27 protein-coding genes are annotated in these 43,179 nt (G+C 71.0%); 17 read left to right on the top strand and 10 right to left on the bottom strand.

Annotated features, from left to right (window positions below):
* The first annotated feature begins 254 nt into the window (after nt 1–254).
* The 4 genes from ACFY61_RS09305 (at nt 255) to ACFY61_RS09290 (ending at nt 4,314) form a co-directional block, all read left to right on the top strand.
* Nucleotides 255–440 carry an SPOR domain-containing protein gene (locus ACFY61_RS09305; protein WP_389469044.1) on the top strand — a complete coding sequence of 62 codons (186 nt, stop codon included), beginning with the start codon at nt 255–257 and terminating at the stop codon, nt 438–440.
* 34 nt (nt 441–474) lie between these two features.
* The gene (locus ACFY61_RS09300) at nt 475–879 is read left to right on the top strand and encodes a (deoxy)nucleoside triphosphate pyrophosphohydrolase (protein WP_389469042.1); all 405 of its coding nucleotides are present in this window, start codon (nt 475–477) and stop codon (nt 877–879) included.
* A gap of 236 nt (nt 880–1,115) precedes the next feature.
* Nucleotides 1,116–1,544, top strand: a complete 429-nt coding sequence (locus ACFY61_RS09295; RefSeq protein ID WP_389469039.1) for an ATP-binding protein — start codon at nt 1,116–1,118, stop codon at nt 1,542–1,544.
* A 169-nt stretch (nt 1,545–1,713) separates the two neighbouring features.
* Entirely contained in the window at nt 1,714–4,314 is a 2,601-nt protein-coding gene (locus ACFY61_RS09290; RefSeq protein ID WP_389469319.1) for a SpoIIE family protein phosphatase, read from the top strand.
* A 46-nt stretch (nt 4,315–4,360) separates the two neighbouring features.
* Here the strand turns inward: ACFY61_RS09290 and ACFY61_RS09285 are convergent, their stop codons facing one another.
* The 7 genes from ACFY61_RS09285 to ACFY61_RS09255 all read right to left on the bottom strand — a co-directional run bounded on the left by ACFY61_RS09285 (nt 4,361) and on the right by ACFY61_RS09255 (nt 12,540).
* On the bottom strand, nt 4,361–5,080 hold the full coding sequence (locus ACFY61_RS09285) for a PspA/IM30 family protein (RefSeq protein WP_389469038.1): 720 nt from the start codon (nt 5,078–5,080) through the stop codon (nt 4,361–4,363).
* A 22-nt stretch (nt 5,081–5,102) separates the two neighbouring features.
* Nucleotides 5,103–7,238, bottom strand: a complete 2,136-nt coding sequence (locus ACFY61_RS09280; protein WP_389469036.1) for a TPM domain-containing protein — start codon at nt 7,236–7,238, stop codon at nt 5,103–5,105.
* 45 nt (nt 7,239–7,283) lie between these two features.
* Nucleotides 7,284–8,441 carry a serine hydrolase domain-containing protein gene (locus tag ACFY61_RS09275; RefSeq protein WP_389469033.1) on the bottom strand — a complete coding sequence of 386 codons (1,158 nt, stop codon included), beginning with the start codon at nt 8,439–8,441 and terminating at the stop codon, nt 7,284–7,286.
* 234 nt (nt 8,442–8,675) lie between these two features.
* Complete coding sequence (locus tag ACFY61_RS09270; RefSeq protein ID WP_389469030.1) at nt 8,676–9,458, bottom strand: succinate dehydrogenase/fumarate reductase iron-sulfur subunit; 783 nt, start codon at nt 9,456–9,458, stop codon at nt 8,676–8,678.
* On the bottom strand, nt 9,455–11,353 hold the full coding sequence (locus ACFY61_RS09265; RefSeq protein WP_389469027.1) for a fumarate reductase/succinate dehydrogenase flavoprotein subunit: 1,899 nt from the start codon (nt 11,351–11,353) through the stop codon (nt 9,455–9,457). Before ACFY61_RS09265 ends, ACFY61_RS09270 begins: the two co-directional genes overlap by 4 nt.
* 1 nt (nt 11,354) lies before the next feature.
* Nucleotides 11,355–12,176, bottom strand: a complete 822-nt coding sequence (locus ACFY61_RS09260; RefSeq protein ID WP_389469024.1) for a hypothetical protein — start codon at nt 12,174–12,176, stop codon at nt 11,355–11,357.
* A 142-nt stretch (nt 12,177–12,318) separates the two neighbouring features.
* Nucleotides 12,319–12,540, bottom strand: a complete 222-nt coding sequence (locus ACFY61_RS09255) for a hypothetical protein (RefSeq protein ID WP_389469022.1) — start codon at nt 12,538–12,540, stop codon at nt 12,319–12,321.
* Between the two features lie 357 nt (nt 12,541–12,897).
* Between ACFY61_RS09255 and ACFY61_RS09250 the strand changes: the two genes are divergently transcribed.
* The 13 genes from ACFY61_RS09250 to ACFY61_RS09190 all read left to right on the top strand — a co-directional run bounded on the left by ACFY61_RS09250 (nt 12,898) and on the right by ACFY61_RS09190 (nt 30,742).
* A complete protein-coding gene (locus tag ACFY61_RS09250) occupies nt 12,898–15,546 on the top strand; it encodes an ABC transporter substrate-binding protein (protein WP_389469021.1) in 2,649 nt (882 codons plus the stop codon).
* 323 nt (nt 15,547–15,869) lie between these two features.
* On the top strand, nt 15,870–17,774 hold the full coding sequence (gene typA, locus ACFY61_RS09245; protein WP_389469020.1) for a translational GTPase TypA: 1,905 nt from the start codon (nt 15,870–15,872) through the stop codon (nt 17,772–17,774).
* A 415-nt stretch (nt 17,775–18,189) separates the two neighbouring features.
* Complete coding sequence (locus ACFY61_RS09240) at nt 18,190–19,815, top strand: ABC transporter substrate-binding protein (protein ID WP_389469019.1); 1,626 nt, start codon at nt 18,190–18,192, stop codon at nt 19,813–19,815.
* Between the two features lie 98 nt (nt 19,816–19,913).
* Nucleotides 19,914–20,840, top strand: coding sequence for an ABC transporter permease (locus ACFY61_RS09235; RefSeq protein WP_389469016.1), 927 nt, complete (start codon nt 19,914–19,916; stop codon nt 20,838–20,840).
* A complete protein-coding gene (locus ACFY61_RS09230) occupies nt 20,833–21,798 on the top strand; it encodes an ABC transporter permease (protein ID WP_389469014.1) in 966 nt (321 codons plus the stop codon). The genes ACFY61_RS09235 and ACFY61_RS09230 overlap by 8 nt, the downstream gene beginning before the upstream one ends.
* A gap of 13 nt (nt 21,799–21,811) precedes the next feature.
* Nucleotides 21,812–22,867: an ABC transporter ATP-binding protein gene (locus ACFY61_RS09225; RefSeq protein ID WP_389469011.1), complete on the top strand. Its 1,056-nt coding sequence runs from the start codon at nt 21,812–21,814 to the stop codon at nt 22,865–22,867.
* Complete coding sequence (locus ACFY61_RS09220) at nt 22,860–23,903, top strand: ABC transporter ATP-binding protein (protein WP_389469008.1); 1,044 nt, start codon at nt 22,860–22,862, stop codon at nt 23,901–23,903. The genes ACFY61_RS09225 and ACFY61_RS09220 overlap by 8 nt, the downstream gene beginning before the upstream one ends.
* Before the next feature lie 127 nt (nt 23,904–24,030).
* Nucleotides 24,031–24,966 (top strand): GNAT family N-acetyltransferase, encoded by a 936-nt coding sequence (locus tag ACFY61_RS09215; RefSeq protein WP_389469006.1) that lies wholly within the window; start codon nt 24,031–24,033, stop codon nt 24,964–24,966.
* Nucleotides 24,967–25,072: 106 nt separating this feature from the next.
* Nucleotides 25,073–26,704 carry an ABC transporter substrate-binding protein gene (locus tag ACFY61_RS09210; protein ID WP_389469003.1) on the top strand — a complete coding sequence of 544 codons (1,632 nt, stop codon included), beginning with the start codon at nt 25,073–25,075 and terminating at the stop codon, nt 26,702–26,704.
* A 35-nt stretch (nt 26,705–26,739) separates the two neighbouring features.
* Entirely contained in the window at nt 26,740–27,663 is a 924-nt protein-coding gene (locus tag ACFY61_RS09205) for an ABC transporter permease (protein WP_389469000.1), read from the top strand.
* Complete coding sequence (locus tag ACFY61_RS09200; protein ID WP_389468997.1) at nt 27,656–28,660, top strand: ABC transporter permease; 1,005 nt, start codon at nt 27,656–27,658, stop codon at nt 28,658–28,660. The genes ACFY61_RS09205 and ACFY61_RS09200 overlap by 8 nt, the downstream gene beginning before the upstream one ends.
* Before the next feature lie 14 nt (nt 28,661–28,674).
* Nucleotides 28,675–29,658, top strand: coding sequence for an ABC transporter ATP-binding protein (locus tag ACFY61_RS09195; protein WP_389468995.1), 984 nt, complete (start codon nt 28,675–28,677; stop codon nt 29,656–29,658).
* Complete coding sequence (locus tag ACFY61_RS09190) at nt 29,651–30,742, top strand: ABC transporter ATP-binding protein (RefSeq protein ID WP_389468992.1); 1,092 nt, start codon at nt 29,651–29,653, stop codon at nt 30,740–30,742. Before ACFY61_RS09195 ends, ACFY61_RS09190 begins: the two co-directional genes overlap by 8 nt.
* 90 nt (nt 30,743–30,832) lie before the next feature.
* On the opposite strand, the gene ACFY61_RS09185 is transcribed toward ACFY61_RS09190, so the two are convergent.
* From ACFY61_RS09185 to ACFY61_RS09175, 3 genes are all read right to left on the bottom strand, one after another.
* Nucleotides 30,833–31,123 (bottom strand): hypothetical protein, encoded by a 291-nt coding sequence (locus tag ACFY61_RS09185; protein ID WP_389468990.1) that lies wholly within the window; start codon nt 31,121–31,123, stop codon nt 30,833–30,835.
* Nucleotides 31,120–37,965, bottom strand: coding sequence for a polymorphic toxin-type HINT domain-containing protein (locus tag ACFY61_RS09180; RefSeq protein WP_389468988.1), 6,846 nt, complete (start codon nt 37,963–37,965; stop codon nt 31,120–31,122). Before ACFY61_RS09180 ends, ACFY61_RS09185 begins: the two co-directional genes overlap by 4 nt.
* Before the next feature lie 158 nt (nt 37,966–38,123).
* Complete coding sequence (locus ACFY61_RS09175; protein ID WP_389468986.1) at nt 38,124–42,440, bottom strand: LamG-like jellyroll fold domain-containing protein; 4,317 nt, start codon at nt 42,438–42,440, stop codon at nt 38,124–38,126.
* Between the last annotated feature and the right edge of the window lie 739 nt (nt 42,441–43,179).

Genomic DNA, 43,179 nt, shown 5'->3' with positions numbered 1-43,179 from the left:
CGCCGCCCCACCCCCCCGCGCGGGGGCTCCCCCCGGGGGCGGCCGGGGGGGGGGGGGGGGCCCCCCGGGGGGGGGGGGGGGGCCCCGGGGGGGCCCCCCCCCCCCCGCCCCGCTCGTACGCATGGCCGGATGCGTACGCCTGTGAGGTACCTCTTGGTGAAAACCCGTATCCGCTGCGTGAAGGTCGGGCGTAAGCTCAGGCATATGCGCAATGCGGTTTCCTGGGCAGGTACGTCGGCGGAGGGTGGAGCGCGATGAACGACAGCGGTGCCCTGCTCGCGTGGCTGGTCATACGGCAGGACGACAACGGCAACCGCTACCGGGTGGGCCGTTACGCCACCCGGGCCGAGGCCCAGAAGGTCGTCGACAGCCTCGACGACCGAGGACACAAGCAGCTCTACTGGGTCGAGCGGCTGGACCGGACCGCCACGACGAACTGATCTGCGGGAACACCCCGTGACATAGGCTCCGCCCATGACTGAACGAGTGGTCGTGGGCGGAGCCCTCTGTCATGAGGGGCGCCTGCTGGCCGCCCGGCGCAGCGCGCCGCCGGAGCTGGCCGGCCGCTGGGAGCTGCCCGGCGGCAAGACCGAGCCGGGGGAGAGCGTCCCCGAAGCCCTGGTCCGCGAACTGCGTGAGGAACTCGGCGTGGAGACCGAGCCGGTGGAGCGCATCCCGGGGGAGTGGCCGCTGCGGCCCGGCCTGGTGCTGCACGTGTGGACGGCCCGGCTGCTGTCCGGCGAGCCCGTGCCCCTGGAGGACCACGACCAGGTCCGCTGGCTCTCCCCCGACGAGCTGGACTCGGTGGACTGGCTGGACCAGGACCGCCCGGCCGTCGCCGAGGCCGGCCGCCGGCTGCGCGCGGGCGCGACCCCGTGACCTCCCCGCGCGCCGGCGGGCGGGGAGGGGCCGGCCGGAGGAGCCCGGCGGCCGGGGGCGCGCAGGCGCCCTACGGCACGCGGGGGCGCATGCGGGGCACGCTGTAGGCCGTACGTGCCACAGTGCGCCGGTGGGTGAGGACCCGGGCGGTACGCCACCCCGGATATCGGGTATGTCGTTATTAATCCCTATCTCGTCCTGGCAAACCGCACTGGGGTCCGCTGTCGGCCCGGGAAGTGATCGGCGTGATCGAGACAGACGGTGAGTGCGCCGAGTGGGCCTTCCCCGCCGAACCGGGGGCCGTCCGCACCGCCCGCCACGCAGTACTGGGCAAACTGCGCGCATGGGGCCTGGAGTCCGTCGGCGACGTGACCGTTCTGCTGGTCAGCGAGCTGGTCACCAACTCCCTCCGGTACGCCTCGGGGCCCATCGGGGTGCGTATGAGCCGTCAGGATCCGGCCACCGATCCGCCCACCGGACGCCCGGCCCTCCTCGTGGAGGTCTCCGATCCGCTTCCGGATCCGCCCCGTGAGCGCGTCGCCTCACCGGACGACGAAGGGGGCCGCGGCCTGCACCTCGTCGCCGTCTCGGCCCAGCGGTGGGGGACCCGGCACGGCAAGTCGGGCAAGACCGTGTGGTTCGAATTGACTCTTCCTGGTGAGTAACAAAGTGAAGGGTGCGGGAAGATCGCCGGACCGGCTCGTGACGTGGCTGGAAACGAACGAGACCGTGCTGTGATCGTGAACGCCGTGCCAGCCGTGCCCGTGGTGCTGAATACTTCGGTCATGACCGGTCCGGTTGCGGTGAGCTGGAGGGGACGGTCGCGTGAGCGAAATACCTGCGCAGGCACATCAGACCCGTGTGCCCCGGGAGAGCCGGCACGACTCCCTGTGGCACAGCAGTCCGCCTGGCTCGATCTATGACTACATAAAGGTCGCGTCCTTCTCGATCGGCCCCGACGGGCTCATCGACCAGTGGAGCCTGCGCGCCGCCGAGCTGTTCGGGCTGACCGCGGCCCAGACCGTGGGCCGCGACCCCGTGGAGGCCTTCATGCCCCCGGAGCTCCGCGAGAACGGCCACCGCAAGGTCGCCGAGATCCTCGACGGCCAGGAGTGGACGGGCCTGGTCCCCTTCCGCATCCCCGGGGGCTCCGGCGACCACCAAGTGGCCGAGATCTACGTCATGCCCACCGAGACCGGCACCGGCCGGCGGGCCGCGCTCTGCGTCGTGGTCGACGTGCGCGCCCTCCGCAGGATCGAGTCCGACCTGGCGGGATCGCAGGCCATATTCGGTCAATCTCCCTTCGGCTTCCTGCTCTTCGGCACCGACCTCACCGTGCAGCGCGCCAACCGCCGCTTCGCCACCGTCTTCGGCGGCGCCGTCGACGACCACCGCGGCCGCACCGTCCACGACTACCTGCCGCCCCGCGAGGCCGAGCGGATGACCGCCGCCCTGCGCCGCGTCCTCGACACCGGCGAGGCCGTCACCGACCTCCAGATCAGCGGTGCCGCCCCCGGCAGCCGCGAACACCGCCACTGGTCCGTGAACCTCTACCGGGTCCACGGCGGCTCCGGCCGGCCGATCGGGGTCGCCGGCCTCGGCACCGACGTCACCCGCCGCCACCTCGCCGCCCGCGAGGCCGCCGGCGTCCGCCGGAACCTGGCCCTGCTCAACGAGGCCGGCCACCGCATCGGCAACTCCCTCGACCTGGAGACCACCGCCCGCGAACTCCTCGACGTCACCGTCCCCGGCTTCTGCGACCTCGCCTCCGTCGACCTCTACCAGGGCCTGCTGCTCGGCGACGACGACCGCCCCGCCCGCCCCCAGGGCCCCGGCCTGCCCAGCCTGCCCGGCCGCGGCTCCGGACGGGCCCCCTCCGCCCCGCTCCGCCGGGTCGCCTTCGCCAGCGCCGTCTCCGACGCACCCCTCTCCGGCCCGCTGGTCGCCGTAGGGGAGACCCACCGCTACCCGGCCGCCAGCCCCGGCGCCCTCGCCCTGCGCACCGCCCGGACCCGGCTGATCGAGGGCGGCGGCCCCGAGGACCTCGTCCAGTCCACGCTCGTCGTCCCGCTCGTCGCCCACGACACCGTCGTCGGACTCGCCCAGTTCTCCCGCACCAAGGGAAGCGAGCCCTTCGGCGAACGCGACCGGGCCGTCGCCGTGGAACTGACCGCCCGGGCCGCCGTCTGCATCGACAACGCCCGGCTCTACCGCCGCGAGCACGAGCGCGCCCTGATACTCCAGCGCAGCCTGCTGCCCCCCGGCGACCCCGAGGCCGCCGGCCTCGACATCGCCTGCCGCTACCTGCCCGGCAACGCCGCCACCGAGGTCGGCGGCGACTGGTTCGACGTCATCGAACTCCCCGGGCACCGCACCGCCCTCGTCGTCGGCGACGTCATGGGCCGCGGCCTGCGCGCTGCCGCCGCCATGGGCGAACTCCGCACCGCCGTCCGCACCCTCGCCCTCCTCGACCTCGAACCCGCCGAGGTCCTCGGCGCCCTCGACGAGATCGCCCGCGGCCTCGGCACCCCGGGCGGCACCCACCACACCCGCTCCCGCGAGGCCGACAACTCCGAGGTCTACCTCGCCACCTGCGTCTACGCCGTCTACGACCCCGTCACCCGGCGCTGCACCATCGCCAACGCCGGCCACATGCCGCCCGTCCTCGTCGAACCGGGCGAGCCCGGAGCCCCGCCCCGGCCCGGACTGCTCCTGGAAGTCCCCCCCGGCATGCCGCTGGGCGTCGGCGGCGAACCCTTCGAGGAGGTCGAGGTGGAGCTCCCCGAAGGCGCCCTGCTCGCCCTCTACACCGACGGCCTCGTCGAATCCCGCGACCACCCCCTCGAAGAGGGCCTGCGCGGCCTCCGGGAGGCCCTCGCCGACCCCGTCCGCCCTCTGGAGGACGTCTGCGACCACGTCCTCGAAGCCCTCGACACCCACCACGGCGAGGACGACATCGCCCTGCTGATGGCCCGCGTCCAGGGCCTGCCCGCCGACGCCGTCGGCGACTGGCGGCTGCCCCGAGACGCCCGCTCCGTCGGGCGGGCCCGCGAACTCGCCCGCGCCAAGCTGCCCGCCTGGGGCCTGGAGGGCCTGCTCGACACCACCGAACTCCTGGTGAGCGAACTCGTCACCAACGCCCTGCGGTACGGCGAGGGCGAGATCAGACTGCGCCTGCTGCTCGACCGCACCCTCGTCTGCGAGGTCTGGGACGCCAATCTCGTCCAGCCGCGCCGCCGCCGGGCCCGCGACACGGACGAGGGCGGCCGGGGACTCCAGCTGGTCGGCCTGCTCTCGGCGGGCTGGGGCTCACGACGCACGCACCGGGGCAAGTCGGTGTGGTTCGAACTGCCGCTGCCGGGGCCGGGGCCGGACGCCGAGGCGGGAGCGGGGGCGGAGCTCTCCGCGGAACAGCTCCTTGAGATGTACGGCTGACCGCCCCGGTCCGCCCGGTCCGCCCCGCCCGGCCGGCCCCCGCGGGTCAGGCCGGGCGGCCGGACTTCAGGGCGGCGAGACGGGACTCCACCTCCGCCTGGCGGCCGAGGTCGTCCAGCGCCTCGAACTGCGCGTCCAGTGACGAGGCCGCCAGCTCCTGCCCGCCCAGCGCCCGCGCCTCCTCCCGCCGCACCTTGTCCTCGAACCGGCTGATCTCACTCGTCGGGTCCAGCACGTCGATGCTCTTCAACGCGTCCGTCATGGTGTTCTGCGCCGCCGCCGTCCGCGACCGGGCCACCAGCTCGTCCCGCTTGGCCTGCAGCTCCGTCAGCTTGTCCTTCATCGAGCCCAGCCCGGCCTTCAGCTTCTCCACCACCTCCGTCTGCGCCGCGATCAGCGGAGCGGCCGTCCGCGCCTCCTTCTCCGACTGGAGCTGCCGGCCGAGCGCGATCCTCGCCAGCCCGTCGAACCGGTCCGCCTCCGCCACCGAGCCCGAGGACCGCAGCTCGTCCGCCCGCCGGCTCGCCGCCAGCGCCTTCCCGCCCCACTCCGAGGCCGCCTCCACGTCCTCCCGGTGGTCCTGCTCCAGCAGCCGCAGGTTGCCGATCGTCGTCGCCACCGCCTGCTCCGCCTCCGAGATGTTGTTGGTGTAGTCCCGGATCAGCTGGTCCAGCATCTTCTGCGGATCCTCCGCCTGGTCCAGCAGGGCGTGCACGTTCGCCTTCGCGAGCTGGGTGACCCGCCCGAGGATGCTCTGCTTGCTCATGCGCTCTGCTCCTTGTCGGTGATCAGAAGCGGCCGCCGCCGCCCATGCGGCCCCGGGTGCCGCCGCCCCCGTACGAGCCCGGGCCGGGACCGCGGCCGCCGCCGAAGCCCCCGGAACCCCCGAAACCGCCCGTACCCCCGAAGCCCCCGAAACCGCCGGAGCCACTGCCGCCCGCGCCGCGCAGGATCTCGCCGAGGATGATCCCGCCGAGCACCGCGCCGCCCATGCCGCCACTCCCGCCCCGCCGTCCCGCGTACGGGTTCTCGAACGCCCGTACGTCCTGCTCGGCCAGCCGCTGCGCCTCCCGGGCCAGCGCGTCCGCGCGCTGCGCCTCCGCCAGCGCGCTCGCCGGATCCGCACCGGCCAGCTCCGAAGACCGCGCCAGGTGCCGCTGGGCCTCCGCCAGCCGGGTTCGGGCCTCACTGCCCACCGCTCCCCGGCTCGTGGTGACGTAGTCCGCCGCCGCGCCGATGGAGCTGCGCGCACCGAGCAGCGCCTGGTCGAGCAGGGCCCGGGCGCGCTGGTTGGAGGTCTCCCGGGCCCGGGCCCCGGCCAGTGCCCCGTCCAGCGCGGCGTCCGCCTCCTCGACCCGGCGCAGCGCGTCGATCGGGTCGTACCGGCCGCCCTCCCGCTCCGCCCGTACGGCGGACAGCACCGCCTCCGCGCGGCCGATCCGGCCCTGGAGGTCCGCCGTGGAGATTCCCGCCGAGGTGCCGTCGACCAGTCCCCGTGCGTCGGCGAGGTCCGTCTCGGTCTCGGTCAGCGCCAGGTCGAGCCGACCCGCCGCCTCCGCCAGCTCCTGCGCCCGCCGCTCTACCGCGTCCACCAGGGTCGCGGCCTGGTCCACCGCTCCCTCGGCCGCCCGTACGTGCACGGCCGCCCGCGCGTTGTCGGAGGCGGCGACCGCCTCCCGCGCCCCGTCCAGGCTCGCCGAGGCGAACAGCAGCCGGTCCTCGGCCTGTCCGGCGTTGGACGCCACCGGTGCCGCCGCCGAATCGGCGTACCGCCGGCGCAGGGCGGTCAGCGTGGCCGCGGCGGTCGCGGCCCGGCCGGTCAGCGCCCGGAAGTGGGCCTCCACCGTCTCCAGCGCCTGCGGCACCGTCCGCTCCAGGGCGCGCAGCCGGTCGAAGTCGGCCGACTCGGCGTCCAGCCGGCGGTTCGCCTCCGAGCAGCGGGCCACGATCTCGTCCAGCATCCGGCGCCGGGTGGCGTCGTCCTCCGGGTACGCGTCGTCCAGTTGCTGCCGCAGCCGGAAGGCGTGCGTCAGCTCGTCCCGCGCGTGCGCCACGGCAGCCTCGAACGGCTTCGCCGCCTCGTCGCCGAACTGCGCCGAGGCGAAGCCGAGTTCCTCCGTACTGGTACGGACCGCGTCGTCGGTCTCCACCAGCAGCTCCTTCGCCCGGGCGTCGAGCTCGGGCAGCGGCAGCTGCCCGGCGCTCCGACCGCCCCAGCCCGCCGGGGGCCCCGCCGCCGCGTCCGGCCGCCCCCTGCGGCGCCGGCTGCGGGAGTACGCGTAGACGCCCAGCGCGCCGGCCGCGCCGACCGCGACCACCGGCAGCACGTAGTCCCCGGCGCCGCTCCCGCCCCCGCCCGCGGCGGGGCCGCCGGGGTCCGCCGGTCCGGGGGTGATCGCGGGCGTGGGCACGGGCCGTCCGGCGAGCACCGCGGCGTATCCGCCGGCGGCGCCTATGGCGGCGCCCGCCCAGTCGTTCTCGCGCAGGGCGGGCTCGATGGCCGTCCGGGCCACCTCGGCCAGCTGCTCCTCGGTGAACCCGGAGCGGGCGTCCGCCGAATAGGCGTACTGGCGGGCGCCGGTGCCCACGGCGAGCAGGACGTCGTCCTGCCCCAGCCCGTTGCGCTGCGCGGTGGCGTCGGCCCAGCCCTGCGCGGACCTGCCGGAGAAGTCGCGCACGTACGCCACGAAGAGCTGGACGCGCCGGTCGGCGTAGAGCCGCTGCAGGGCGGTTTCGACCGCGGCCCTGCGATCCCCGAGGGCGCCGACGCGGTCGGTGACCTGGCCGCGGCCGGACAGATCGACGGGGTCGTCGGCGCGGGCCGGTGAGGCGGCCGCCCCGCCGCACACGAGCAGCGCCGCGGCCAGCAGGAGGACGGCGTACAGGGATGCCGCGGTGCGGGAGCATCTCAGGGGCGGCGTCACATCTGGCAGGTTATGGGCGGTTCTGCACCCCCGCGACCCGGAGGCCTAGCGGTTGAAGGCCGGCAGGCCGAAGCGCTGGACCAGCGCGAAGCCGTCCTCGCGGGCGCTCTTGGCGTTGACCGAGTACACCAGGGTGCGCGAGAGGTCGGGGGTGGCGGCTACCACCGTGTGGTAGCCGGGCCGCGAGCCGGTCTTGCCCCAGATCACCTTCCCGTCGACCTCCATCCGCTGGAGCGCCATGCCGTACGAGGCGCCGGGGAGGTCCGGGACGGTCAGCATCTGCTTCAGCTGGGGTGCGGGGACCAGGCGCCCGGAGAACAGCGCCGTCACGAGCCGTTCCAGGTCGGTGGTGGTGGAGATCATGTCGCCGGCGGCGAAGCGGTCCGACATGTTCCACTCGGTCACGTCCACGGTGCGGCCGCCGACCACCCCGTAGGCGCGGTTGTGCGGGCCGTGGATGCGCGGGTCGGCGCCCGCGGGGAAGCCGGAGTGCCGCATGCCCAGCGGCTTGAAGACCCGCACCTGGGCCTGGTGCGCGTAGGAGTCCCCGGTCACCTCCTCGATCAGCAGGCCGAGGACGGTGTAGTGGATGTTCATGTAGACCTGCTTCCGCCCCGGCGCGTGCGCCGGGCCCTGCGCGACCGAATGGGCGACGACCTCCCGCGGGGTCAGGGTCCGGAAGCGGTTGCGGTACATCTCCTCCGGGCTCTCGCCGAGGTTCCCGCCCGGCCGGAGACCGCTGGTGTAGTTCAGCAGCTGCCGCACCGTGGGCGGTTCGGTGAACGAGGCGGGCAGCAGTCGGGGCATGTACCGGCTGACCGGCGCGTCCAGGTCGATCCTGCCCTCGGCGGCGAGCTGGAGGACGATCGAGGCGGTGACCAGCTTGGTGGTCGAACCCGCCCTGAACCGCGCGTTCTCCAGGGCGGGCGCGCCGCTCCTCAGGTCCCGCACGCCGGCCGTGCCCACCCAGCTGCCCTTGCCGCCGACGCGGATCAGCGCCGCCGAGACGTCCGGGTCCGGTACGCCGGCGAGGGCCTTGGCCAGGGCCTCGGTGTCGGGGCCGGTGGCCGGGTCGCCGTACGCGGCCGCGGCGGCCACCGGACGTTCGCCCGGCGCGCCCGGCGCGGCGAAGGCCGGTGCGGCGAGGGGCAGGACGACGAGGCCGGAGAGCAGGGCGGCCGCGATGGCGGTACGCGTCTTCATGTCTGGGCTTCCTTGTCGAGGAGGGGTGAGGCCGGGGGCTTCCCGGACAGCACTCATCCTCGTGATCGTCCCGGCGCGGCGGATCCTCTCCGCCGACGAGCTCCGACCCCGGTCCGTCACGGGGTCCGCCGCCGGAAGGCTCCGGGGCCGGCTCGGGGTTCGCCCCTACGGCGGCCGGTACGGCGAGGGGGTGGGGGCGGCGCCGCGGCCACCGCCACCCCCCCCGACGGACCGTCAGCCCCTGCGACGGCCGATCTTGGAGCCCAGCCAGACCAGTGGGTCGTACTTGCGGTCCACGGCGCGCTCCTTGAGCGGGATCAGCGCGTTGTCGGTGATCTTGATGCCCTCCGGGCAGACCTCCGTGCAGCACTTGGTGATGTTGCAGTAGCCCAGACCGTGCTCCTCCTGGGCGGTGCGCTTGCGGTCCAGGCCGGACTCGGCGGCCGCGTCCAGCGGGTGCATGTCGAGTTCGGCCACCCGCATCAGGAAGCGCGGCCCGGCGAAGGCCTGCTTGTTCTCCTCGTGGTCGCGCACGACGTGACAGGTGTCCTGGCACAGGAAGCACTCGATGCACTTCCGGAACTCCTGCGAGCGGTCCACGTCCACCTGCTGCATCCGGTACTCGCCCGGAGCCACCCCCTGCGGCGGCACGAAGGCGGGGACCTCCCGCGCCTTCGCGTAGTTGAAGGACACGTCCGTGACCAGGTCCCGCACCACCGGGAAGGCCCGGAGCGGCGTGACCGTGATCGTCTCCTCGCGGGAGAACGTGGACATCCGGGTCATGCACATCAGCCGCGGCCGCCCGTTGACCTCCGCGCTGCAGGAGCCGCACTTGCCGGCCTTGCAGTTCCAGCGGACCGCCAGGTCGGCCGCCTGCGTGGCCTGCAGCCGGTGGACGATGTCGAGGACCACCTCGCCCTCGTGGACCTCGACGGTGAAGTCCCGCAGCTCCCCGCCGTCCGCGTCGCCGCGCCAGATCCTGAAGCGCGCCTCGTAGCCGGTACCGGTTGCAGTCACTCGTACAGCTCCTCTTCGGCGAGGTACTTGACCAGCTCTTCCTTCTCGAAGAGGGCCAGCAGGTCGGGGCGGATGGGTTCGGTGTGGCTGCGGACCAGCCGGATCCGGTCGGCCGCCGGGTCCGCCGGTACGGGAGAGACCGGGTGGCAGACCAGGTTCACCGGGCGCCAGTCGCGGTCCATGGCGGGGCAGTCCTCGCGGGTGTGGCCGCCGCGGCTCTCGGTGCGTTCCAGCGCCGCCCGGGCCACGCACTCGCTGACCAGCAGCATGTTCCGCAGGTCCAGGGCCAGGTGCCAGCCCGGGTTGAACTGGCGGTGGCCCTCCACGCCGGCCCGGGCGGCCCGTACCCGCAGGGCCCGCAGCCGGCCCAGGGCCTGCTGCATCTCGCCCTCCCGCCGGATGATCCCGACGAGGTCGTTCATGGTCTGCTGGAGCTCCTGGTGCAGGGTGTACGGGTTCTCCGCGCCCTCGTCCGCGTGGAACGGGGCCAGGGCCTCGGCGGCGGCCGCGTCCACCTGGGCCTGGTCCACGGCCGCGCGCTCGTGCGCGGAGGCGTACTCGGCCGCGTACAGCCCGGCCCGGCGGCCGAAGACCAGCAGGTCGGACAGGGAGTTGCCGCCGAGGCGGTTGGAGCCGTGCATGCCGCCGGCCACCTCACCGGCCGCGAACAGGCCGGGCACGCCCACGGTCGCCGCGGTGTCGGAGTCGACCGCGATGCCGCCCATCACGTAGTGGCAGGTCGGGCCGACCTCCATCGGCTCGGCGGTGATGTCGACGTCCGCCAGCTCCTTGAACTGGTGGTACATCGACGGCAGCCGGCGCTTGATCTTCTCGGCCGGCATGCGGGTGGAGACGTCCAGGTAGACGCCGCCGTGCGGGGTGCCGCGGCCAGCCTTCACCTCGGAGTTGATGGCGCGGGCCACCTCGTCCCGGGGGAGCAGCTCGGGCGGGCGCCGGTTGTTGTCCGGGTCCTCGTACCAGCGGTCGGCCTCGGCCTCCGTCTCGGCGTACTTCTCCTTGAAGACGTCCGGGACGTAGTCGAACATGAACCGCTTGCCGTCGCTGTTGCGCAGCACGCCGCCGTCGCCGCGGACCGACTCGGTGACGAGGATGCCCTTCACCGACGGCGGCCAGACCATGCCGGTGGGGTGGAACTGGATGAACTCCATGTTGAGCAGGGGCGCGCCGGCGAGGAGGGCCAGGGCGTGGCCGTCGCCGGTGTACTCCCACGAGTTGGAGGTCGTCTTGAAGGACTTGCCGATGCCGCCGGTGGCCAGGACCACCGCCGGGGCCTCCAGGACGAAGAAGCGGCCGGACTCGCGCTCGTAGCAGAAGGTGCCGGAGACCCTGTCCCCGTCCTTCAGGACGCGGGTGACCGTGCACTCCTGGAAGACCTTGAGCCGGGACTCGTAGTCCCCGGTCTCCTCGAAGTCCTGCTGCTGGAGCTGTACGACCTTCTGCTGGAGCGTGCGGATCAGCTCCAGGCCGGTGCGGTCGCCCACGTGCGCGAGCCGCGGGTACTCGTGGCCGCCGAAGTTGCGCTGGGAGATCCTGCCGTCGGGCGTACGGTCGAACAGCGCGCCCCAGGTCTCCAGTTCCCAGACCCGGTCGGGGGCCTCCTTCGCGTGCAGCTCGGCCATCCGCCACTGGTTGAGGAACTTCCCGCCGCGCATGGTGTCGCGGAAGTGCACCTGCCAGTTGTCGCCCTCGTTGACGTTGCCCATGGAGGCGGCGATGCCGCCCTCGGCCATCACCGTGTGGGCCTTGCCGAACAGGGACTTGCAGATCACGGCCGTACGGGCGCCGCGTTCGCGGGCCTCGATCGCGGCGCGCAGCCCGGCGCCGCCCGCGCCGACCACGACCACGTCCCACTGCTGCCGGTCGACTTGAGCCATGTCAGAAGATCCTCGGGTCGGTGAAGGCGCCGGTGGCGAGCAGGTAGACGTAGAAGTCGCACAGGGCCACGCTGATCAGGGAGGCCCAGGCCAGCTGCATGTGGCGGGCGTTGAGCTTCCCCACCCAGCCCCACAGCCGGTAGCGCACCGGATGCTTCGAGAAGTGCCGCAGACGGCCGCCGATGATGTGCCGGCAGGAGTGGCACGAGGCCGTGTAGGCCCAGATCAGCACGATGTTGACCAGGAAGATCAGCGTGCCGAGGCCCATGTGGCCCCACTCGTACGACGCGTCGCGGAAGGTCAGCACGGTGTCGTAGGTGAGGATCGCCGCCACCGGCACCGCCGCGTAGAAGAAGTAGCGGTGCATGTTCTGGAAGATCAGCGGGAAGCGGGTCTCGCCGGTGTACTTGGCGTGCGGCTCGGCGACCGCGCAGGCCGGGGGCGAGGCCCAGAAGCCCCGGTAGTAGGCCTTGCGGTAGTAGTAGCAGGTCAGCCGGAAGCCGAGCGGGAAGATCAGGATCAGCAGGGCGGGGGAGAGGCCCCACCAGCTGCCGACGATCTCCCAGTTGGGCCCGTCCTTCATCGGGACGCAGTTCTCCGCGAGGCACGGGGAGTAGAACGGCGAGACGTACGGGGCCGCGTAGTAGTCGGCGTTCGCGAAGGCCCGCCACGTCGAGTAGACGATGAAGGCGAGCAGCCCGGCCGCGGTGGCGGCGGGCGCCAGCCACCAGCGGTCGGTGCGTAGGTGGCGGGCCGGGATCGCGGCCCGCGAGGCGTCGTGGACGCCGGTCAGCTGCTGGGGTGGTTCGGTGCCTGTGGCCAAGGGTGACTCCGGGTGGAGTGGTCAGGGGTGGCCCAGGAGACCCAGCCGCCGGGTACCGGGGGCTGGGCCTGATGGGGGTGCGTGTCCGGGTGTCTGTTGCTCTCGGTCCGGTCGGGGTGGTCGGTCTGGGGCGGGGCGCCGGTCAGGGCGCGCGGCGATCGCGGGCGCCCAGGCCCTCGTCGTCGGTGTCCGTCCACAGCGCGTTGTCGTACGGCGTGTCCGGGATGTCGACCATCCCGGAGGTGTCCGGCGCCTTGGCGGCGACCGGTGCTTGCCGGGCGACGTCCTGCTCCAGCCGCTCGACCGAGCGGGTCAGATCGTTCAGCTTGCGCCGTACGTCCGTCAAATCGTCCTGCAGGGACATGACTTGCCCTCACTTCCGCAGGTTGCGGTGGCAACGCTCATGTGCGCCTGCGAGTGTCCCGCCTCACGTCCCCGGTTGTGAAGGGACGTGCAGGGATTGCGGACGCGCAGGCGCGATCCGTGCGCCCCTCCCGTACTCATTTTCGTCCCTCTTCCGGCGGAACGCGCGCCCGTCCCGCAGGCCTTGTTGGTCCGCACGGGTGGGGTTCCCGGCGTGGCGCGGGGCTGCTGCGGCGGCTGTGGCGGGCGGTGGATTTCAGTGGGTCCCGTCAGCAGTGTGATCAGCTCCATATACCGCCATAAGTGATCACGTACGCGAATCCGTACGCCCGCCCCGCCCGCCCCGGAGGTACCACCCATGTCCCAGAGCCAGAGAAGGCGCAGACCGCTGGCGCTCCTGACCTCGGGCGTCCTCGCGCTGCCGCTGCTCGCCGGGTGCAGTTCCTCGGACGAGGAGGGCGGCGCGGTCACCGCAGGCCAGGACATCGCGGCCACGGCCAGGGAACAGGTGGCGGACGGGGGTGTGGTGCGGTGGGCGGTGGACTCGCTGCCCGAGACCCTGAACGCCTTCCAGGCCGACGCGGACGAGACCACCGCGCGGATCGCCGGGGCGGTGCTCCCCCACCTGTTCACGATGGACGCCAGCGGCCGGCCCCTGGCCAACCCGGACTACCTGGAGAAGGCCGAGGTCGTCGCGCGCGAACCCAAGCAGGTGGTGCTGTACAAGCTCCACCAGCAGGCGGTGTGGAGCGACGGCCGGGAGATCGGCGCGCCGGACTTCGTGGCCCAGTGGCGTGCCCTGAACGGCAAGGACTCGGCGTACTGGACGGCCCGCAACGCCGGCTACGACCGTATCGAGAAGATCGAACGCGGGGCGAGCGACCTGGAGGTCAAGGTCACCTTCGCCAAGCCCTACGCGGACTGGCAGTCGCTGTTCTCCCCGCTGTACCCGAAGCAGGTGATGGCCACCCCGGACGCGTTCAACGAGGGCGCGCGCGGAGCGCTGAAGGTGACGGCCGGGCCGTTCGCGCTCGGCGCGATCGACAAGAAGACCGGGACGGCGGCCCTCACGCGCAACCCGCGCTGGTGGGGTCAGGTGGCCAAGCTGGACACGCTGGTGCTCACGGCGGTGCCCAGGGCCGAGCGGCCCTCGGCGCTGGCGGCCGGGAAGCTGGACCTGGCCGAACTCGACCGGGCGGGAGCGGACCGGATCGCGCTGGCCAAGCGGGATGCCGGGGCCAAGGGCGCCCCGGCCCACGGGCCGGGGGTGACGCTCACCCCGGCGCAGGCCACCCGGTCCTGGGCGCTGGCGTTCGGGGAGGACGAGGAGCGGGCCACGGAGGAGCAGGAGACCCGCCGCAAGCAGGCCGAGTCGGTGAAACGGTACGCCGCGGAGCAGGTCGCACTGCGCCGGTTCACGGTGCGCAAGTCGCTGGAGCCCGCGTACACCCAGCTGGCGCTGAACGGGTCCTCGGGCCCGCTGGCCGACGAGCGGGTGCGCCGGGCGGTGGCCCGGGCCCTGGACCGGCAGGCCCTGGCGGAGCTGGTGCTCAAGCCGCTGGGGCTGCCGGCCAAGCCGGTGGGCAGCCACCTGGCGCTGGCCGGGCAGCGGGCCTACGCGGACAACAGCGGGGCGCTCGGCGGCCAGGACATGCAGGCGGCGCAGGCGCTGCTGGCGGACGCGGGCTGGCGCAGGACCGGCAAGGCGACCGCCCCGGTCGGCACGAAGGCCGGCGGCGAGGCGGAGAAGAAGGACGACGCGAAGCGGCCGCAGGGCCCGGGCACCGGCAACGACGGCCTCTACATCGTCGGCCAGGACGACGGGAGCAACGCCGACCAGCCCGCCGCGGGCCGCCAGGTCCGGGCCGCCGCGATCGGCCGGGCGGCTCCCGCCCTCCGGTTCGCGCTGGCCGGGGTGGCCGCGCCCGCCCTGCCGGGTGCCCGTCCGCACGCTCCGGCGCTCGGCTTCGCCGCGGTACCGGCGGGCCTCGCGGCGGCCCCGGCCGTGGACGACGCGGCCAACGGCGGCCCGGCTCCGAAGGCGGCCGGCCGGGCGGTGGCCCGGCCCGGTGACGAGGCGGGTCCGGAAGGGGCCACCACCGAGGGGCTCCCGGTGGAGGAGGTGCTGCAGGAAGGTCCCCCGTACCTGACCGACGGCGAGATCGTCGACGCCGACGGCTTCTCCGGGGCCGCCGAGCTCCAGCAGCAGGCCCCGGCCGGGCAGGCGCCGGCCCCGGCGCCCGCGCCGCTCGCCGGGCAGGAGGAGGCGCCGCTGCCCGGCCAGGCGGACGCCGCGGACGACGGCAAGCGCAACGAGGCCACCGGGGCGGACGCCGCCTCCGGCGCGGAGGAGGCCGCCGGCGGTGACGCGGCGGCCGGTGCGGCGAAGGCCTCGGCGGCGCCGGCCCGGCAGGCCGCCAAGAGCTCCGGCACCACCGTCCTGGCCAAGGACGGCAAGCCGCTCACGCTGCGGTTCGTGCTGCCCTCCGGTCCCGGATCGGAGTCGCTGCGGGCGGTCGGCGAGCGGATCTCCCAGATGCTGCGGACGATCGGGGTGAACACCGAGCTGACCAAGGTCGACGACGAGAGCTTCTTCAAGGACCACATCGCCTCCGGCCAGTACGACCTGGCGCTGTACTCCTGGCCCGCGACCGCCTTCCCCGCCACCGACGCCCGGCCGATCTACGCCAAGCCGGAGCCGGCCGCCGACGGGTCGCTGCTGGTGGAGCAGAACTACACCCGGGTCGGCACCGACCACATCGACCAGCTGTTCGACCAGGCGATCGGCGAGCTGGACGAGGGCGAGGCGCGCGAGCTGATGCGGAAGGCCGACGCCCGGATCTGGGCGGCCGCCGGGTCGATCCCGCTCTTCCAGCGGCCCGAGCTGGTCGCGGTCAAGCCCGGGCTGGTCAACGCCGGCGCCTTCGGGCTCGGCTCGCCGCGGTACCAGGACGTGGGCTGGAAGAAGCCCGCCCCGGCCAAGGAAAAGAACGGGAAGAAAAAGTAGCGAGCACGTGGAAGCCGGGTGAAATTCCCCGCGACCGCCGGACCGCTAGCTCAGAACTGACTCAATTCCCTTGCCCGCCGGACCCCCGGCGGGCAAGGTCGTCCTTACCCGTTGACCCGCCTGCCGACCCGGCAGGAGCCCCTTCGAAGTCCCCGCCGGACGCGCACCCCCACCTCAGCCGTCCGGCCCCTTGACAGCCCCCCGGCGAGCGGATCCCGCCACTCGACGTACCATGGGGTAAGGCCGTGGCAGGTTTCCCGCCCGGCAGGCTCGCGTACCAGGCCGTACGTGACGCCATCCACGATCCCGGGAGAAGCGCCGCAGTGCCCACGCGCCACGACATCCGAAACGTCGCCATCGTCGCCCACGTCGACCACGGCAAGACGACCATCGTCGACGCCATGCTGAAGCAGGCCGGCGCCTTCGCCGCCCACCAGCAGCTCGACGACCGCATGATGGACTCGAACGACCTGGAGCGTGAGAAGGGCATCACGATCCTCGCCAAGAACACGGCGGTGAAGTACCACCCCAAGGACGGCGGGGCCCCGATCACGATCAACATCATCGACACCCCCGGCCACGCCGACTTCGGTGGCGAGGTCGAGCGCGGTCTGTCGATGGTCGACGCCGTCGTCCTCCTGGTGGACGCTTCCGAGGGTCCGCTGCCGCAGACCCGCTTCGTGCTCCGCAAGGCGCTCCAGGCCCGGATGCCGGTCATCCTCTGCATCAACAAGACCGACCGCCCGGACTCCCGGATCGACGAGGTCGTCAACGAGACCTACGACCTGTTCCTGGACCTGGACGCGGACGAGGACCAGATCGAGTTCCCGATCGTCTACGCCTGCGGCCGTGACGGCATCGCCTCGCTGACCAAGCCGGAGGACGGCACCGTCCCCGCCGACAGCGAGAACCTGGAGCCGTTCTTCTCCACCATCCTGGAGCACGTCCCGGCCCCGACGTACGAGGAGGACGCGCCGCTCCAGGCCCACGTCACCAACCTCGACGCCGACAACTTCCTCGGCCGCATCGCGCTGCTCCGCGTCGAGCAGGGCGAGCTGCGCAAGGGCCAGACGGTCGCGTGGATCAAGCGTGACGGCACGGTCTCCAACGTCCGCATCACCGAGCTGATGATGACCGAGGCGCTCACCCGCAAGCCGGCCGAGGTGGCCGGCCCCGGTGACATCTGCGCCGTGGCCGGTATCCCGGACATCATGATCGGCGAGACCCTGGCCGACCCGGAGAACCCGGTCGCCCTCCCGCTGATCACGGTGGACGAGCCGGCCATCTCCATGGTCATCGGCACCAACACCTCCCCGCTGGTCGGCCGCGGCGGCACCGGCAAGGGCGCGGACGCCAAGTCCGCGGTCAAGGACCGCAAGGTCACCGCCCGCCAGGTCAAGGACCGCCTGGACCGCGAGCTGATCGGTAACGTCTCGCTGCGCGTCCTCGACACCGAGCGCCCGGACGCCTGGGAGGTCCAGGGCCGCGGCGAGCTCGCGCTGGCCATCCTGGTCGAGCAGATGCGCCGCGAGGGCTTCGAGCTGACCATCGGCAAGCCGCAGGTCGTCACCAAGGAGGTCGACGGCAAGACGTACGAGCCCGTCGAGCGCATGACGATCGACGTGCCCGAGGAGCACATGGGTGCCGTCACCCAGCTCATGGGCGTCCGCAAGGGCCGCATGGACAACATGTCGAACCACGGCTCCGGCTGGGTCCGCATGGAGTTCGTCGTCCCGTCCCGCGGTCTGATCGGCTTCCGTACCGAGTTCCTGACCCAGACCCGCGGCACCGGCATCGCGCACTCCATCCACGAGGGCCACGAGCCGTGGTTCGGCGCGCTGCAGACCCGCAACAACGGTTCGCTGGTCGCCGACCGGGCCGGTGCGGTCACCGCCTTCGCGATGACCAACCTGCAGGAGCGCGGCGTCCTGTTCACCGACCCCGGCACCGAGGTGTACGAGGGCATGATCGTCGGCGAGAACTCGCGCTCCGACGACATGGACGTGAACATCACCAAGGAGAAGAAGCTCACCAACATGCGCTCCTCGTCGGCCGACTCCTTCGAGGCGATCGTCCCGCCGCGCAAGCTCTCCCTGGAGCAGTCCCTGGAGTTCTGCCGCGACGACGAGTGCGTCGAGGTGACCCCCGAGGCCGTCCGCATCCGCAAGGTCGTCCTCGACCAGAAGGAGCGTTCGCGCACCGCCTCGCGCGCCAAGGCTGCCAAGTAGCCAACGCCCGCACGGGTTTACAGCGGCTTCACGGCACCCCTGCCACGGTTGATCGTGGTAGGGGGGCCGTTCGCTTTTGTCAAGCGGATTTATGCGTTCATGCGTCCGGATACCGGTCGTCACACTCCGGAAGGTGTGCTAACCGTCCGTTTCGGGCGTGTCTGTCTCTGCTCGCTTTGTCCGGATTTCGGTTTTCTCGGGTGGGTCGATGTTGTGAAAACGAGACCACTTAAGTGTGGTTTACGGTCAGGGCGTCCCTGAGGATGGCTCCAATGAGCTCGGGTCAATGGGTCACGCACTGTGGGGAGTGTCGACTCACGAGCACACACGAGGGGAACCGGCTTCGCTGTCAGGGGTGTCAGCGCGGCTCGGACCCGCTATGTATCGACAGTGACTCCTGAGGAGGCAATTACCCATGCGCGGAGCTACGAGCGCCAAGTGGGTCGCGGGTGCCGTCGCGGTGGCTCTGGCCGCCACGGCCTGCAGCACCAGCAAGGACAGCGGCGACAAGGGCGGCAAGGCCGGCGGGCACATCACTGTGCAGCTCGGTGAGCCCCAGCACGGCCTGGTCGGACAGAACACCGCCGAGTCCGAGGGCGCCGAGGTTCTGAACGCCCTCTTCGTCGGTCTGGTCGACTACGACAACAAGACCAACGAGCCGAAGCTGGCCGTCGCCGAGTCCATCGAGACCCAGGACTCGAAGACCTGGACCATCAAGCTGAAGGACGGCTACACCTTCCACAACGGTGAGAAGGTGGACGCGCAGTCGTTCGTCCGCGCGTGGAACTGGGGCGCCAACCAGGACAACGCCGCCGAGGGCCTCCCGTTCTACGCCAAGATCGAGGGCTCCGACGAGCTGGCCCCGGGCAAGGACAAGAAGCCCACGGCCACCGAGCTCAAGGGTCTGAAGGTCGTCGACGAGAAGACCTTCACCGTCACCCTGAAGGCCCCGTTCTCCCAGTTCAAGACCATGCTGGGCTACAACGCCTTCTACCCGCTGCCCAAGGCGTTCGAGGCCGACCCGAAGAAGTTCGGCGAGGCCCCGATCGGCAACGGTCCGTTCCAGATGGACGGCGCCTGGGAGCACAACAAGCAGATCAAGGTCAAGCGCTTCGAGAACTACGCCGGCCAGAAGGCGAAGCTCGAAGGCGTCACCTTCAAGATCTACGACAACCTGGACACGGCGTACAACGACCTGCGCGCCGACGCCATCCAGATCACCGACAAGCTCCCGATCTCCGCGATGGCCACCGTCGCCCAGGAGTTCGGCGACCGCTACCTCTACAAGCCGGAGTCGGGCGTCGGTTACGTCGGTCTGCCGCTCTCCACCAACCCGGAGGCCTTCGGCAAGGTCGAGATCCGCAAGGCGATCTCGATGTCGATCGACCGCGAGGCCATCGGCAAGTCCATCTTCAACGGCACCCGCAAGCCGGCCGACGACTTCATCAGCCCCATCATCCCGGGTTACCGCAAGGGCGCCCTGGGCGAGGCCGGCACCTACAACCCGGCCAAGGCCAAGGAGCTGTGGACCCAGGCCGGCGGTGTCCCGGGCAACAAGATCGAGCTCGGCTACAACGCCGACGGTGGCCACAAGGACTGGATCGAGGCCGTCGCCAACCAGCTGAAGGCCAACCTCGGCGTCGAGGTCACCACCAAGCCGTTCGCCAAGTTCGGTGACATGCTGACCGACCTGGGCGACAAGAAGTACAAGGGCGGCTTCCGCATGGCGTGGTCCATGGACTACCCGGCCGCGGAGAACTACCTGCGCCCGATCTTCTCCAAGGTCGCGATCGACCACGGCTCCAACTACGGCGGCTACGTCAACGAGGAGTTCGAGTCGCTGATGGACCAGGCCGACAAGGCCACGGACCCGGCGAAGGCCATCGAGCTGTACCAGAAGGCCGATGACGTGATCATCCGGGACCTGCCGTACATCCCGGTCTTCACGTACATGTCTTCCTCGGCCTACTCGAAGTCGGTGAAGAACGTCGAGGTCGACGCCCAGGGCCGTATGGACCTGGTCAACGTCGAGCTCAACTAACACGCTTCTTCACCAAGGGGAAATGACCCGGGGGCGGGCGGACGGAATCAGGTTTCCGTCCGCCTGCCCCTGCCCCCTGTTCAACTGTTGGAGGTCTGATGGGCCGCTACCTCATCCGCCGACTCATACAGGCGATCCCTGTCCTGTTCGGCGCCACGTTCCTGATCTACGCGCTGACCTTCCTGCTCGGCGGAGACCCTATCCAGGCTCTCGCCGGCGAGAAGAAAGCCGACCCCCTCGTCGCCGCCATGCTGCGCGAGAAGTACCACCTCGACGACCCGTTCTTCATCCAGTACTGGAACTACCTGACCGGCGTGTTCCAGGGGAACTTCGGTGAGACGCTCAACGGCCGGAAGGTCCTCGACGAGATCGTCGAAGCCTTCCCGTACACCGTGAACCTCGCCGTGGTGGCCTTCATCATCGAAGCCCTCGTCGGCGTGACCGCGGGCATCATGTCGGCCCTGCGCCGCGGCAAGTTCCTGGACCAGGTGGTGCTGCTGTCCACCCTGATGGTGATCTCCATCCCGGTCTTCGTCACCGGTTTCATGCTCCAGCTGCTGCTCGGCGTCGAGTTCCCCATCTTCTCTCCCTCCTTCAAGGAAGAAGAAGGACTCCAGGCCTACATCCTGCCGGCGTTCATCCTGGCCTCCACGTCGCTCGCGTACGTCACCCGCCTGACGCGGACCAGCCTCATGGAGACCATGCGCGCGGACTACGTGCGGACCGCGACCGCGAAGGGCCTGCCCCGCCGCCGCGTCGTCATCAACCACGCGCTGCGCAACGCGCTCATCCCCATCGTCACCTTCCTCGGTGCCGACCTCGGGGCGCTGATGGGTGGCGCGGTCGTCACCGAGAACATCTTCAACATCAACGGCATCGGTGGTCTCATCGCCAGGGCCATTCGCCTCGACCAGGGCATCACCCTGGTGGGCGTGGTGACGCTGCTCGTCCTCGTCTACCTGCTGGCCAACCTGATCGTGGACCTGCTCTACGCCGTGCTCGACCCGAGGATCCGCTATGCGTGACACAACTTCGGTGGAGGACTCGATGACCGACACCAGGACCGTCTCCTCCGACGCCCCCGCCGCCGACAACGGCACCAAGGGCGAGAAGGCGGACAAGAAGCAGGAGCGCGTCGCCAGTCTCTGGTCCGACGCGTGGTACGACCTGCGCCGCAACCCGATCTTCCTGATCGGCGCGTTCCTGGTCCTGTGCATGCTGGTGATCTCGGCTGTCCCCGGGCTGTTCACGAGCACCAACCCCTTCGCGGGCGGTGTCTGCCAGCTGAACGACTCCCTGAAGCCGCCGAGCGGAGCCCACTGGTTCGGCTTCGACGTACAGGGCTGCGACATCTACTCGCGCACCATCTACGCCGCCCGCAACTCGATCATCGTCGGTGTGCTGACGACGTCCCTGGTGCTCTTCGTCGGCGGTGCGCTCGGTCTGCTGGCCGGCTGGGTCGGCGGCTTCACGGACACCATCCTGTCCCGCGTCACCGAGATCTTCTTCGCCATCCCGCTGCTCCTCGGCGGCATGCTGATCATGTCCGGCCGTCAGGGCAACGCCGTGACCGTCTCGATCGTCATGGCGACCCTGGGCTGGCCGCAGATCTTCCGCATCATGCGGTCCTCGGTCCTGCAGAACAAGAACAACGACTACGTGGTCGCCGCCCGGGCCCTCGGCGCGGGCACCCTGCGGATCACCCTGCGGCACATCCTCCCGAACGCGGTGGCCCCGGTCATCGTCGTCGGCGCGATCAGCCTCGGCGTGTACATCGGCGCGGAAGCGACCCTGTCCTACCTCGGTATCGGCGTCCAGCCCCCGCAGATCTCCTGGGGCCTCATGATCAGCGACGCCAAGGACCGCTTCCTGCAGGCCCCGCACGTCCTGCTGTTCCCGGCCGCCGCCCTGAGCATCACCGTGCTCGCTTTCATCATGGTCGGCGACGCGGTCCGCGACGCCCTCGACCCGAAGCTGCGCTGAGGAAGGGCGTACGTTGACCAGCATCGACAAGACCCCGAACGTCCCCGCACCGCGCACCGCGCCCGAGGGCACCCCGCTCCTGGAGGTCAAGGACCTCCACGTCGAGTTCCACACCCGCGACGGCATCGCCAAGGCCGTCAACGGCGTGTCGTACTCGGTGGACGCCGGCGAGACCCTCGCCGTCCTCGGCGAGTCCGGCTCCGGCAAGTCCGTCACCGCGCAGGCGATCATGGGCATCCTCGACATGCCCCCCGGCCGCATCCCGGCCGGCGAGATCCTCTTCAAGGGCCAGGACCTGCTGAAGATGAAGGAGGACGAACGGCGGAAGGTCCGTGGCGCGCAGATCGCCATGATCTTCCAGGACGCCCTGTCCTCCCTGAACCCCGTCCACACCGTGGGAGCCCAGCTCGGCGAGATGTTCCGGGTCCACCGGGGCATGTCCAAGAAGGACTCCCTCGCCAAGGCCGTGGAACTGATGGACCGGGTGAAGATCCCCGCCGCCAAGGCGCGCGTGGGCGACTACCCCCACCAGTTCTCCGGCGGCATGCGCCAGCGCATCATGATCGCCATGGCCCTGGCCCTGGAGCCGGACCTGATCATCGCCGACGAGCCCACCACGGCCCTCGACGTGACGGTCCAGGCCCAGGTCATGGACCTGCTCGCGGAACTCCAGCGCGAGATGAACATGGGCCTGATCCTCATCACCCACGACCTGGGTGTGGTCGCCGACGTCGCGGACAAGATCGCGGTGATGTACGGCGGCCGGATCGTCGAGAACGCCCCGGTCCACGAGATCTACAAGCGCCCCGCGCACCCGTACACCCGGGGTCTGCTCGACTCGATCCCGCGCCTGGACCAGAAGGGCCAGGAGCTGTACGCGATCAAGGGACTGCCGCCCAACCTGCTCAACATCCCCAGTGGCTGCGCGTTCAACCCGCGTTGCCCCAAGGCGCAGGACATCTGCCGCACCGAGGTGCCCGCTCTGCACCCGGTGTCCGAGCAGGACGGCACCGAACTGCCCGGCCGCGGCAGCGCGTGCCACTTCTGGAAGGAGACGATCCATGGCTGAGCTGACCCAGCGCGAGCCGATCCTCCAGGTCCGCAACCTGGTCAAGCACTTCCCGCTGACCCAGGGAATCCTCTTCAAGAAGCAGGTCGGCGCGGTCAAGGCCGTCGACGGCGTCTCCTTCGACCTGTACCAGGGCGAGACCCTGGGCATCGTCGGCGAGTCCGGCTGTGGCAAGTCCACCGTCGCCAAGCTCCTGATGAACCTGGAGCGCGCGACCTCCGGCGAGATCTTCTACAAGGGCGAGGACATCACCAAGCTGTCCGGCGCGGCCCTCAAGGCCGTCCGCCGGAACATCCAGATGGTGTTCCAGGACCCGTACACCTCGCTGAACCCGCGGATGACCGTCGGCGACATCATCGGCGAGCCCTTCGAGATCCACCCCGAGGTGGCCCCGAAGGGCGACCGGCGCCGCAAGGTGCAGGAGCTCCTGGAGGTCGTCGGCCTCAACCCGGAGTACATCAACCGGTACCCGCACCAGTTCTCCGGCGGCCAGCGCCAGCGCATCGGCATCGCCCGCGGCCTGGCGCTCCACCCGGAGATCATCATCTGCGACGAGCCCGTCTCCGCCCTGGACGTCTCCGTCCAGGCGCAGGTGATCAACCTGATGGAGGGCCTGCAGGACGAGTTCAACCTGTCGTACGTGTTCATCGCGCACGACCTGTCGATCGTCCGGCACATCTCCGACCGGGTCGGCGTGATGTACCTCGGCAAGATGGCCGAGATCGGCACCGACGCCCAGATCTACGACCACCCGACGCACCCCTACACCCAGGCGCTGCTGTCGGCGGTCCCCGTCCCGGACCCGGAGGCCCGCGAGGCCCGCGACCGGATCATCCTCACCGGTGACGTACCGTCCCCGGCCAACCCGCCCACGGGCTGCCGCTTCCGCACCCGCTGCTGGAAGGCCCAGGACAAGTGCTCCACCGAGGAGCCGTTGCTGGCGATCCCCGAGCGCTTCAAGGGCTCCGACAGCCCGGCCGCGCACGAGACCGCCTGCCACTTCGCCGAGGAGCGGGACGTGGTCCACGCCTCCTGAAGGCCGCCCGACCCGAGCCCACGGCGCCCGGTCCCCGCGAGGGGGCCGGGCGCCGTGGCGTTCCGCCCTTCCCGCCCCGGCCCGAATTCGGTTGTGGGAGTGACCCGGCGCCCGCGAGAGTGAGCAGATGCTGACCGTCCGACCTGCCGGCCCCGGCGACGCCCGCGACATCTGCGCCCTCCTCAACGCCGTCGACACCATCGAGATCGGCCGCCCGGAGACCGACCTGCACGAGGTCGAGGCCGACCTGAACCACCCCGACGTCGACCTCGCCACCGACTCCTGGCTCGCCGTCGAAGGCGGCCGGCCCGTCGCCTACGGCCTGGTCTGGGACGCCGGCGAACCCGGCCGCGTCGACTGTGACCACTACGTACTGCCCGGCCACCAGGCCGCCGGCGCCCACCTGCTGGACCTGATGGAAACCCGCGCCCGTGCCATGGCCGGCGCCGCGCCCGGCTCCCTCCGGCTCCAGCTCAACGTACGGCCCACCCTGGACACCGCCCTGCTGGACGACCGCGGCTGGCGGACCGTACGCCGCTACCACGCCATGGTCCGCGACCTCGACCCGGCCGCCGACCTCCCGCCCTCCCCGCCGCCCGGCGCCCCCGGTCTCACCCTGCGCCACTGCGGCACCGACGAGGCCGACCGGCGCCGCGCCCACGCCCTGGTCGAGCGGACCTTCGCCGAGCACTTCGGCCACGTGGAGCGCGAGTTCGACGCCTGGCTGGACCACTACGGCGCCCGCGACCTCGACTGGTCCCTCGTCTGGATCGCCACCGTCCCCGGCCACGGGGACGCCGCCGTCCTGGTGTCCCGCGACGACCGCACCGCGATGGGCTGGATCAGCCACATCGGCGTCGCCAAGGAGCTCCGCGGCCTCGGCATCGGCGGCCACCTCCTCCGCCACGGCTTCGCCGCCTACGCCGCACGCGGCCGGGACACCCTCGGCCTGGGCGTCGACACCCGCAACGCCAGCGGCGCGCTGGCCCTCTACGAGGCGCACGGCATGCGCATGCACTTCGCCGTGAACACCTGGGAGCTCCCGTTGCACCCCCAGGAGTGACAGCCGGGGGACGCGAGGGTGCAATCGGGCGCACCTCCCGTACTCGTCCGCGCGCATGGGGTGACATTGGCTACCGGTCGATTCTGGAGAGCCAAGGAGGCACTCGATGCGCGGAGCCATCCACGCCCGACGCGCCGCATGCGCGGTGGCCGTCGCCCTCGCGGCGGCGGCCTGCGGCGGCGGGAGCGACACCGGCGGCACCGGAAGCGGCGCCGGGATCGTCAGTTCCTCCTGGGGTGACCCGCAGAACCCGCTGGAGCCCGCCAACACCAACGAGGTGCAGGGCGGCAAGGTCCTCGACATGCTCTTCCGCGGGCTGGTGCGCTACGACGCCGGGACCGGCGAGGCCGAGAACATGGTGGCCGAGAAGATCGAGACCACCGACAGCCAGAACTTCACCATCACCCTCAAGGACGGCTGGAAGTTCAGCAACGGCGAGCCGGTCACCGCGCAGTCCTTCGTCGACGCCTGGAACTACGCCGCGGACGTGCGCAACAAGCAGAACAACGCGCCGTTCTTCTCCGACATCGTCGGCTACGACCAGGTCCACCCGTCCAGCGGCGACCCCAAGTCCAAGACCATGTCCGGCCTGGTCGTCAAGGACCCGAAGACCTTCACCGTCGCCCTGAAGTCGAAGTTCTCCACCTGGCCCGAGACCCTCGGCTACCAGGCCTTCTCCCCGCTGCCCAAGGCCTTCTTCACCGACCACGCGGCCTGGCTCGACAGGCCCGTCGGCAACGGCCCCTACACCGTGGCCTCGTACACCAAGGGCACCGGCATGCAGCTGCGCAAGTGGGCGGAGTACCCGGGCCCCGACAAGGCCCAGAACGACGGCGTGGACCTCAAGGTCTACACCGACAACAACACCGCCTACACCGACCTGCTCGCCGGCAACCTCGACCTCGTCGACGACGTGCCCGCACAGCAGCTGAAGAACGTCAAGGACGACCTCGGCGACCGCTACATCAACCAGCCGGCCCTCATCATCCAGACCCTCACCTTCCCGCTGTACGACCCGCAGTGGGGCAAGCCCGGCATGGAGAAGGTCCGCCAGGGCATCTCCCGGGCCATCGACCGGGACACCATCACCCGGCAGATCTTCCAGGAGACCCGCACCCCCGCCAAGGACTGGACCTCCCCGGCCCTCGGCGAGAAGGGCGGATTCAGCTCCACCGTCTGCGGCGACGCCTGCGAGTACGACCCCGCCGAGGCCAAGCGGCTGATCCAGGAGGGCGGCGGCCTGCCCGGCGGCAAGATGACCATCACCTCCAACGTGGACACCGGCTCGCACCGGGCCTGGATGGACGCCGTCTGCAACAGCGTCAACAACGCGCTCGGCGAGGGCCCGGTGTGCACCGTCAACCCGATCGGCACCTTCGCCGACTTCCGCAACCAGCAGAGCTCGTACAAGCTGACCGGCCCGTTCCGCTCCGGCTGGCAGGGCGACTACCCGCTCATCCAGAACTTCCTGGAGCCCCTGTACTACACCGGGGCCTCCTCCAACTACGGCAAGTTCAGCGACCCGGAGTTCGACAGGCTCGTCGACCAGGCCAACGAGGAGTCCGACGCCGCGAAGGCCATCTCCACCTTCCAGGACGCGGAGAAGATCCTCGCCACGCAGATGCCCTCCATCCCGCTCTGGTACCAGAACGGCAGCGCCGGCTACGCCGAGCGCCTCTCCGGAGTGACCCTCAACCAGTTCAGCGTGCCCGTGTACGACCAGATCAAGGTCGGCTGAGCCCGCCCGTCCCCCTCCCGGACCCTGGAGCCCCCATGGGACGCTACGTGATCCGGCGGCTGCTCCAGATGATCCCCGTGTTCATCGGCAGCACGTTCCTGATCTTCTTCATGGTGTACGCGCTGGGCGACCCGGTGGCGGCGCTGTTCGGGGACAAGGCCCCCGACCCCGCCACCGCGGCCCGCATCCGCAAGGACCTCTACCTCGACCAACCCCTGTGGAAGCAGTACCTCCACTACATGGGGCAGATCTTCCAGGGCGACTTCGGCACCGCCTTCAACGGCCAGCCCGTCACCGAGCTGATGGCCACCGCCTTCCCGGTCACCCTGCGCCTGACCTGCGTCGCCATCGTCATCGAGATCCTCGTCGGGATCACCCTCGGCGTGGTCAGCGGCCTGCGCCGGGGCCGGGCCGTCGACACCGGCCTGCTCGTCGCCACCCTCATCGTCATCTCCGTCCCCACCTTCGTGACCGGCTACCTCCTCCAGTTCGTCCTGGGCGTCAAATGGGGCTGGGTCCGGCCCACCGTGTCCGCCGCCGCCCCCTTCAGCGAACTCCTGCTGCCCGGAACCGTCCTGGCCCTGGTCTCCCTCGCCTACGTCACCCGGCTGACCCGCACCTCCATCGCCGAGAACGCGAAGGCGGACTACGTGCGCACCGCCGTCGCCAAGGGCCTGCCGCGCCGCCGCGTCGTCACCCGGCACCTGCTGCGCAACTCGCTCATCCCCGTCGTCACGTTCATCGGCACCGACATCGGCGCCCTGATGGGCGGCGCCATCGTCACCGAGCGCATCTTCAACATCCACGGCGTCGGCTACCAGCTCTACCAGGGCATCCTCCGCAACAACTCGCCCACCGTCGTCGGCTTCGTGACCATCCTCGTCATCGTGTTCCTGCTGGCGAACCTGCTCGTCGACCTGCTCTACGCGGTCCTGGACCCGAGGATCCGGTATGCCTGAGCCCGAGCGCCCGCAGGCCTACGACCCGCTCCAGCCGGGCGACGGGGAAGCCATCGCTCCCACCGGACAGGGCGGACCCATGGACCTGGCGATCGAAGAGGCGGAAAGCCTGGAGAAGCCCCTCCCCGGACAGCCCGCCGGCCCCGGCGAACGGGCCCGCTCCCTGTGGTCCGACGCCTGGCACCAGCTGCGCCGCAACCCGGTCTTCGTCCTCTCCGCCCTGCTGATCCTCTTCCTCGTCCTCATCTCCCTCTGGCCCCAGCTCATCGCGAGCGGCGACCCCCTCCAGTGCGACCTGTCCAAGTCGCAGGCCGGCTCCGAGCCCGGTCACCCCTTCGGCTACGACACCCAGGGCTGCGACGTCTACACCCGCACCGTCCACGGCGCCCGCGCCTCCATCACCGTCGGCATCTGCGCCACCCTCGGCGCCGCGCTGCTCGGCTCCCTCCTCGGGGGCCTCGCCGGCTTCTTCGGCGGCTGGGGGGACGCCACCCTCTCCCGGGCCGCCGACATCTTCTTCGGCATCCCCGTCGTCCTCGGCGGCCTGGTCTTCCTCTCCGTCGTCACCAGCACCACCGTCTGGCCCGTCGTCGGCTTCATCGTGCTGCTCGGCTGGCCGCAGGTCGCCCGCATCGCCCGGGGCTCCGTCATCACCGCCAAGCAGAACGACTACGTCCAGGCCGCCCGCGCCCTCGGCGCCGGCCACGCCCGGACACTGCTGCGCCACGTCGCCCCCAACGCGGTCGCCCCGGTGATCGTCGTCGCCACCATCGCCCTCGGCACGTACATCGCCCTGGAGGCCACCCTGTCCTTCCTCGGCGTGGGCCTGCGCCCGCCCACCGTCTCCTGGGGCATCGACATCTCCAACGCGGCCCCACAGATCCGCAACGCCCCGCACATGCTGCTCTGGCCGGCGGGGGCGCTCAGCGTCACCGTGCTCGCGTTCATCATGCTCGGCGACGCCGTCCGCGACGCCCTCGACCCCAAGCTGCGCTGAGGAAACGGGAACCGATGCTGCTCGAAGTCCGCGACCTGCACGTGGAGTTCAGGACCCGCGACGGGATCGCCAAGGCCGTCAACGGCGTGTCGTACGCGGTGGACGCCGGCGAGACCCTCGCCGTCCTCGGCGAGTCCGGCTCCGGGAAGTCGGTCACCGCCCAGGCCGTCATGGGCATCCTGGACGCGCCCCCGGGCCGGATCACCGGCGGCGAGATCCTCTTCAAGGGCCGGGACCTGCTGGGGATGAAGGAGGACGAACGGCGGCGGATCCGCGGCGCCGGGATGGCGATGATCTTCCAGGACGCCCTGTCCTCCCTCAACCCCGTCGTCAGCGTGGGCAGCCAGCTGGGCGAGATGTACGAGGTGCACCGGGGCATGTCCCGCAAGGACGCCCGCGGCAAGGCCGTGGAACTCATGGACCGGGTCAGGATCCCGGCGGCCCGCGAACGGGTCGGGGACTACCCGCACCAGTTCTCCGGCGGCATGCGCCAGCGCATCATGATCGCCATGGCGCTGGCCCTGGAACCGTCCCTGATCATCGCCGACGAGCCGACCACCGCCCTCGACGTCACCGTCCAGGCCCAGGTAATGGACCTCCTCGCGGAACTCCAGCGCGAGATGAACATGGGCCTGATCCTCATCACCCACGACCTCGGTGTGGTCGCGGACGTCGCCGACAGGATCGCGGTGATGTACGCCGGCCGGATCGTCGAACACGCCCCCGTCCACCCCATCTACCAGGCCCCCGCCCACCCCTACACCCGCGGCCTGCTCGACTCCATCCCGCGCCTGGACCAGAAGGGCCAGGAGCTGTACGCCATCAAGGGCCTGCCGCCCAACCTGCTGGCCATCCCGCCCGGCTGCGCCTTCCACCCCCGGTGCCCGATGGCGCGCGAGGTCTGCCGCTCGGACGTGCCGCCGCTGTACCCGGTGACCGGGTCCGCGGCGCCCCGGGCGAGCGCCTGCCACTTCTGGAAGGAGTGCCTCCATGCCTGAGGCGATCCTGGAGGTCACCGACCTGGTCAAGCACTACCCGCTCACCCAGGGCATCCTCTTCAGGAAGCAGGTCGGCGCGGTCAGGGCGGTCGACGGGGTCTCCTTCACCCTCGGCGCCGGCGAGACCCTCGGCATCGTCGGCGAGTCCGGCTGCGGCAAGTCCACGGTCGCCAAGCTGCTGGTCAGCCTGGAACGCCCGACCGCCGGCTCCCTGAAGTACAAGGGCGAGGACATCACCCGGCTGTCCGGCAGGGCCCTGAAGGCCGTCCGCCGCAACATCCAGATGGTGTTCCAGGACCCGTACACCTCGCTGAACCCGCGGATGACGGTCGGCGACATCATCGGCGAACCGTACGAGATCCACCCGGAGGCCGCCCCCAAGGGCGACCGCCGCCGCCGGGTCCAGGAACTCCTGGACGTGGTCGGCCTCAACCCGGAGTACGTCAACCGGTACCCGCACCAGTTCTCCGGCGGCCAGCGCCAGCGCATCGGCATCGCCCGCGGCCTCGCCCTGCGGCCGGAGGTCATCGTCGCGGACGAGCCGGTCTCCGCCCTGGACGTGTCCGTCCAGGCCCAGGTGGTCAACCTGCTGGAACGCCTCCAGGCCGAGTTCGACCTGTCGTACGTGTTCATCGCGCACGACCTGTCGATCGTCCGGCACATCTCCGACCGGGTCGCCGTCATGTACCTGGGCCGGATCGTCGAGCTGGGCACCGACGCGCAGATCTACGAGCACCCCACCCACCCGTACACCCAGGCCCTGCTCTCGGCCGTCCCGGTCCCCGACCCGGCCGCCCGGGCCCACCGCGACCGGATCATCCTCACCGGCGACGTCCCCTCCCCGGCCAACCCCCCGTCCGGCTGCCGCTTCCGCACCCGCTGCTGGAAGGCGCAGCCCCGCTGCGCGACCGAGGTCCCCCTCCTGGCCGTCCCCGAAGCCTTCCGCCTGAACACGGGCCCGACGGCCCACCCGTCAGCGTGCCACTTCGCGGCGGAGAAACAGGTGGTCCCGCCCGAGGGCGAACTCCAGCCACCGCCGGGGCCGCCGCCGACCGCGTCCCCGCCGGGCGGGAAGGCCCGCTGAACGCAGTGGCCCCCCGACGGGATCCGTCGGGGGGCCACCGCCGCAGGCGGTTCGGATGCCTTACGGGGCTCCGGGCGCCTTCATGCCTTGTCAGCCGCTGCTGCCGTCACCGATCGCACGGAGTACCTCGGCGAGCCAGACGAAACCGTGTCCGACGACCCGTTCGGGGTCCTCGACCATCCGTTCCAGCTGTGCCCAGGATTCCGACACCATGCCGATGGTCAGGTCGCCGGGTTCACCATAGACGTCGTACGCCGCGTCGGCGGGAATCGACCAGAAGGCTTCCCTTTCGACGGTGATGCTCGCCGCGGGTGAGGGTGCCACGTGGTCCAGGAGAAGGTCGAAGACAGCACGAAGCCGGTCGACCGAAACCTCCGTCATTTGCGACAACCTCCGGTGATCTTGTCGATGTTCTCGTGGAAGGTCTGGATTTCCTTCTTCAGGTGCTTGACCCGGCCGTTGATGATGCGCTGCCGCACTTCCTCGCTGGGCGCGTTCTTCAGGATTCCCTTGTTGTCGTATGCGTCCGGGTTTTCGATGTAGGCCTTGAGCTTCGCCTCGTGTTCCTCGATGAGCTTCTCGTAGGACTGGATCGACTTCCGCTCCTCAGGGGTGAGTTCCCCGTTCGAGTTGTGAACGAGGACCGCGGAGTCTCCTGCCAGCACATAGTAGGAGTGGAGGACGTCGACGGTGAGGTTGTACGTCTTCGCGTGCTGCGTGTACGCCCGGTTGCCGGTCACCACGACGGTGTCGTCGGCGGCCGTCCGAAGGGTCATGCCCGCCGTCAGCTTGGACGCGTCGACCCAGTCGTTCTCCGACGGCGACCAGAACGGATGCTCGTGGGTGGCCGTCAGCTTCTCCAGGCCCGAGGACGTGGCGATCGACAGTTCGTTGAAGTGCTTGTCGTCCTCGGTCTCGATGAGGCGGGTGACCTTCTGAGCGCTGGTCTCGCCAGTGGCGGGGTCGGTCGCCAGGACGGTGTCGCCGACCTGGACGTCCTCGATGTTCTTCGTGGCCCCGTCGGCCATCAGCACCTTGGTGCCGGCCAGGAAGCACTTGCAGGCGATCTTCCCGGCGTCGGCTATCTTGTCGAGCTGCTTGGGCAGCTTGAGGAAGTCACCGAGCGGAAGGATCCCGAGGAAGCCTGCCGCAATACCGAACTTGTCGTCGTTCTCGGACGCCTCCCTCATGTCACGCATGTCGCAGCCCAATCCGAAGATCGGGATCCACGAGCAGGCGGCCTTGGCGATCTCCTTCATGACCGCGGGATTGCCCTGTTCCTTGATGCAGTCAGGACAGGCGGGGTATCCGCCGTTGTATCCGCCGCCGTTGTAGGCCTTCTGCTGCTCCTTCACCTTCACCGGAGCGGCGGGCCCGGAAACAAGCTTGTACTGCGGCTTGCCGGACGAGCACTGGTTCATGCCCATCGCGTAGTGGCAGGTCTGCTTGCCCGGAGTGACCGCGATGTGGGAGCGGCCCGACTTGAGCTCCTTGTAGAGCTTCACGCCCCGCTTGATGGCGCCGAAGATGCCGCCACCACCGCTGAACAAGTAGTCCAGCAGCCAGTCCACGATGGACGCGCCGCTCGGGTCGCTCAGCGTCGCCGGGTTGTTCGCGGCGTACACGTAGCCGTTGAGCGTCTGCGGGCGGTTCGGCTCCAGCAGCGGGTCCACACTGACGAAGCGGCCCGTGCTCGGGTCGTACTCGCGGGCACCGATGTGGGTCAGGCCGGTGGCGTCGATGGTGCCGCCGACGAAGCCCTTCGTGCCCGCCCACTGCGTGGGCTGCGTGCCGCGCGGCGCGCCGAAGGGCGTCATCCGCCGGTGCTCGACCGCCCCGGTGGCCGCGTCGACCGACAGGGTGCCCGTGTTGTGGTGGTCGCTGACCTGGAAGGACAGGTCACCGTTGTCCTCGCGCACGGCGTTGGCGCTGCCGAGCGCGTAGTACCGGGTGGCCGTCGGCTTCGCCGCGCCCTTGCGGAGCACCAGCTCCATCGCTCCCAGGTACAGCGTGGTCCGGGTCGCGTTCGGGTCGGCGTTGTCGGTCTCGTGCGCGATCAGCCGCGTGCCGTCCGGCGCGTACACGTACTCGGCGGTCTTCGTCGAGGTACCGCCCGCCGTCGTGGTGACGGTGTCCTGGAGCTTGCTGAGCTTGCCCTCCGAGTTCCAGATCAGGGACTGCTCGCTGGTCGACCCGGGTGCGGGCTTGAGGCTGCGGGTCGTGGTGTTGCCCGAGTCGTCGTAGCCGTAGCTCTGGGTGACCGGCGTGCCGGTGCCCGTCTGGGTGCTGGTACCGAGCAGGGAGTGCGGGCGGGGCGCGCCCTCCGCCGGGTACTGGTAGGTGCGGACCGCGTTCTTGGCGGCGTCACCGGAGAGGTCGTGCCGGGTCTCCGTGTTCCGGGTGCCGTCCTGGTGGTAGGTGTAGCTGTTCCAGTACGGGGCCGGGCCGCCGATGTCGGAGGCCGTGGGCTGCGCCGGGCACGCGGTGGTCCTGGAGGTGAACTCCTGCGTCACCCGCGCCAGGTAGTCGTGCTGGAAGCACTGCGTCTCCGTGCCGGCGCGGGAGACGTCGGAGATGGACTTGACGTTGCCGAGCTGGTCGTACGTGTAGCTCAGGGCGGAGGCGGCCTGCGCGATGCCGTACTGGTCGGTGCGGCGGGTCGCCAGACGCTGCGTCCCGTACTCGTAGCCGTCGGTGATCCAGGTGTCCTGGCCGTTGGCCTTGAGCGTGGACTGCAGCGGCTTGCCGGTCAGCGTGTACGTCTGGTTGGCCAGGTAGGTGCCGAGGTTGCTGCTGATGGCCGTGGGCCGGTGCAGCGCGTCGTACGTGAAGGCGAGCGTCTCGGCGGCGAGGCTGCCCCCCGCCGGCAGGCTGACGCTCTTCTGGGTGCCGTCCAGGTTGAACGTGCCGCCCGTGACGTAGGAGCCCGCCAGGGCTTCCTGGCCCGGCACGGAAGGCACGGTGACGGTGGTCCGGCCGGGTCGCAGCAGAGCGTCGTAGTTCGCGTAGGTCGTCTTGTACTCGTACGTGGTGCCGCCCACGGTGTGGTGGCGCGTGCTGGTCGCCAGCTGGCCCTGGGCACCCGTGGGGTCGTAGGTCTTCGACGTGAGCAACGGCCCGGAGGCCGAGCCCTCACGGCTCTCCAGCTCGCGGCCCAGGTTGTCGTACACGTACGCGACGGTCTTGCGGTTGCCGTTCGTCGTGCTGGTCTTCTGGCTGCGGTCGTCGTACTTGGTGTCCGTGGTGCCGGAGTCCGGGTCCACGGCCTTGATCTGGCGGCCGAGCTGGTCGTAGTTCCAGGTCCAGACGCTGCCGCCGGAGTCGGTCAGCCGGACGAGGTTGCCCAGCGCGTCGTACTTGCGCGTGGTGGTGTCGTACGCGCCGGTCGGCGCCGCCGCCTTGTACTCGCGGGTCTCCACCGGCTTGCCGGCCGCGTTGCTGATCGTGGTGGTCGGCGTGCCGCCCAGCGGTGGGGTGACCGTGACGCGGTCACCGCCGTACTCGGTGGTGGTGACGGAAAGGGGGGTGCCGACGCCGTTGCCCTTGAGCAAGGTGGTCTTCACCGGCCGGTTGAGGCTGTCGTACTCCTTCGCGGTCTGCGTCTCGACGCCCGTCGCGTCATCGACCTTGAACAGCGTGGTGGAGGGCGCCTTCGCCGCGTAGTACGGGGCGTACTCCAGGACGACCTGACCCATCGCGTCGTAGAAGGAGTCCGTCAGGATCATCCCGCCGTCGGGGCCGGGTGCCTGGGTCTGCCGGGCGCGGGCGAAACCGTCGTACAGGGCGAAGCGGGACTCCTGGGAGCCGTCGTTGCGCAGACCCAGCGTCTCGACCGCACTGATCGCACCCTCGGCGATGTGGTACCGGTACTCGAGGTTCGGCGTCTGGCCGCTCGCCTTGGAACGGTTGGGCTGCCACACCTTGCGAGTGCGACCGAGGGCGTCGTACTCGATCTCGGTCTTGCGGCCGGTGGTGTCCGTGATGGAGACCGGGTTCGTACGCAGCGAGTCGTACGTCGTCGTGACGGTCTGCGCGCTCGTCGCCACTCCCGTCTTCGCGGGCGGGGTGGTGGCCTTCAGGCTGGTCGGCCGGCCGGTGGCCGGGGTGAAGACGTTCGTCGTGGTCTGGGCCTGCGGGTGCGCGGTCGTCGTCGGCGCCGCCGACTCGTTGGCCGGGTTGAACACGCTGGTGGACACCAGGCCCGTGCTGGTCAGCTCGCGGCCGTACACGTCGTACGTCTTGGTGTTGTCGAGGTACACCGCCTGCGTGGCCGAACGCGACTTGAGGAAGCTGGTCATCGTGGGCAGCCCCTTGGCGGGGGCCGCGCCGGACGCCTGTCCGTCGTACCGGGTCCGGACGTCCTCCAGGACGTTGGACGTGCCGTCGGCGCGGGTGACGCGGTCGACGGTCTTCGAGCAGTCGCCCACCACCTTCTCCGTACGGACGACGCCCGTCAGGATCCACGCCGACGTGTTGTCCGCGTACGTCGTCCGCGTGCACGTGTCGTCGGCCGGGTCGGCGACGTCGCCGAGGTCCTCCTCGGCCGTGGGGCGGCCGTACTCGTCGAAGGCGTGGGTGCGCTTCTTCACCTCGCGCCACGAGACGCCCGCGCCCTTGTCGAGGGAGACGAACTGCCGGGTGGCGCTGATGCCCGTGATGTCCGCGGTGGTGGTGCCCCAGGCACGGACCCGCTTCGCGGTCTCCTTCTTCCACGGGGTGCTGACCTGCTTCTGCAGGACCTTGCCGCCCGGCCCGTCGCGCTCCTCCTTGCGGTACTCGAAGCCGCGCCACGCCTCGTGGTCGGTGATCGTGCCGCCCTCGCCGTCGCCGACCTCGACCGTGCGGGTCTTGGTCTTGTCGGACGGGTCGCTGCGGTCGCCGTGCATGCCGCGCAGGAAGTAGTGGTCCTCCTGCGAGGTGAACTGCTGCGTGGAACCGGTCTCGACCCGGGTGTGGGCGTAGCCGCGCCACTGGGACCAGGTCTTCAGCTTCTCCGGCGTCATGCCGTCGTCGTCGTCGAAGTGCCAGGCGGCACCGCCGAGGTAGGTGTACCTGGTCATGGTGTCCGGCGCACCGCCGGTCCGGTCCGTGGCCAGGACCGACTCGACCACGTACTTGTTGAACCACTCGTTGGTGACCGGCCCGTCCTGGACCGGCTGGTACTTCACCGGGAAGCACCGGGACTTGTTGTCCTCCGGCGTCGGCAGCGAGGACCAGGAGCAGGCCGCGGCCGAGTAGTTGGCGTCGATCTGGCCGCCGAACTCGTCGGCGATGGAGGTCAGGCGCTGCTTGTGGAAGGGCAGCCGGCCGTCGTCGATCTTGTCCAGCCGGTTGGGCATGGCGTCGTACGAGAAGGTCGTCTTCGGCACGGACAGGGCCGTGGTGCCGGCCAGACCGGTGTGCTGCACGGAGGACAGCAGCAGCTGGTAGTCGTTGTCGGCGGTGCCCCAGTGGTGCTTGAGGTCCCACCGGTCGACGTCCTTGTACGTGCCGTCACCCTGGAGGACCTGCGTGGTGACCGAGGCCAGCCGGTAGCGGGTGAAGAACGTGGGGGCGAACCGGCCCTTGTCGCAGTCCGTGCCCGCCTTGCAGTTCATGTCCCACGGCGTGTCGTACCAGTACTGCCGGTTGGTGTCGATCTTCGCCGGGTCGCAGAGGCCCGCCGTGGTCTCCAGGCAGCGCTCGGCGGTTCCGAAGTTCACCCGCGCCATCGGCTTGACCGTGTCTGAGTGGATGTCGGCCTTCTGCTGGCCGTACTCGATGTGGTCCAGCCAGCCGCCCCGGACGTACGGGGTGTCGTCCGCGGCCTTCAGGTTGCGGCCGTAGGAGTTGGTCTCCTGCTTGTACCAGTAGGTGATGTCGTTGCCCTGGGTGTCGACGACCAGGTCCAGGTTCCAGCGCCAGCCCTGCTGGCACCAGGAGGCCGCGAACGTCGAGGCGTGGCAGGGCTCGCCGGAGTCGTCGCCGAACACCGGCACCGTGAAGACGGACTTGGTCTCCGGCTTGCCCGTCGCCCAGTTGGGCAGCCGGTTGTAGCCGAAGTAGTACTGGGTGCCGTCCGTGGTGGTGGCCTTGAAGTACTCGCCGTCGTTGTCGCCGTTGCCGCGCGCGGTGTCCCGGATCCGGACGACCTTGGTGTTGTCGTCGCCCTGGAGCCGCCACTCGTCGGCCGAGACCGGGATCAGCTCGCCGGAGTGGCCGGCGAAGCTGATGGTGGCGTTGTCGTAGCCCCAGCACAGGTCGCCGGGCGTGTTGATGCCGTCCTTGACGCCGTCGTCGCCGCAGGACTTGTACGTCCGCTCGACGAACCCGCCCTGGGAGAAGCCGAAGCCGTCACCCGCCCAGGAGGCCTGGTTGTTGCTGTTGGCGCTGCGCCCGTCGATGGAGGACGACGAGTACGCCAGGCCCAGCTCCGGCTTGTGGTCGCCGGGGACCGCGGGCACGGTGAGCGGGTAGCTCCAGTTGAACGAACCGCCGTGCAGGTCGGCGCTCCAGCGGCCGGAGGCCGCCAGCGGGGTCGCCGTGAAGCTGCCGGACGGGCCGGCCGCGGCCGTGGTGGCGGCCATGACCATGGCGCCGCCGCCCGAGGAGAACGTGGCCCGGGCCCCCGACACGGCGGCCGGCACGGTCACGTCCTCGACGGTGATCCGCTGCTTCTCCGCGTCGTTGACCGAGCGCAGCGGGGTCGCCTTGCGGCACTCCGGCAGGCCGGGGGTGGTCAGCGCGCAGGAGGGCAGGGCGACCAGGTTCAGGCGCTGGCCGAAGCCGCCGCCCGCCGCCCGGGCGAACCCGGAGTAGTCGAGGCTGACCTTGACGTTCGCGGCCTGCGGCGCGGTGTCGGTGCGGCCCAGGGTGAGCAGGACGCCGTCGACGCCCGCCCGCTTGGCGGCCGTACGGTCCAGGACTCCGACCTTGACCTGCTGCGGGGCGGTGGCCGGGGCGAGCGGCGCCGGAACGGCGGCCGGCTGCTTCCCGGCGCCCAGCAGCACGGGCAGGTCCCCGGCGCGGCGCGGTGCGGCCCCGGCCGCGGCCTTGCCGGCCGCCGGGGCGGCCACCTGCACGGTCGCGGAGTCGGCTGCGGGCCAGGTGACCTTCGGCTTGGGGACGGCCGGCGGGGCCTTGGTGACGCGGGGCTTGACCTTGCCCGCGGTGCCCTTGACCGGCTTCTCGTGGGAGCGGGCCACGGGGGCCTTGGAGTTGGCGAGAGCGGGAGTGCTCGGCACGGCCTGTAGCAGTGTGGCGGCGACCGCGCCGCTCACCACCATGGCCACGCGTGCTGTGCCGCGCCTGTGGCGGCGGAAGACATTCATTTTCGGGTACCTCGCGGAGTCCGCCCGGGCCGTGGGGCCCGGGCGGACTGCTGATGGGAGTGGGAGGGGGACTAGGGTCCGGTGACCGTGTCGAGCTCGGCGACCGGGTCGGCCAGCCTGGTGATCTGCTCCGGTCCGAGGACGCCCTGGAAGGCCCAGACGTCGTCGATCTCACCGGTCAGCGGCTTGGTCCAGGCGCCGCCCGCACGGGTACGGCCGAACTGGAGGCCGGCGCCGGCGGCGAACGGGGCGGGCACGCCCGCGTACGACACGTGGTCCACGCACCCCGCGGGGGCGTCGTCCGCGCAGACCTGGTTCTCCAGGTTTCCGTTCACGTACAGGCTCAGCCGGCGGTCGAACCCGTCGTAGACCACGGCGATGTGGTTCCAGTCGCCGATCCACAGGCTCTGGTCGAAGGTGTGGGTCACCGTGGTGTAGGTGGCGGTGGCCCCGTCGGTGCCGGTGACCTTCGCCTCCCACCAACCGGTGGCCTGCCCGTCGACCGTCTTGTCGTAGTGCCAGCCGACGGACACCGCCGACTGGTTGGTCCCGGCGACGGACAGGACGGTCATGTCCGAGGTCGGTGAACCGGCCGAGGCCCAGCCCGCGACGGTGAAGCTCTCGTTGGTCCGCGGCGCGGCCGCCGAGCTCGCGAAGCCGCCCGGGCCGGTCAGGCCCAGGGTGCCGTTGCCGGCGACCCCGGATTCCGCCACGATCGCCGCCCCGGTCGCGGAGAGGACCGCGTCCGCGGTGCCCGAGGGCTCGCCGGGGCTCTTCCCGGAAACGGCCGTGTCCATCTTCCAGCGGCCCACCAGCTGCGGCCGCTGCTTGATCATCTCGCGCACCTCGGGCTGGGTGACGATCCGGTCGAAGACGCGGACGTCGTCGATGTCCCCGCCGAAGTGGCTGTTCACCGTCGCGTCGTCCCGGCCCGCGCCGATCATCAGCGGTCCGGACGTGGTCCACGGCGCGAGCTGCGCGTAGTCGACCTCGGCGACGAGGTGCCCGTCCACGTAGAGCCGGTTCTTGCGGGCCACCGTGTCGGAGACGCCGACCAGGTGGGTCCACTGGTTGGCGGTCTCCCCGATGCAGGGGACGCCGCCCACCGTGCTTCCGGCGGTGCAGGCCGGCTGCACCGCGCGGACGATGTCCGGGCTGCCCGCGTCCTGCGGGTAACGGCCGAACACCCACTTCCTGTAGTAGCCGGAGTAGTAGAGCGAGAACTCCGACCGCTGCGCCCCGGCCTGGGTGACCACGACCTTCGAGGAGTGGTCGGTGGCCGGCACGGCCGGCCGGCGGACCCAGGCCGACACCGCGAAGCTGCGGGTGCCGTCCACGACCGGTCCGCCGGCCGTGGCGTAGCCGTTCGCGCCGGTGCTGAGGGCCTTGCCCTGCACTCCGGCGGTGCCGGTGGTCGCCGGGCCGACCAGGCTCAGCGACGGGGTCTCCGGGCGTCCGGCCATCGCCGTGCCCGTGGTCTCGTCGAGGGTCCAGACGGCCTTCGCGCCGCGTCCGCCGGCGAGCGGGTCGCCCGCGGCCAGGCTCGCCGCCTCCGCCGGGGCGAGGGCCCGGTCGTAGGCGCGGACCTCGTCGAGGGCGCCGAACCAGGGGTCGGTGTAGGTGTCGCGCCAGCGCATCTGCCCGAAGTACATCGGGCCCCGGGCGTTCCACAGGGTGGCCGTCGCCGCGGGGGCCTGCTGGCCGTTGACGAACAGCTTCAGCTGCTTGGCGGGGGCGTCGTAGACACCGGTCAGGTGGGCCCACTCGCCCGCCACCGGCAGGATCTCGCTGCTGGAGGTGGACCAGGTGTAGCCGCTGGAGGCGTCGGCGCTGGAGGCCTTGATGGCCCACTTGCCGGCCGTGATGCCCATCTGGAAGGAGGCCATGTGGACCCCGCCCTGGCTGACCGCGGCCTGGTGCTGCGGGGTCAGGGTCGAGGGCTTGACCCAGGCGGAGACGGTGAAGCTCTTGTCGGTCTCCAGGACGGCGCTGCCGGTCCCGAGGTACTCCACGGGCGTGGTGTCGGCGGCGCGCGCACCGCTCAGCTCGACGGCGGTCCCGGTGCGGCCGGGGGCGCCGGCCGTGCCGGCCACCAGGGTCGCGGGCAGGTCCGACGGGTCGGGTGCGACGGAGGTGCCGGAGGCGTCGTCCATGGTCCAGGCGGCGCGCTGCGGGTGGCCGCGCAGGACGTTGAAGTAGTACGTGGTCGGCTCGGAGGCGTTGCCCGCGGCGTCCAGCGCCCGTACGGAGACGAAGTGCGGCCCCTCCTTCTCCATCAGCAGCGTCACGGTCCGGGACGCGCCGCCGGTGGTCGCGACCTCACGTGCCGCGGAGGGCAGCTGGTCCAGGGCGTACTGGTACTTCACCGCGTCCGTGGAGGTGGTGTCGAAGGTGAAGGTGCCGTACTTGCCGACGCCGTCGGTCCAGGCGTGGGGTGCCTGGGCGTCCGGGGAGCCGGGGAAGTCGGGCGAGGTGGTCACCGGGCCGGCCGGCTTGGTGGTGTCGATCTGGAAGTAGCAGGCGGTCGGGGTGCCGTCGAAGCTCCACGGCCCCCATTCGGCACCGTCCCAGCCCCGGACCGACCAGTTGATCACCTTGTCCTTGGGGACGCTGGTGGGCAGGGTCACGGAGAAGGGCGACCCGGAGGCCTTGAACGTGGTGGACGGGGGAGCGGTGCCGAGCGCGCCGGTGGAGTACCACTTGCCGGACATGCCGGTGCCGTCGCCGTTGTCCCAGGCCACCGCGAACTGGACGCCGAGGGGCTCGTTGTCCGGGTCGGAGACCTTCGCGGTGATCTGCGGGTGCTTGGTGATGACCAGCGGAGTGCTGGAGCACACCGAGCCCGGGGACATCGACAGGGCGCTCATCGGGGCCTGCCGGGGCGGCAGGTTGTAGGTGACCTGGAGGCCGGCGTTGCTGTTGAAGCGCTTCCAGGCGTACCCGTCGGACTCGTTCTCGGCCTTCAGGCCGAGGGTCAGGTCCACCCAGTCGCCGTTGGCGGCCTGCTGCACCTTGTCCCGGAGGGCCTTGGAGGAGCTGCCGCCGAACTCGACGTAGCCGGCGGCGCAGCCGTTCCATCCGCGGGCGGCGTTGATGGTCTGCAGGTGCTGCGTCCAGAACGAGCTGGAGCTGGAGTTCTTCCAGGTGGTGCCGGTGCCGATGCGGCTGGTCGCGTACAGCTGGAGCGGCTTCTTGGTGCAGCTGAAGGCGTGGGTCTCCCACACGTTCAGCTTGGCGTCCAGGATCCGCTTGCCGACGAAGCCCCAGCCCTTGACCGGGAAGGCGTAGAGGACGCGCTTGACGTCGTTGGAGGCGCAACCGGAGGCGATGCACAGGCCGGTGCCGAAGTCGCCGGTGAACTTGTAGTAGGCGTTGTTCTCCCAGTACCGGGAGATGCCCGCCCAGCCGTTGGCGCGCGGCGTCTGCAGGTTCGGGTCGATCAGCACCGGGAAGACGGTGTCCGGCGAGTCGAGCAGGGCCTGGTCCGGGGTGAGGACGAGGCTCTTCTGGTCGGCGGGCACCGACACCCCGACCGGCGCCGCGTGGGCGGACGCGGGACGCTGCTCCCCGGCGGGGGCCGCGCGGAGGGCGCCGGCCTTGGCGACGCTCGCCGCGGGCGCGGTGTCCGGGACCGCGGAGGGGATGACACCGCCGTCGGCGAGACCGGGGGAGGAGTCGAACATGACCGGCTTCGGGGCCTCGAAGACCGTGCCGCCGGAGGCGTCCGTCAGCTTCAGGGAGCCGTCGCCGTTCTGCCGGGTGGTCAGGCCCGGGGCGGACAGGCCCAGCTTGAGCCGGTCCAGCGCCGGGTTCTTCGCCGCGGCCGGGGTCTTGACCACGATGAGCTGGGTGAACCCCGTCTCGGTGGCGGTCAGGCGGAGGTCGACGTCCGGCAGGATCGAGCGGTACTCGGCGGTGTCGCCGTCGAGTACGGGCGCCGGCAGCGGCTTCGGCCAGCTCAGCCGCACCTCCTTGCCCGCCTGCCCCATCCGCACCAGGGGCTGGTCGCCGCCGCCGGAGAAGGCCAGGTCGGGCAGGGTCGCCCGGGGCGCCACACTGCCGTCGCCGGCCTTGCGCAGCGAGGTGTCGATGTCCTGCCACGCACCGTTCTTCAGGGTGCGGACGGGCTTGGTGTAGACGGTCGCGACGAGCGAGCCGTCCGGCTTGGCGACGACGTCGCCGGCCTCGCGCCGCATGGCGGCGACGGGCACGTCCTTGCCGGACTTCTTCGCCTCGGCCAGGGCCAGGGACTCGGGGGTCTCCTGTTGCCCGGCGGTGCCGCCGCCGGCCGTCGGGGCGGACGGAGCGGACGGGGCCGCGGGCGCGGCCGTGGCGGCGCCGGGCGGCAGCCAGCCGGTGAACGCCACGCCGGCCACCAGGCCGAACACGGTCAGACGGGATGCGGCGCGTGCGCGCCGCCGTTTTTGAGCAGGCCAAAGGCCCGGTGGATGCTCCACCGCGGCTCCCCCCACAGGAACAGAGAAAAGGTCAACAATCGTGCGAATCAAACGGAGTGTCGTCCGCGAGGTCAAGGACCGGACGGACGCTCGCAGCCGCTCCGCCCTGCCGGTGGGCGGAGCGGAGACCGGCATTGTTGAGCCGGTCATGCCAAGCGTTCGCCTACAACCGGGCCTGACCCGGGTCGAGTTACCCGTCGCCCGTGTGCCGACCCGCCCGTGACGCCTGCGCTCCGCGCCCGTGGGAGCGCGGTAGGCTCACAGGAAACCTTTACCTCATCTTTACGTGCGGCAGGTTTCGGCCGCCGGGCGGGTTCGGCGCCTCCGTCCGCTCCGCCGCCCCGTACCCCGTAGCCGGAGCACCCTGCGTCGGTTTCCGGCCAACTTCGTCAACGTACGGGCGACTTGACCGTATCGGGGGCGAGGTCTGCTGCGCAGGGCCCGGAAGGCGTACGGTCCGTGCGGGTGCCGTGGCCGGCCGGGGAGGGCGTGAACGCCCCGGCCGGCGCAGCCGTGCAACCAGCCGTGCGCGGCATGCGCCCCGCGTGCTGCCGGAATTCAATCGATGCGCAGGGACGGATAGTTATGATCCGTAGCGCACGGTGGGTATGACTCCGTCGTGTGCGCGTCCGCGCGCATCGATGTCCCCGTCCGACGTGGAGGTGGAACG

It is taken from the genome of Streptomyces sp. NPDC012888 (assembly GCF_042900645.1).
In the GTDB taxonomy this organism is placed as follows: Bacteria; Actinomycetota; Actinomycetes; order Streptomycetales; family Streptomycetaceae; genus Streptomyces.
The sequence above is the reverse complement of the archived record's forward strand: the minus strand, read 5'-3'. Positions and strand labels throughout refer to the sequence as shown.

Excerpts from the sequence above, each read along its gene's own strand:
- ACFY61_RS09200 (WP_389468997.1), top strand. The coding sequence starts at position 27,656 with ATGCCTGAGCCCGAGCGCCCGCAGGCCTACGACCCGCTCCAGCCGGGC.
- ACFY61_RS09250 (WP_389469021.1), top strand. The coding sequence starts at position 12,898 with ATGTCCCAGAGCCAGAGAAGGCGCAGACCGCTGGCGCTCCTGACCTCG.
- ACFY61_RS09305 (WP_389469044.1), top strand. The coding sequence starts at position 255 with ATGAACGACAGCGGTGCCCTGCTCGCGTGGCTGGTCATACGGCAGGAC.
- ACFY61_RS09235 (WP_389469016.1), top strand. The coding sequence starts at position 19,914 with ATGGGCCGCTACCTCATCCGCCGACTCATACAGGCGATCCCTGTCCTG.
- ACFY61_RS09185 (WP_389468990.1), bottom strand. The coding sequence starts at position 31,123 with ATGACGGAGGTTTCGGTCGACCGGCTTCGTGCTGTCTTCGACCTTCTC.
- ACFY61_RS09240 (WP_389469019.1), top strand. The coding sequence starts at position 18,190 with ATGCGCGGAGCTACGAGCGCCAAGTGGGTCGCGGGTGCCGTCGCGGTG.
- ACFY61_RS09285 (WP_389469038.1), bottom strand. The coding sequence starts at position 5,080 with ATGAGCAAGCAGAGCATCCTCGGGCGGGTCACCCAGCTCGCGAAGGCG.
- ACFY61_RS09220 (WP_389469008.1), top strand. The coding sequence starts at position 22,860 with ATGGCTGAGCTGACCCAGCGCGAGCCGATCCTCCAGGTCCGCAACCTG.
- ACFY61_RS09205 (WP_389469000.1), top strand. The coding sequence starts at position 26,740 with ATGGGACGCTACGTGATCCGGCGGCTGCTCCAGATGATCCCCGTGTTC.
- ACFY61_RS09195 (WP_389468995.1), top strand. The coding sequence starts at position 28,675 with ATGCTGCTCGAAGTCCGCGACCTGCACGTGGAGTTCAGGACCCGCGAC.
- ACFY61_RS09215 (WP_389469006.1), top strand. The coding sequence starts at position 24,031 with ATGCTGACCGTCCGACCTGCCGGCCCCGGCGACGCCCGCGACATCTGC.
- ACFY61_RS09230 (WP_389469014.1), top strand. The coding sequence starts at position 20,833 with ATGCGTGACACAACTTCGGTGGAGGACTCGATGACCGACACCAGGACC.
- ACFY61_RS09275 (WP_389469033.1), bottom strand. The coding sequence starts at position 8,441 with ATGAAGACGCGTACCGCCATCGCGGCCGCCCTGCTCTCCGGCCTCGTC.
- ACFY61_RS09300 (WP_389469042.1), top strand. The coding sequence starts at position 475 with ATGACTGAACGAGTGGTCGTGGGCGGAGCCCTCTGTCATGAGGGGCGC.
- ACFY61_RS09265 (WP_389469027.1), bottom strand. The coding sequence starts at position 11,353 with ATGGCTCAAGTCGACCGGCAGCAGTGGGACGTGGTCGTGGTCGGCGCG.
- ACFY61_RS09210 (WP_389469003.1), top strand. The coding sequence starts at position 25,073 with ATGCGCGGAGCCATCCACGCCCGACGCGCCGCATGCGCGGTGGCCGTC.
- ACFY61_RS09255 (WP_389469022.1), bottom strand. The coding sequence starts at position 12,540 with ATGTCCCTGCAGGACGATTTGACGGACGTACGGCGCAAGCTGAACGAT.
- ACFY61_RS09190 (WP_389468992.1), top strand. The coding sequence starts at position 29,651 with ATGCCTGAGGCGATCCTGGAGGTCACCGACCTGGTCAAGCACTACCCG.